Annotated in this window: 53 protein-coding genes (2 of these 53 running past the window's edge); 4 read left to right on the top strand and 49 right to left on the bottom strand. The window is 56.9% G+C overall.

What is annotated here, in order from left to right:
• From HMPREF2999_RS03260 to glmS, 3 genes are all read right to left on the bottom strand, one after another.
• Positions 1–1,273, bottom strand: partial view of a bifunctional ADP-dependent NAD(P)H-hydrate dehydratase/NAD(P)H-hydrate epimerase gene (locus tag HMPREF2999_RS03260; protein WP_070675872.1) — the 5' portion only. 314 nt of this gene lie to the left of the window's left edge; 1,273 of the gene's 1,587 nt are visible here — the first part of the coding sequence; it begins with the start codon at positions 1,271–1,273; its stop codon lies off the left edge, out of view.
• A 69-nt stretch (positions 1,274–1,342) separates the two neighbouring features.
• The gene (locus HMPREF2999_RS03255) at positions 1,343–1,780 is read right to left on the bottom strand and encodes a holo-ACP synthase (protein WP_049338091.1); all 438 of its coding nucleotides are present in this window, start codon (positions 1,778–1,780) and stop codon (positions 1,343–1,345) included.
• Between the two features lie 264 nt (positions 1,781–2,044).
• The gene (gene glmS, locus HMPREF2999_RS03250; RefSeq protein WP_049338090.1) at positions 2,045–3,928 is read right to left on the bottom strand and encodes a glutamine--fructose-6-phosphate transaminase (isomerizing); all 1,884 of its coding nucleotides are present in this window, start codon (positions 3,926–3,928) and stop codon (positions 2,045–2,047) included.
• 184 nt (positions 3,929–4,112) lie between these two features.
• Between glmS and coaA the strand changes: the two genes are divergently transcribed.
• The 3 genes from coaA to mscL all read left to right on the top strand — a co-directional run bounded on the left by coaA (position 4,113) and on the right by mscL (position 6,838).
• Positions 4,113–5,069, top strand: coding sequence for a type I pantothenate kinase (gene coaA / locus HMPREF2999_RS03245; protein ID WP_070675874.1), 957 nt, complete (start codon positions 4,113–4,115; stop codon positions 5,067–5,069).
• Positions 5,070–5,220: 151 nt separating this feature from the next.
• On the top strand, positions 5,221–6,165 hold the full coding sequence (locus HMPREF2999_RS03240) for a M15 family metallopeptidase (RefSeq protein ID WP_070697709.1): 945 nt from the start codon (positions 5,221–5,223) through the stop codon (positions 6,163–6,165).
• A gap of 292 nt (positions 6,166–6,457) precedes the next feature.
• Positions 6,458–6,838, top strand: coding sequence for a large conductance mechanosensitive channel protein MscL (gene mscL / locus HMPREF2999_RS03235; protein WP_049327571.1), 381 nt, complete (start codon positions 6,458–6,460; stop codon positions 6,836–6,838).
• A 184-nt stretch (positions 6,839–7,022) separates the two neighbouring features.
• Here the strand turns inward: mscL and glmM are convergent, their stop codons facing one another.
• The 37 genes from glmM to rpsJ form a co-directional block, all read right to left on the bottom strand.
• The gene (gene glmM, locus HMPREF2999_RS03230) at positions 7,023–8,381 is read right to left on the bottom strand and encodes a phosphoglucosamine mutase (protein WP_070599032.1); all 1,359 of its coding nucleotides are present in this window, start codon (positions 8,379–8,381) and stop codon (positions 7,023–7,025) included.
• A 243-nt stretch (positions 8,382–8,624) separates the two neighbouring features.
• Positions 8,625–9,692: a polyphosphate kinase 2 gene (ppk2, locus tag HMPREF2999_RS03225; protein WP_070675879.1), complete on the bottom strand. Its 1,068-nt coding sequence runs from the start codon at positions 9,690–9,692 to the stop codon at positions 8,625–8,627.
• Positions 9,693–9,872: 180 nt separating this feature from the next.
• Positions 9,873–10,364 (bottom strand): 30S ribosomal protein S9, encoded by a 492-nt coding sequence (rpsI, locus tag HMPREF2999_RS03220; RefSeq protein WP_005505036.1) that lies wholly within the window; start codon positions 10,362–10,364, stop codon positions 9,873–9,875.
• Between the two features lie 32 nt (positions 10,365–10,396).
• A complete protein-coding gene (rplM, locus tag HMPREF2999_RS03215) occupies positions 10,397–10,840 on the bottom strand; it encodes a 50S ribosomal protein L13 (RefSeq protein ID WP_005505035.1) in 444 nt (147 codons plus the stop codon).
• Positions 10,841–11,204: 364 nt separating this feature from the next.
• Positions 11,205–12,170, bottom strand: coding sequence for a tRNA pseudouridine(38-40) synthase TruA (gene truA / locus HMPREF2999_RS03210; protein WP_070675881.1), 966 nt, complete (start codon positions 12,168–12,170; stop codon positions 11,205–11,207).
• 174 nt (positions 12,171–12,344) lie between these two features.
• Entirely contained in the window at positions 12,345–12,998 is a 654-nt protein-coding gene (gene rplQ / locus HMPREF2999_RS03205) for a 50S ribosomal protein L17 (protein ID WP_005505032.1), read from the bottom strand.
• 105 nt (positions 12,999–13,103) lie between these two features.
• On the bottom strand, positions 13,104–14,096 hold the full coding sequence (locus tag HMPREF2999_RS03200) for a DNA-directed RNA polymerase subunit alpha (protein WP_005505031.1): 993 nt from the start codon (positions 14,094–14,096) through the stop codon (positions 13,104–13,106).
• 138 nt (positions 14,097–14,234) lie between these two features.
• On the bottom strand, positions 14,235–14,642 hold the full coding sequence (gene rpsK / locus HMPREF2999_RS03195) for a 30S ribosomal protein S11 (RefSeq protein WP_005505028.1): 408 nt from the start codon (positions 14,640–14,642) through the stop codon (positions 14,235–14,237).
• Positions 14,643–14,710: 68 nt separating this feature from the next.
• Positions 14,711–15,079: a 30S ribosomal protein S13 gene (rpsM, locus tag HMPREF2999_RS03190; protein ID WP_005505026.1), complete on the bottom strand. Its 369-nt coding sequence runs from the start codon at positions 15,077–15,079 to the stop codon at positions 14,711–14,713.
• 179 nt (positions 15,080–15,258) lie between these two features.
• On the bottom strand, positions 15,259–15,372 hold the full coding sequence (gene rpmJ / locus HMPREF2999_RS03185) for a 50S ribosomal protein L36 (protein ID WP_004005257.1): 114 nt from the start codon (positions 15,370–15,372) through the stop codon (positions 15,259–15,261).
• Between the two features lie 124 nt (positions 15,373–15,496).
• A complete protein-coding gene (infA, locus tag HMPREF2999_RS03180; RefSeq protein WP_005505018.1) occupies positions 15,497–15,718 on the bottom strand; it encodes a translation initiation factor IF-1 in 222 nt (73 codons plus the stop codon).
• Positions 15,719–16,004: 286 nt separating this feature from the next.
• Positions 16,005–17,219: a dual-specificity RNA methyltransferase RlmN gene (gene rlmN / locus HMPREF2999_RS03175; RefSeq protein ID WP_005508405.1), complete on the bottom strand. Its 1,215-nt coding sequence runs from the start codon at positions 17,217–17,219 to the stop codon at positions 16,005–16,007.
• Between the two features lie 125 nt (positions 17,220–17,344).
• Positions 17,345–18,184, bottom strand: a complete 840-nt coding sequence (map, locus tag HMPREF2999_RS03170) for a type I methionyl aminopeptidase (RefSeq protein WP_049327568.1) — start codon at positions 18,182–18,184, stop codon at positions 17,345–17,347.
• Between the two features lie 120 nt (positions 18,185–18,304).
• Positions 18,305–18,868, bottom strand: coding sequence for an adenylate kinase (locus tag HMPREF2999_RS03165; RefSeq protein ID WP_049327567.1), 564 nt, complete (start codon positions 18,866–18,868; stop codon positions 18,305–18,307).
• Complete coding sequence (secY, locus tag HMPREF2999_RS03160) at positions 18,865–20,172, bottom strand: preprotein translocase subunit SecY (protein ID WP_005505014.1); 1,308 nt, start codon at positions 20,170–20,172, stop codon at positions 18,865–18,867. Before secY ends, HMPREF2999_RS03165 begins: the two co-directional genes overlap by 4 nt.
• Before the next feature lie 281 nt (positions 20,173–20,453).
• Positions 20,454–20,900 carry a 50S ribosomal protein L15 gene (gene rplO, locus HMPREF2999_RS03155; protein ID WP_005505008.1) on the bottom strand — a complete coding sequence of 149 codons (447 nt, stop codon included), beginning with the start codon at positions 20,898–20,900 and terminating at the stop codon, positions 20,454–20,456.
• 2 nt (positions 20,901–20,902) lie between these two features.
• Positions 20,903–21,109, bottom strand: coding sequence for a 50S ribosomal protein L30 (rpmD, locus tag HMPREF2999_RS03150; RefSeq protein WP_004005265.1), 207 nt, complete (start codon positions 21,107–21,109; stop codon positions 20,903–20,905).
• A gap of 2 nt (positions 21,110–21,111) precedes the next feature.
• Positions 21,112–21,756 carry a 30S ribosomal protein S5 gene (gene rpsE, locus HMPREF2999_RS03145; protein WP_192832243.1) on the bottom strand — a complete coding sequence of 215 codons (645 nt, stop codon included), beginning with the start codon at positions 21,754–21,756 and terminating at the stop codon, positions 21,112–21,114.
• Between the two features lie 29 nt (positions 21,757–21,785).
• A complete protein-coding gene (gene rplR / locus HMPREF2999_RS03140) occupies positions 21,786–22,145 on the bottom strand; it encodes a 50S ribosomal protein L18 (protein WP_005505006.1) in 360 nt (119 codons plus the stop codon).
• A 2-nt stretch (positions 22,146–22,147) separates the two neighbouring features.
• The gene (gene rplF / locus HMPREF2999_RS03135) at positions 22,148–22,684 is read right to left on the bottom strand and encodes a 50S ribosomal protein L6 (protein WP_005505004.1); all 537 of its coding nucleotides are present in this window, start codon (positions 22,682–22,684) and stop codon (positions 22,148–22,150) included.
• 27 nt (positions 22,685–22,711) lie between these two features.
• Positions 22,712–23,110 (bottom strand): 30S ribosomal protein S8, encoded by a 399-nt coding sequence (gene rpsH, locus HMPREF2999_RS03130; protein WP_005505003.1) that lies wholly within the window; start codon positions 23,108–23,110, stop codon positions 22,712–22,714.
• Between the two features lie 73 nt (positions 23,111–23,183).
• A complete protein-coding gene (gene rplE, locus HMPREF2999_RS03125) occupies positions 23,184–23,744 on the bottom strand; it encodes a 50S ribosomal protein L5 (RefSeq protein ID WP_005505001.1) in 561 nt (186 codons plus the stop codon).
• A complete protein-coding gene (gene rplX / locus HMPREF2999_RS03120; protein WP_005504988.1) occupies positions 23,744–24,079 on the bottom strand; it encodes a 50S ribosomal protein L24 in 336 nt (111 codons plus the stop codon). The genes rplE and rplX overlap by 1 nt, the downstream gene beginning before the upstream one ends.
• A gap of 3 nt (positions 24,080–24,082) precedes the next feature.
• Positions 24,083–24,454 (bottom strand): 50S ribosomal protein L14, encoded by a 372-nt coding sequence (rplN, locus tag HMPREF2999_RS03115; protein WP_005504986.1) that lies wholly within the window; start codon positions 24,452–24,454, stop codon positions 24,083–24,085.
• Positions 24,455–25,117: 663 nt separating this feature from the next.
• Complete coding sequence (locus HMPREF2999_RS03110; protein WP_070675883.1) at positions 25,118–26,308, bottom strand: YncE family protein; 1,191 nt, start codon at positions 26,306–26,308, stop codon at positions 25,118–25,120.
• 951 nt (positions 26,309–27,259) lie between these two features.
• Entirely contained in the window at positions 27,260–29,992 is a 2,733-nt protein-coding gene (locus HMPREF2999_RS03105; RefSeq protein WP_070697707.1) for an LPXTG cell wall anchor domain-containing protein, read from the bottom strand.
• Positions 29,993–30,480: 488 nt separating this feature from the next.
• Positions 30,481–30,753, bottom strand: coding sequence for a 30S ribosomal protein S17 (gene rpsQ, locus HMPREF2999_RS03100; RefSeq protein WP_005504980.1), 273 nt, complete (start codon positions 30,751–30,753; stop codon positions 30,481–30,483).
• Positions 30,750–30,989: a 50S ribosomal protein L29 gene (rpmC, locus tag HMPREF2999_RS03095; protein ID WP_005504969.1), complete on the bottom strand. Its 240-nt coding sequence runs from the start codon at positions 30,987–30,989 to the stop codon at positions 30,750–30,752. The genes rpsQ and rpmC overlap by 4 nt, the downstream gene beginning before the upstream one ends.
• Positions 30,990–30,994: 5 nt before the next feature.
• On the bottom strand, positions 30,995–31,414 hold the full coding sequence (rplP, locus tag HMPREF2999_RS03090) for a 50S ribosomal protein L16 (protein ID WP_005504968.1): 420 nt from the start codon (positions 31,412–31,414) through the stop codon (positions 30,995–30,997).
• Positions 31,415–32,212, bottom strand: coding sequence for a 30S ribosomal protein S3 (rpsC, locus tag HMPREF2999_RS03085; RefSeq protein WP_005504966.1), 798 nt, complete (start codon positions 32,210–32,212; stop codon positions 31,415–31,417).
• Complete coding sequence (gene rplV, locus HMPREF2999_RS03080) at positions 32,213–32,578, bottom strand: 50S ribosomal protein L22 (protein ID WP_005504964.1); 366 nt, start codon at positions 32,576–32,578, stop codon at positions 32,213–32,215.
• Between the two features lie 60 nt (positions 32,579–32,638).
• On the bottom strand, positions 32,639–32,920 hold the full coding sequence (rpsS, locus tag HMPREF2999_RS03075) for a 30S ribosomal protein S19 (RefSeq protein WP_004005282.1): 282 nt from the start codon (positions 32,918–32,920) through the stop codon (positions 32,639–32,641).
• 12 nt (positions 32,921–32,932) lie between these two features.
• Complete coding sequence (gene rplB / locus HMPREF2999_RS03070; protein ID WP_005504961.1) at positions 32,933–33,769, bottom strand: 50S ribosomal protein L2; 837 nt, start codon at positions 33,767–33,769, stop codon at positions 32,933–32,935.
• A gap of 40 nt (positions 33,770–33,809) precedes the next feature.
• Positions 33,810–34,112 (bottom strand): 50S ribosomal protein L23, encoded by a 303-nt coding sequence (gene rplW / locus HMPREF2999_RS03065; protein WP_070675887.1) that lies wholly within the window; start codon positions 34,110–34,112, stop codon positions 33,810–33,812.
• Entirely contained in the window at positions 34,112–34,729 is a 618-nt protein-coding gene (gene rplD, locus HMPREF2999_RS03060) for a 50S ribosomal protein L4 (RefSeq protein ID WP_005504957.1), read from the bottom strand. The genes rplW and rplD overlap by 1 nt, the downstream gene beginning before the upstream one ends.
• Before the next feature lie 6 nt (positions 34,730–34,735).
• Positions 34,736–35,392, bottom strand: coding sequence for a 50S ribosomal protein L3 (gene rplC / locus HMPREF2999_RS03055; RefSeq protein ID WP_005504955.1), 657 nt, complete (start codon positions 35,390–35,392; stop codon positions 34,736–34,738).
• A gap of 13 nt (positions 35,393–35,405) precedes the next feature.
• A complete protein-coding gene (gene rpsJ / locus HMPREF2999_RS03050; RefSeq protein WP_004005287.1) occupies positions 35,406–35,714 on the bottom strand; it encodes a 30S ribosomal protein S10 in 309 nt (102 codons plus the stop codon).
• Between the two features lie 486 nt (positions 35,715–36,200).
• On the opposite strand from rpsJ, the gene HMPREF2999_RS03045 reads away from it, so the two are divergent.
• Complete coding sequence (locus HMPREF2999_RS03045) at positions 36,201–39,620, top strand: Fe2+/Zn2+ uptake regulation protein (protein ID WP_070675889.1); 3,420 nt, start codon at positions 36,201–36,203, stop codon at positions 39,618–39,620.
• A gap of 709 nt (positions 39,621–40,329) precedes the next feature.
• Here the strand turns inward: HMPREF2999_RS03045 and tuf are convergent.
• From tuf to gcvT, 9 genes are all read right to left on the bottom strand, one after another.
• Complete coding sequence (gene tuf, locus HMPREF2999_RS03040; RefSeq protein ID WP_005504946.1) at positions 40,330–41,520, bottom strand: elongation factor Tu; 1,191 nt, start codon at positions 41,518–41,520, stop codon at positions 40,330–40,332.
• Between the two features lie 200 nt (positions 41,521–41,720).
• On the bottom strand, positions 41,721–43,835 hold the full coding sequence (fusA, locus tag HMPREF2999_RS03035) for an elongation factor G (RefSeq protein WP_070675891.1): 2,115 nt from the start codon (positions 43,833–43,835) through the stop codon (positions 41,721–41,723).
• Between the two features lie 72 nt (positions 43,836–43,907).
• Positions 43,908–44,378 (bottom strand): 30S ribosomal protein S7, encoded by a 471-nt coding sequence (gene rpsG, locus HMPREF2999_RS03030; protein ID WP_005504941.1) that lies wholly within the window; start codon positions 44,376–44,378, stop codon positions 43,908–43,910.
• On the bottom strand, positions 44,378–44,752 hold the full coding sequence (rpsL, locus tag HMPREF2999_RS03025; RefSeq protein WP_005504939.1) for a 30S ribosomal protein S12: 375 nt from the start codon (positions 44,750–44,752) through the stop codon (positions 44,378–44,380). Before rpsL ends, rpsG begins: the two co-directional genes overlap by 1 nt.
• Before the next feature lie 671 nt (positions 44,753–45,423).
• Entirely contained in the window at positions 45,424–47,607 is a 2,184-nt protein-coding gene (locus HMPREF2999_RS03020; protein WP_083315078.1) for a neutral/alkaline non-lysosomal ceramidase N-terminal domain-containing protein, read from the bottom strand.
• 439 nt (positions 47,608–48,046) lie between these two features.
• The gene (locus HMPREF2999_RS03015) at positions 48,047–51,949 is read right to left on the bottom strand and encodes a DNA-directed RNA polymerase subunit beta' (RefSeq protein ID WP_070675893.1); all 3,903 of its coding nucleotides are present in this window, start codon (positions 51,947–51,949) and stop codon (positions 48,047–48,049) included.
• Positions 51,950–52,059: 110 nt separating this feature from the next.
• Complete coding sequence (gene rpoB / locus HMPREF2999_RS03010) at positions 52,060–55,566, bottom strand: DNA-directed RNA polymerase subunit beta (RefSeq protein ID WP_005504932.1); 3,507 nt, start codon at positions 55,564–55,566, stop codon at positions 52,060–52,062.
• Positions 55,567–55,823: 257 nt separating this feature from the next.
• A complete protein-coding gene (locus HMPREF2999_RS03005) occupies positions 55,824–57,320 on the bottom strand; it encodes an L-serine ammonia-lyase (RefSeq protein ID WP_005508391.1) in 1,497 nt (498 codons plus the stop codon).
• A gap of 276 nt (positions 57,321–57,596) precedes the next feature.
• Positions 57,597–57,671 carry the final stretch of a glycine cleavage system aminomethyltransferase GcvT gene (gcvT, locus tag HMPREF2999_RS03000; protein WP_005508390.1) on the bottom strand. The gene runs 1,044 nt beyond the window's last position, so 75 of the gene's 1,119 nt are visible here — the last part of the coding sequence; its start codon lies off the right edge, out of view; the stop codon is at positions 57,597–57,599.

Below are 57,671 nucleotides of genomic sequence, written 5' to 3'. Positions count from 1 at the left end.
TGAGCGTGTAGCCGCCCTTGAGCATGACGGTGGCACCGGAAAGTTCGGAGGCGGCACGCACCCAGCGGAAGGGCTCTGCGTCGATATCCTTGCGGCTGGGTACGATGGCGTCGCCCAGGTGCTTCTTCCAGGTTTCGGGGGCGAGCTCGTGCACGATGCGCAGGAACCGTTCGAGCTCTGCGGCATGCGGGGTGAGGATCTTGTGGAAGCCGAGGGGCTTGCCGGTTGCCAGGTATTCTGCCGCCAGGTCGCAGGCGCCCGCGTCGAGGATGGCGGGTTCGGGCGAGTGGAGCAGGTAGCGGTTCTTATCCAGCGAGTCGTGGCTAGAGCCGGAGCCGCCAGCCCAGACGGTGACCCTCTGCAGGGCGGGGGCGCCGCTGAAGTAGACGGTTTCGGGGTTGTGGGCAATCATGAGCTGGCGTAGCTCGTGAGAGTTGGCGTTGAAGCGGACCATGCCCACGCCGGTGTTAAGGGCTGCGCGTACACTCATGAGGGCGGCGCCGGGGTATTCGAGGCTTCCGGTGAGCATGCCCAGTACGCCGCGGGTGTACTTGTGGGAGTGCTCGTCGGGTACTTCGATGAGTTCGCGGTAGTCTTCGCGGTCGAGAACGCGCAGGGCGGGCTTGTGCGTGTTGAGGGCTTCGGGTACGCCCAGGTCGTAGAGCTTGATGTCTCCGGAGTGGACGCTGTGGCAGGTGCCTGCCGGTAGCTTGTGGCCGATGAAGGTGACGGTGCGATTGGCGCGCAGGGAGGGTTCGTGCACGGTTCCGCGGTTGTTGTCGACTCCGGAGGGGGTGTCTACTGCGAGGACTGCGCCGAGCTTACCGTCGAGCTGCGCTGCACGGAGTACGCCCAGGTATTCGCCGGCGCCACCGCGTACGGCGCCGCTGGAGCCGGTACCGAGGATGCCGTCAATGGTCAGGTCGTAGCCGGTAAGGTGTTCGAGGGTGTGTTCGGGGTCGAGTACGCGGGTACCTTCGCCGCCTTCGCGGGCGATGAGTTCGAGGTTCTTTTCGCTGGGGTCGAAGATGACTGCGTCAACGCGGTGGCCCTTGGCGCTGAGACGGGCGCCGGCGTAGATGGTGTCTGCGCCGTTGTTGCCCGGGCCGATGAGGAGCAGGATTTTGGCGTTTTCTATGCCGTGGAGCAGCTCCTGTGCTTCGGCTGCGACGGCATCTGCGGCGCGTTGCATGAGGTAGCCGTCGTAGTCGGCGGCTTCGATGTAGGGCTTTTCTGCTTCGCGTACCTGGGAAGCAGTGTAGATGAGCTTCATTGCTGTCTCCTTGGGTGGCACCGTGCGGGCCTTAGGGGTCACCGGGTGTGGTGTTGGTGTGACTCTACGTTAGTCGTCGGTGTTGTCACCGGCGATGACGCTGAGTCGGTAGCTTTCGGGGTTGAACTTTTGCAGGTGCGCCAGTTCTGCGTCGCTGAGGTATTCGGCGGTTGCGATGGCGATGGCCATGGGTTCGTCGTGGGTCAGCGAGAGGTGAATGCGGTTGATGCCGAGTTCTTTGGCTCGGCGGGCGATGGTGCCCTGAATGATGAGGTAGGGCTGGCCGCTTTCGGCAGTAGCTACTTCGCAGTCTTGCCAGTTGAGTCCGGCGGGTGCTCCGAGTACTTTTGCGACTGCTTCTTTGGCGGCAAATCGTACGGCTTGGGAGCGTACGTTCCGGGTGCGTTCGTTGGGGGTGAAGACGCGGCGGACGAAGGCTGGTGTTTCGGTGACAATTCGTTCGAATCGTTCAATGTTGACGGTATCTACGCCGATTCCCATGATCATGAGTTTCACCTTTTACGGTAGGGGTGGTGACCGCGTCCTGTTTGCGGTTTCTCTTGTTTTAAGTCTAGCGAGATTCGTTTCTTTTAGGTGGGATAGCGTCAAATATGACGCATGGTTGATGTCTGTTTCACAGCGTCATTTGTGTTGGCTACTCCACGAATAACCGCCCGATTAAACGACAAGGGCGGTGGTTGAATTCTCTAAGAACTCAACCACCGCCCTTTCGTTATCGCTGAGGCGATTTCCGAGGATTACTCCTAAAGATTACTCCACGGTCACGGACTTTGCGAGGTTACGCGGCTGGTCAACGTCCAGACCCTTAGCTTCTGCCAGTGCGCATGCGAAAATCTGCAGGGGCACGGTTGCCAGCAGGGGCTGCAACAGCGAGGGGCATGCCGGGACGGTGATGAGGCGGTCTGCGTAGGGCTTGACGGCCTCGTCGCCTTCCTCGGCGATGACGATGGTGAAGGCGCCGCGAGCGCGCACTTCCTGGATGTTGGAGACGACCTTGCCGTGCAGGGAGTCGCGACCGTTTGCGGAGGGAACCACCACGATAACCGGCTGGCCTTCATCAATCAGTGCGATGGGGCCGTGCTTGAGCTCGCCTGCTGCGAAGCCTTCAGCGTGGATGTAGGTGATTTCCTTGAGCTTGAGTGCGCCTTCCATTGCGACGGGGAAGCCCACGTGGCGGCCGAGGAAGATCACGGAGGAGGCATCCTTCATTTCGACGCCCAGTTCCTTGACCTGGGTGTCGTTGTCGATGACCTTCTGGATCTTTGCGGGCATGTTCTGCAGCTCGGCGAGGATCGAAGCGATTTCGTCCTTGTACTTGTTGCCGCGCAGCTGTGCCAGGTACAGGCCGAGCAGGTATGCTGCGGTGATCTGTGCCAGGAATGCCTTGGTGGATGCCACTGCGATTTCGGGGCCTGCGTGGGTGTACAGGGCAGCGTCGGATTCGCGGGGCAGGGTCGAGCCGTGGGTGTTGCAGATGGAGATAACCTTTGCGCCCTGTTCGCGTGCGTGGCGCACTGCCATCAGGGTGTCCATGGTTTCACCGGACTGCGAGAGTGCCACGATGAGGGTCTTCTCGTTCACGATGGGGTCGCGGTAGCGGAACTCGTGTGCGAGCTCAACCTCGGTGGGGATGCGGCACCAGTGCTCGATGGCGTAGCGCGCCACCTGGCCTGCGTATGCTGCGGTACCACATGCGACGACAATGATCTTGTCGATCGAGCGCAGCACCGAGTCGTCGATGTTCAGCTCGTCGAGGGTGAGGTTGCCGTTCTCGTCAAGGCGGCCCATGAGGGTCTGCTCGACGGCTGCGGGCTGCTCGTGGATTTCCTTCTCCATGAAGGAGTTGTAGCCGCCCTTTTCGGCTGCTGCTGCGTCCCATTCGATGTGGAAGGGCTTGCCCTCTGCGGGGTTGCCTTCGAAGTCGATGATGGAGTAGTCGGTGCCGGTGATGGTCACGATCTGGTCCTGACCCATTTCGACGGCTTCCTTGGTGTAGTCAATGAACGCGGAGACGTCCGAGCCGAGGAAGTTCTCGTTCTCGCCCAGGCCGATGACCAGCGGGGAGTTGCGGCGGGTTGCCACAACGCGGTCCGGGTGGTCGGCGTGGATAGCCAGGATGGTGAACGCACCTTCCAGGCGGTTGGATGCTACGCGTACTGCCTCGGTGAGGTCACCGGTACCGAGCTTGTTGTAGATGCTTGCAATGGTTGCTGCAGCTACCTCGGTGTCGGTCTGAGATGCGAACTCTACACCTTCGGCGAGCAGCTCGGCGCGCAGTTCTGCAAAGTTTTCGATAATACCGTTGTGTACGACGGCGAGGCGGCCGTTGTCGACAACGTGGGGGTGAGCGTTGTTGTCAGTGGGTCCACCGTGGGTTGCCCAACGGGTGTGACCGATACCAATCTGGGAGTCAGGCAGGGGGTGTTCCTTGACCTCGTTCTCAAGGTTCAGGAGCTTACCAGCCTTCTTACGGAATACGATGCCGTCGGGGCACACGAGTGCCACGCCAGCAGAGTCATAGCCGCGGTATTCCTGGCGGCGCAGACCTTCGAGGACCACATCGTATGCGTTGTGGTCAAACTTGTTACCGTCCGGAGCAGTGTCCAGACCTACATATCCTACGATTCCACACATGCTATAAGTTTATCCCACAAGTATCCGAATATGTGCACGGTGAAATACCGTTATACGTCACGTTTAATGTGGCTTTCCTGGCTTTTTCAGGTTTTACCCTTTTCTTTCCATACATTTATTTCTTCAGACGTACCGTGAGAGTAGATATTTTCCCCACGGGCTGAAAGTTCGTACACTTAGATAAATGAGCACCGCACCGTATTTTTCTGGCGATGACCGCTTCATGCATCTTGACCGTTCCCGCTGGTCGCACCTAGCCGATGAGATTTCTGTCCCCCTCAGTGCTGAGGAAATTGAGTCTCTTCGTGGTCTGGGTGAAACTGTCGACCTTGAGGAGGTGCAGCGTATTTATCTGCCGGTTTCTCGTCTTCTTAACCTGTACGTGACTGCTGCTTCTTCGTTAAACCATATGACGAATGATTTTCTGCATGTGTCTCAGCGCCGTGTCCCGTTCATTATTGGTGTGGCGGGTTCTGTCGCTGTGGGCAAGTCGACGACGGCTCGTATTTTGCAGGCTCTTTTGAGTCGCTGGCCTTCGACTCCGAAGGTGCAGTTGGTAACTACGGATGGTTTCTTGTACCCGAATGCGGAGCTTCAGCGTCGCGGCATTATGCACCGCAAGGGTTTCCCGGAGTCTTATGATCGCCGTGCCCTGTTGAATTTTGTGTCGCAGGTGAAGTCCGGTGCCGAGCGTGTGGTGGCGCCGAAGTATTCGCACCTGTATTACGACATCATGCCGGATGAACATATTGAGGTCACCGCACCGGATGTTCTGGTTCTTGAGGGTTTGAATGTTTTGGCGCCTTCTCAAGCTGAGGGTCCGGAGACTTCCGATCTGACGCTGAGCGATTTCTTTGATTTCTCTATTTATGTGGATGCCCGCACTGAGGATATTGAGCGCTGGTATGTGAATCGTTTCTTGACTCTGCGTTCTTCGGCTTTTGCGAATCCGGAGTCGTATTTCAAGCGTTATGCGGAGCTGAGCGATGAGCAGGCGGTTGAGGTAGCGACCGGCATTTGGAAGAGCGTGAATGAGCCGAATCTGGTGCAGAATGTTTTGCCGACTCGTGCTCGTGCGCATTTGATTCTGCAGAAGGGTGCCGAGCATACCGTGGAGCAGGTTCTTCTGCGTAAGAACTAGAGGTTCTTTAGGTTTTTAGTGTTCGTGTGCGGCTTTTAGCCGGTATTGTGGTGCATTCTAGTAGAAGGCGCCGGAGGCTCCACTCCCTCGCGGGGTGGGTTTAGGCTTCCGGCGCTTTTTGTTTGCATCTACGCCATGATGAGGAGTTATTGTGAAGTCCCTGCACCGTACGTCTACTGCTCAGGAGTCTCTTAATAGTTCTGCGGTTAATAGTTCTGCGGTTAATAGTTCTGCGGTGAACCGCCGCACCCTCTTGGGTGCCGCTTTGGGGGTTGGCGGTACCGCACTATTGGCGGCTTGTGCTTCGCAGGGTCAGGGTGCCTCCTCTTCATCTTCTGCAGCGAGCGCTTCTGCTTCTGAGTCTGCGACGGCTTCGGCGGCTTCTTCTAGTGCCTCTTCCACTGCGGCGGCCTCTTCTACCGCACCCTCCCCTATTGCTTCTGCGACCAGTGCTTCTGCCAGCGCTTCGGCTTCTGCGAGCGCGTCTTCTTCCCCGTTGGCTCTTGCTCAGCCTAGTGTTGAGTCTCAGCCGGACTCGTTGCGTTGCCTCGTGAATAAGATGCGTCCCTTTGCGCAGCAGGATTGGGAGCCGAGTGACCTGGTGGAGTTCTACGGTCATCAATTGCGTGCTGAGGCGGCTAAGGCGGCGGACACGATGATTGATGCGGCGGCGACCGACGGCGTGACCCTGCTTGTATCTAGCGCGTATCGTTCGTATGCGGTGCAGCAGCAGACCTATCAGTATTGGGTTTCGGTGAACGGCCAACAGGTGGCGGATCAGTTGTCGGCTCGTCCCGGCTATTCGGAGCATCAGACGGGTTTGGCGATTGATTTTGCTTCTCCTGAGGGTTGCCGATTGGAGGAGTGTTACCGCGATACGCTGGCTGGTCAGTGGTTGGTGAAGAATGCTCCGCGTTACGGATATATTTTGCGTTTCCCTGATGGCCGCCAGTCGGTGACGGGTTACCTTTTTGAGCCGTGGCATTACCGTTATGTGGGTGTTCAGATTGCCCAGGAGTATATGTCTTCGGGCGCGAAGACTTTTGAGGAGTTTATCGGTACGGGTGCGGCACCCGATTATGCAAGTGCGAACTAGGGTCTGAGCTAAGCTTTCAGCCTTGCCCGGTGCGTCGAGTGGTGATGTGCATCGTATTTCTAGCTTCCGTGCCGGGCATAAATAGGCACAGCAGATGCATATTTTTTCGCGTACACGCCGCGTAAATCCGCGGTTTTTCGCAGGTTTCAGAGATTTTTACTCACCTTTATGTGACCTAGACCTTAAGTATTGGGCACCGCGGACCCACTGTGAAGAAAAACACATGCTTTACGGTGAAAATTTTCTCAGAATATGGCATTTTCTGAGGTGAAAAGGCGCTATTCTATATCTCATGCTTAAGGGTTTTAAAGATTTTGTAATCCGCGGTAACGTCATCGACCTCGCAGTTGGTCTGATTATGGGTACCGCCTTCACCGCTGTGGTGACCTCGCTTGTCCAGGCTGTCCTGATGCCGGCTATCTCCATGCTGGTTGGCTCCCCCAACTTCGACAACTTCCTGGTCTTCGGCCAGATCAAGGTTGGCGTGTTCCTGACCGCTATTGTCAACTTCATCCTGATTGCAGCTGCTGTCTACTTCGCAGTTGTTGTGCCCACTCAGAAGCTGACTGAACTCGCGCTGGCTAAGAAGAAGGCTGAAGACGAGGCTATTGAAAAGGAAGAGACCGAGCTTGACCTCCTCAAGGAGATCCGCGACGCTCTGGCAAAGAAGTAATTTCTCTGCTCTCTAACACTAACTTTCAAACCCCCGTATCCCCTGTGGATACGGGGGTTTTCCGCATTCTCTTTTTCCCCCCCCCTACACCCGCTCAAGATAACGAAGAAGGGCTGGGAAGGTGTTACCTTCCCAGCCCTTTCTCTATCCTCCACTGCGGTCTTCGCGCCGGAAGAGAATACGTTTAGAGTGCCAGTTCCTTAGCCACAACGTCAGCCAGCTGCTGAGCAACCTCATCAGCCTGTTCCTGGGTTGCGGCTTCAACCATCACGCGAACCAGAGGCTCAGTGCCGGATGCACGCAACAGCACGCGGCCGCTCTCACCCAGTACGCCTTCAGCCTCGCTCACAGCGGTGGCGAGCGCCTCGTTGGTCTTGACCGCCGCACGGTCAACGCCCTTGACATTGATCAGGCGCTGCGGGGTGGGCTGCATGCGGGATGCCAGCTCCGAGAGGGTCTGACCGCTACGAGCCACCTCTGCAGCCAGCTGGATGCCGGTCAGAACGCCGTCACCGGTGGTTGCGTAGTCACTCATGATGACGTGGCCGGACTGCTCGCCACCGAGGTTGTAGCCGTGCTCGCGCATGGACTCGAGGACGTAGCGGTCGCCCACAGCGGTGCGGCCGAGGGTAATACCGTGCTCGCGCAGGTACAGCTCCAGGCCCAGGCTGCTCATCACGGTTGCGACGAGGGTGTCCTTTGCGAGCTTGCCTTCGCGCTTAGCAGCAACAGCAAGGATAGCCATGATCTGGTCGCCGTCTACCAGGTTGCCCTTTTCGTCAACTGCCTGGCAACGGTCGGAGTCGCCGTCGTGGGCGATGCCGAGGTCCGCGCCGTGCTCAACGACTGCTGCCTGCAGCTTCTCGGGGTGGGTGGAGCCCACGCCGTCGTTGATGTTGGTGCCGTTGGGCTCTACAGCCAGTGCGATAACCTCTGCACCCAACGCTTCGAAAGCTGCGGGAGATGCTGCGTATGCCGCACCGTTTGCGCAGTCCAGAACAATCTTCTTGCCTGCGAGGGGCTTGCCTTCGGGCAGGGTGGAGACCAGGTGCTTCACGTAAGCCTCGGTACCGTTCTCCAGGGGCTTGACGGTACCCACAGCACCACCGGTCGGGTAGCGGAAGGACTTCTCACGGTAGACGCGCTCAATGGCGTCCTCAACGGAGTCTTCCAGCTTCTGGCCGCCTCGGGCCAGGAACTTAATACCGTTGTCCGCTGCGGGGTTGTGCGATGCAGAAATCATCACGCCGAAGTCAGCACCGGTGTGTGCCACCAGGTAAGCTGCTGCGGGGGTGGGGACAATGCCGGCGTCCAGCACGTCAACACCTGCGCTAGCGAAGCCAGCCTTCATCGCAGAGACAATAAAGTCTGCAGAGGATCGGGAGTCATTTGCGATCACGGCGCGGGGGCGTACACCCTCTTCTACCGTGTCAAAGCCCAGAACAATAGAAGCCGCCTGCGCGAGCTCCATAGCCAGGGCGGGAGTAATTACATCGTTTGCCAGACCGCGTACGCCGTCGGTTCCAAAAAGTCGTTCAGTCACCCTTTTATTTTACGATGCGCATAACTCTGCTAAGGCTCATACACTGTAAATTCTTCAGAATCAGAAAGTGATTTTCAGCGGCTACATATCTGCTTCATAGCTAGGTGTTGCGTAAAAGCGCGAAGGCGCCTGTTCTCCGTTCCCGGGGCTGGGAAAAGAGAGACAGGCACCTTCACAGTGCAAGCTGTTTGGCGGTTTTATCGCCGCAGGGTTGAGTTGTTGCTCTCCCCTATCTATCAACGCTTACTTGACGACCGGGAAGCCGTCGGGAGAGTCACCGGACTCATCCTCGAAAACGTCCGATGCAGAGCGGACGATCAGCGAGTCGAGCTCGCCCACGACTGCCTCATCCTTGGAGGGGTAGTCGAACTGGGTGAGAACGTAACGCATTGCTTCCAGACGTGCGCGCTTCTTGTCGTTGGACTTGATAACGGTCCAGGGGGCGTCACCGGTGTGGGTGTAGAAGAACATTGCTTCCTTCGCCGCGGTGTAGTCGTCCCACTTGTCCAGGGATGCCAGGTCAGTGGGGGAAAGCTTCCACTGACGAACCGGGTCGGTACGGCGGGAGGTGAAGCGTGCGAGCTGCTCTTCGCGGGTGACGGAGAACCAGAACTTGATGATATGAATACCGGAGTTCACCAGCATGCGCTCCAAGTCCGGAACTTCGCGCATGAATTCGAAGTACTGTGCCTGGGTGCAGTAGCCCATAACGCGCTCAACACCGGCACGGTTGTACCAGGAGCGGTCCATCAGGACGATTTCGCCGCCGGAGGGCAGGTGCTTAATGTAACGCTGGAAGTACCACTGAGTCTGCTCGATATCGGTCGGCTTCTCCAGTGCCACAACGCGAGCACCACGGGGGTTCAGGTGCTCGGTGAAGCGCTTGATGGAGCCACCCTTACCCGCTGCGTCACGGCCTTCGAAGATGATGAGAATCTTCTGACCGGTGGACTTAGCCCAGAGCTGCAGCTTCAGCAGCTCAATCTGCAGGGCACGCTTTTCCTTCTCGTATGCCTTACGGCTGAGCTTGGTGTCGTAGGGGTAACCCTTCTTCCATGCCTGCGAGGTTTCGTCGTCCTTCTTGTCCTTGCCGAGGGCGCGGGTGAGGGAAGCCATTTCGTCCAGCTCTGCCGAGTAGTCTTCGACAACGGAGGTGCGGCGTGCCTGGGGCTTCAGGGCTTCCTTGATGGCTTGTTTCTTCTCAGAACCGGTGTGTGCGTGTGCGCCTTCAGCGGCGTGCTGGTGGGCTTCAGTCTGAGGAGCCTCCACTGCCTTCTTTTCGGGCTGGGTGGAGGGATTCTGCTCTGCCATGAGTACTCTTTTCTTCCTGTCTGCTTTGACTCTTTAACTCTACCGGTGTGCTCTTCGATGAACAAACGTAACAGTTATATGCACCCTATAACCTTGTAACGCTCACGGTGAGTAGATACGCAAAACGCCCCGAATCTCCCGAAGGAGAAGCGGGGCGTAACGCTTCGTAAAAACCAGCGATTAACGCTTGGAGAACTGCGAAGCCTTGCGTGCCTTCTTAAGACCAGCCTTCTTACGCTCGATGACGCGTGCGTCACGGGTCAGGTAGCCAGCCTTCTTCAGTGCGGGGCGGTTGTTCTCGCGGTCGATCTCGTTCAGTGCACGAGCGATACCCAGGCGCAGAGCACCTGCCTGACCGGAGGGGCCACCGCCGTTGATGCGTGCGATGACGTCGTATGCACCCTCGAGCTCCAGGAGCTTGAAGGGCTGGTTGACGTCCTGCTGGTGCAGCTTGTTGGGGAAGTAGTCTTCCAGGCTACGACCGTTGATGGTCCAGTTGCCGGAACCGGGCACAACGCGAACGCGTGCCACTGCTTCCTTGCGGCGACCAACTGCTGCGCCTGCAACGGTCAGTGCCGGACGTGCTGCCTTAGCCGCTGCGGGGGCAGCGGACTCCGAGGTGTAGCTGGTCAGCTCTTCCTCGACTACGATCTGCTCTTCGTTCTGAGCCACGATTTCTCCTATTGTTTCTTCGTAGGCCCGAATTACTGGGCGACCTGGTTGAATTCGTAGGTCTTGGGCTGCTGTGCCGCGTGCGGGTGCTCGGGGCCAGCGTAGACCTTCAGCTTCTTGAGCTGCTGTGCAGCAAGCTTGTTCTTGGGCAGCATGCCCTTAACAGCCTTCTCAACCGCGCGAACGGGGTTGGTCTCAAGCAGCTCTGCGTAGTTCACGGACTTCAGACCGCCGGGGTAACCCGAGTGGCGGTATGCACGCTTCTGCTCGAGCTTTGCACCGGTCAGGGCGACCTTCTCAGCGTTCACGATGATAACGAAGTCACCGGTGTCAACGTGGGGAGCAAAAGTCGGCTTGTGCTTACCGCGCAGCAGGATAGCGGTCTGGCTTGCGAGGCGGCCGAGAACAACGTCGGTGGCGTCAATGACGTGCCACTGGCGCTCGACTTCGCCGGGCTTGGGAGTATAAGTGCGCAAAATATTGGCCTTTGTCTCGAAATGTACATACGGCGCTTAGTTGGGTATCGCGCCTTTTACTTACGTGCATGACGAACACCCGGGTGAGGACCGAGCTACCGCCCGTTCTGCCCGTACTCTAGACCGCCTTAACGTCCTGCAACTAGACAGCGATTTAGAGCGCGCTCGGGTAGAACACGCACAACATATCAAGACTATACAGGACGTCGAGTGCTTAATCCACCGCCAAAGCCTTAAAAATAGGGCTTTTTTGCCTTAAACACATTTTAAATTCCATCCGTGTAATTCACCTGAGGTAGTTGCGCTCCCCCGCGACGCTTCACGGCGCATGAGCAACGTGACGGGGCTCAATATATACAGGGCGTTAAGCGCTCTGTGCTTCGTAGTCCTCGCGCTTTGCTCGAGCACGTTCCGCCTGCTCTCCATACAGCTCCGGGGCAGGGTAGTAAATCTCAGCTAGTGCCAGAGCATGCGGAGGCGCCAGAGTCAGCGAGGCCTCGCGTCCCGGGTTCTCGATCCGCTCACGTAACCAGGCGGCGTCACGTTTACCCGTGCCGTAGAGCACCAGCGCGCCCACGAGTGAACGCACCATGTGATGGCAGAAGGCATCAGCCACCACACGCACCTCAATAAGGCCACTTTCAGTACGAGTGAAGCTAAGCTCTCGCAGCTCACGAATCGTGGTCGCGCCTTCACGCGGCTTGCAGAAGGAGAGAAAATCACGCAGGCCGAGTAGTTGCTGCGCCGACTGGTTAAGATCAGCACAATCCAGGTGCTCAGGTACCGCCCAGGTGTAGGTACGGTGCAGAGGATTAAGACCGTCCGCCGCGCCATCTGCGATGCGATATACGTAGCGGCGACCGGTAGCCGAGAAGCGCGCATCAAATTCAAAAGAAACTTCGCTCACGCGGTGAATCTGAATAGCGCCCTGCAGAATACCGCGAACGTTCTTCGGCAAGTTCAACTGCTCTTCCGCATCGTAAAGACAACGCTGAAGAGCGCCGGTGAGGCGGCGGCCCAGGGCAGCCGTCGGGTCGTCCTCCCCAGTTCGACCTTGCAGGCGAGTCCAATCCTCATCGTTCAAATCGCAATGCAGGGTCTGGGCTTCCGCATGCACACCGGCATCGGTTCGGCCCGCGACCACCACGCGGTGAGGCGCCCGCAAAATCAGTTCAAGGGCGTTCTCAATGACCCCCTGCACGGTAACTAGGTTCGGTTGGGCAGCCCACCCGCTAAAAAGAGAACCGTCGTAGGCACAATCAATGCGCACGCGGTGCGTAGCAGTGAAGGGCTGCGCTTCGTGATTCTCTAAAGCAGTAGCGTTATGCACTGGTATGCCTTTCAGCGGTAACGGACGGTTGAAGAATACGGGCCGGCTCTTGTATAGCGAATACGCCAAGAACCGTCTCCTCGTTAAGTATGCAGATACACCAATCCGCCGCCCACAGCAGTGGACGGCGGATTGACATATTTTAGGCTTAGCCTAAATCAGCTGGGATCCGTATTACTCGGAAACCTTCTGTGCTGCTGCGCCACCTGCGGGGGCGTAACCTGCAGCCTCTGCCGACTCAGCGGAGTCGAACCAGATTTCAGCCTTGGTGCTGGAGTACCAGCGGGAACCGGGCACGTGGTACTTCATGGAATCGGCGTTACCCTTAACCTCGAAGCCCTCGGGAGCCTCGCCGGACTCCAGGGGTGCGTGGGAACCTGCGGGCAGGCCCTCGGCTGCTTCAGCCTTGGGAGCCTCAGCTGCCTTCTCAGCAACCTTGGTTGCCTCAGCAACTGCACCCTTGGTTGCAACGGGCTCCATGACGAGCTCGATGACTGCCATGGGAGCGTTGTCGCCCTTACGGTTACCGATCTTGATGATGCGGGTGTAACCACCGGGGCGCTCTGCCATTGCCGGAGCAATAACGGTGAAGAGCTCGTGCACGACGGACTTGTCGGTGATGGAACGCAGCACGCGACGGCGAGCAGCCAGGTCGCCCTTCTTACCGAAGGTGATGAAGCGCTCTGCCACCGGACGCAGGCGCTTTGCCTTGGTCAGGGTGGTGGTGATGCGCTTGTGCTGGAACAGCTGCGCCGACAGGTTGTTGAGCATGTGGCGCTCGTGGGTCGGGGAACCGCCGAGGCGGGGACCCTTAGTGGGAGTAGGCATAGTTAAATCTCCATAGTTGCGTTCCCTAACGCCCCAGCAGCGGAGCCTCTTAGGGAATCAAGTTTGACTGATCCCGGTGGAACCGGGTGAACTATTCGGTCGAAATTATTCGCCGGAACCGTCTTCGTCATCAAGCGGGCGTGCAGCAGGCTCGAAACCGGGAGGGGAGTCCTTCAGAGCCAGGCCGAGCTCGATGAGCTTTGCCTTGACCTCGTCAATGGACTTAGCACCGAAGTTACGGATGTCCATCAGGTCAGCTTCACTGCGGGTCACGAGCTCACCCACGGTGTGGATGCCCTCGCGCTTGAGGCAGTTGTAGGAGCGGACGGACATGTTCAGGTCCTCGATCGGCAGTGCCAGATCAGCGGCCATGGACTCGTCGGCGGGCGACGGGCCAACTTCGATACCCTCAGCTGCAATGTTCAGCTCACGTGCCAGGCCGAAGAGCTCGACCAGGGTGCTGCCTGCAGAAGCAACGGCGTCACGCGGTGCGATGGCTTCCTTGGTTTCGACGTCCAGGGTCAGGCTGTCGAAGTCGGTGCGCTGCTCAACACGGGTCGCGTTCACGCTGAAGGTAACCTTCAGAACCGGGGAGTAGATGGAGTCAACCGGGATACGGCCAATCTCGCCATCGCCGACCTTGTTCTGAGCTGCAGTCACGTAGCCGCGACCGCGCTCGATAACCAGCTCAGCGTTGAAGTTTGCCGAGGCGTTCAGGGTTGCCAGGTGCAGTTCCGGGTTGTGGATCTCCACGCCAGCGGGAACCTCGATGTCGCCTGCGGTCAGTTCACCTTCGCCCTGCTTGCGCAGGTAGGCCACGACGGGCTCGTCGTTCTCAGAAGAGATGGAGAGCTTCTTGATGTTCAAGATGATCTCAGTGACGTCCTCGGTCACGCCGGGAACGGTGCTGAACTCGTGCAGTACACCATCAATGCGGACGCTGGTAACAGCGGCGCCGGGGATGGAGGACAGCAGAGTACGGCGGAGGGAGTTACCCATGGTGTAGCCGAAACCGGGCTCCAGAGGCTCGATGGTGAAGCGCGAGCGGTTGGGCGCTACGACCTCTTCAGTCAGAGTGGGGCGCTGTGCAATAAGCACTTTGTTTCCTTTCGGTGAGCTCCGCTATATGAGCCCACAGGTTGGGGAAAACATATCTTAGGAAGCAGACGGGTGTCTGTACTCTCCGGGTACAGCTCCGTGGAGCGTACCCGTCGAGGGATTAGGTCAGGGACCTAATTAGACGCGGCGGCGCTTCGGGGGACGGCAACCGTTGTGTGCAACGGGGGTAACGTCCTGAATCGAACCGACCTCGAGGCCTGCAGCCTGCAGGGAGCGGATTGCGGTTTCGCGACCGGAACCGGGACCCTTGACGAACACGTCAACCTTGCGGACGCCGTGCTCCTTGGCGCGGTTTGCAGCAGCCTCAGCAGCCAGCTGTGCGGCGTAGGGGGTGGACTTACGGGAGCCCTTGAAGCCCATGTCGCCAGCGGAGGACCAGGAGATCACTGCACCGGTGGGATCGGTGATGGAGACGATGGTGTTGTTGAAGGTCGACTTGATGTGAGCCTGACCAGCAACGATGTTCTTGCTAACCTTGCGGCGGTTGGTCTTACGAGCTGCCGCAGCGCGAGTCTTGGGAGGCATTTTTGATTCTCCTACAAAGGTTTTCTAATACGTTGGTCGGATAAAGATATCCAACAGAGCAACGTTGCTTACTTCTTCTTACCTGCGACGGTACGCTTCGGGCCCTTGCGGGTACGTGCGTTAGTCTTGGTGCGCTGACCGTGAACCGGCAGGCCGCGGCGGTGGCGCAGGCCCTGGTAGGAACCGATTTCAACCTTACGGCGGATGTCAGCTGCAACCTCGCGGCGAAGATCACCTTCAACCTTGTAGTTGCCTTCGATGAAGTCACGAAGTGCCACGAGCTCCTGGTCGGTCAGGTCCTTGACGCGGGTGTCAGGGTTGACGCCGGTAGCAGCGAGGGTTTCGTGTGCACGGGTCTTGCCCACGCCGTAGATGTAAGTGAGAGCAACTTCCACGCGCTTTTCGCGGGGAATATCAACTCCAGCGAGACGTGCCATACTGGCTTCTCCTTGTTGTTTTCCAGAGGTCTATAGCATCACTGCCCGGGTTGTTCTGACCCGGTCCCCGGCCTCTGAGTCCGGAGGTATCCGAAGTCGCCTCGTGGGCGTTGCTTCGGAGCGGTGCCTATGACAATTCCGCCCTCTGTTGGGGCGGTTATGAAGTCAGCTACTAGGGATTAGCCCTGGCGCTGCTTGTGGCGCGGGTTTTCGCAGATCACCATGACCACACCGTGACGGCGGATCACCTTGCACTTATCGCAGATCGGCTTAACGCTCGGCTTGACCTTCATCGCATTCCTTTTGATTGCAACTTGATTACTGGCGAGATAAGAGGTTCCCTCACTTACGTTGGGGAACTGCGTTATCCCTTTGAACACGATTTAAACGCCGCCAGGGGCGACGTTTATCTCGGGTTTACTTGTAACGGTAGACGATACGACCTCGGGAAAGGTCGTAGGGGCTCAGTTCCACTACTACTCGGTCCTCAGGCAGGATGCGAATGTAGTGCTGACGCATCTTGCCCGAGATGTGTGCGAGAACCTTGTGGCCGTTATCCAGCTCAACACGGAACATCGCGTTGGGCAGAGCTTCAACCACAGAGCCTTCAATCTCGATGACGCCGTCTTTCTTAGCCATATCCTCCGCTAACGTCGGTGCCCGTCGCAGGTGCGGCGGGCAATTGTATCTTCTGTTTGTGAGCTCACCTCGGTGAGGCGCTAGGGCGTTTTAAGGCGCACTTAACACTGGCACAAACAACCAACTGTTAACTCTACGGCAAAGAGCATGGAAAAACAACCGTGATTTTTATGACATCAGGCACTTAATGTTTAAAAGGAAGAAGCCCCTCCCCCGCGTTCCTGAAAGTCTTAATGACTTCCCTCCGCAGGAAAGGGGCACCGTTCACCGGTGGCAGCTCAACTGCTTAGTCTTCCTTAGCAGCCAGCTGACCGCATGCACCATCAATATCGGAACCGCGAGTATCACGAATAGTCGTCGGAATACCGTGGGCACGCAGACGCTCCACAAAGTTCTGCTCAACGCCCTTACGGGATGCCGTCCACTTTGAACCCGGGGTCGGGTTCAGCGGAATCGGGTTCACGTGCACCCAGCCACGGCCGCGCTGCGCTAGCTTCTTTCCGAGCAAATCCGCACGCCAGCCCTGATCGTTAATATCGCGAATCAGCGCGTACTCAATGGAGACGCGGCGGCCGGTCGTACGGTAGTAGTCGTACGCAGCGTCCAGAGTCTCGTCAACCTTCCAACGCTGGTTAATCGGGATTAGCTCATCACGCAGCTCATCATCCGGAGCATGCAGAGACAGCGCCAAAGTAATGGGCAGCTTCTCCAGCTCAAACTTACGAATGCCGGGCACCAGACCCACGGTCGACATGGTCAGACCACGAGCAGAAATACCGAGGCCCTCGGGCGAAGGGTCAATCAGGCGGTGCACAGCGCCCATGGTTGCCTTGTAGTTAGCGAGCGCCTCACCCATACCCATGAAGACAATGTTGGAAACACGCAGCGGACGAGTATCCTCAGAACCACCTTCTGCTTCTTCCAGGCCCTTCATCTGCTTCAGGTAGCGGGCACCGGCAACGACCTGCTCCACAATTTCAGCGGTGGACAGGTTACGGGTCAAACCCTGCTGACCGGTCGCACAGAAGGGGCAGTTCATGCCGCAGCCAGCCTGCGAAGAGATACACATGGTCACGCGGTTGTCATAGCGCATGATGACGGACTCGATGAGCGCGCCGTCAAAGAGGCGGTGCACAACCTTCAGGGTGTCGCCGCCGTCAGCCTCGAGGGTACGGACCGGAGTCAGAAGCTGGGGCATTGCCTGAGCAACCATCTGCTCGCGATCCTTAGCCGGCAGGTCAGTCATCTCTGCGGGGTCAGTGACCAGACGCTCAAAATAGTGCTTGGACAGCTGGGACGCACGGAAGGACTGGTAGCCCAACTCCTTCAGAAATTCGCGGCGACCAGCCATATCGAAGTCAGCGATGTGCTTGGGCGGCTTCGCACGGCGCGGTGCTTTCAGGGCAATCTGGCCTGGTGCGGGGCGAACGTTCGAGATTTCAACCGGCACCTTGGTCGAAGCGGGTGCAGTGACCTCGCCGCTATTGAGAGTTTCGCTCATGGAGCTTCTTCCTTGTGATGTGGATGCTTTCGGATGCGCTGTCACGCACCGGACCGGATTCGCCGGTTTCTTCGGGTGGAGGTGAGGGTTGCTAAAGGTTGGTTCCCCTCCCCCAGTGGTGGGACTTAGTCGGGGATCGGAACCGGGGTTACGCCGAAACGAGCAAGTTCGCTTGCCCCGCCGTCTTCTGCGGTCAGAACCCAGATACCTTCGCTGTGCACGGCAACGGAGTGCTCCCACTGGCATGCATCGGAGCCGTCAACGGTCACAACAGTCCAGTCATCGGAGAGCACCTTAGTCTCGATGGAACCGGTAACGAGCATCGGCTCGATAGCGAAAGCCATTCCGGGCTTGATCTTCGGGCCCATGTCACGCACAGCGTAGTTCAGCACGTCCGGTGCCATGTGCATCTGGGAGCCGATACCGTGACCCACGTAGTCTTCAATGATGCCGTACTTATCGCCGTATTCTTCGGTCACGTACGCTTCAATGGCAAGACCAATTTCGCCGACCTTCTTTGCGGTTGCCAGAGCGGCAATACCGTGCCACATTGCCTCGCGGGTAACGGCGGAGAGCTCCGCGCGGGCTTCGCTCACATTGCTACCGACCAGCACGGTACGTGCCGAGTCGCCGTGCCACTGGCGGTTGGTGGCGGGGTCGATAACGTATGCGCCACCGTCGATGGAGAGAATGTCGCCGTCCTTGAGCACGTAGTCGCCGGGGATACCGTGAACGACCTCGTGGTTGACGGAGGTGCATACGGTTGCCGGGTAGTCGTAGTAGCCATAGAAGTTGGAGGTGCCACCCAGTTCCAGCATGGTGCGTTCAAAGGCGGCGTTCACCTCTGCGGTGGTTACGCCGGGGCGGGCTGCCGCCACTGCCGCATCGAGTGCACGGCTGGTAATGACGCCTGCACGAGCCATCTGCTGAAGCTGTGCATTGGTTTTGATTTCGACTCGTGCCATTCTGGCTCCTTAGGTATGTGGGGCGGTATGCCCAAGCTTAGAACTCTACAGACAGCACTGTACCCCCGCAAGTCTTTGTGATGCATCATGCACCTCAAATTGCGGGGGTACAGCAGAAGATTACTTCAGAGCGTCGAGGATGCGCTCGGTGACTTCAGCAATCTCGCCGAGGCCGTTAACTTCCTTGACGATGCCGCGTTCGCGGTAGATTGCGATCAGCGGTGCGGTTTCTTCTTCGTAGACCTTCAGGCGGTGACGGATGACCTCTTCGTTGTCATCGGTGCGACCCTGCTCTGCTGCGCGGTTGAGCAGACGCTCGACGAGTTCGTCGTTGTCTGCAACCAGCAGGAGAACGCGGTCGATCTTCTCGCCCTTGGCTTCGAGGATGGAGTCCAGCTCGTGCACCTGGGAGGTGTTGCGGGGGTAGCCATCGAGCAGGAAGCCGTTGACGACGTCGCCCTCCTCCAGGCGTGCGCGCACCATGTTGTTGGTGACGGAGTCGGGAACCAGGTTGCCGGAGTCGATGTACGACTTCGCTTCCTTGCCCAGCTCAGTCTCTTCCTTGATGTTCTTGCGGAAGATATCACCGGTAGAAATCGCGGGAATCTTCAGTGCTTCAGCGATCTTGACGGCCTGGGTGCCCTTACCTGCACCGGGAGGGCCGACGATGAGCAGACGGTTCATCGGAGCAGTCCTTCGTAGTTTCGTTGTTGGAGCTGAGCATTGATCTGCTTGAGAGTATCAAGACCAACACCCACCACGATCAGCAGCGAGGCGCCGCCGAACGGGAAATTCTGGTTTGCGTTGAATAGGATAAGCGCTACCAGGGGAATCATGGAAATTACACCCAGGTAAAGTGCGCCAGGCAACGTAATTCGGTTGAGTACGTAGCTGAGGTAACGCTCGGTGGGCTTACCGGCACGGATACCGGGGATGAAGCCACCGTACTTCTTCATATTGTCCGCTACTTCTACCGGGTCGAAGGTGACCGCCACGTAGAAGTACGCGAAGCCAATAATCATAAAGAAGTAGAGAGCAATGTACAGCGGGTGATCGCCGCGCACCAGGTATGCGTTAATCCAGTTAACCCAGTCCGGCGGAGTGGATCCGTCGGTGGGGGTGTTGAACTGGGCGATCAGACCGGGCAGGGTCAGCAGGGAGGAAGCGAAGATCAGCGGGATCACGCCTGCCATGTTGACCTTCAGCGGAATGTAGGTGCTGGTGCCACCAATGGTGCGTCGACCAATCATGCGCTTTGCGTACTGCACGGGAATACGGCGAACGGACTGCTCCACGTAGACCACAGCGAGCATGACCAGCAGGCCAATGCCGCAGACAGCTGCGAAGATACCCCAACCGTGGGTGCGCTGGATAGAGCCCAGAGCGCTCGGGAAGGAAGAAGCAATGGAGGTGAAGATCAGCAGGGACATGCCGTTGCCGACGCCACGCTCGGTAATCTGCTCACCCATCCACATGATGACGGTAGTACCCGCACACAGGGTGACGATGATCAGCAGGATGTGCAGTACGTCGTCCTGGGGGATGATGCCGGGGCAGTTGCCCAGCAGAACGCCGGAGCGTGCCATCGAGACGATGGTGGTTGCGTTCAGCAGAGCAAGAGCGATGGTCAGGTAGCGGGTGTACTGGGTGAGCTTTGCCTGACCCTGCGCGCCTTCATCGTGCAGCTCCTGGAATCGCGGAATGACCACGCGCAGCAGCTGGATGATAATGGACGCGGTAATGTACGGCATCACGCCGAGGGCAAAGATCGAAAGCTGCAGCAGTGCGCCACCGCTGAAGAGGTTGACGATATCGTAGACGCCACCGCTCGTAACATTGGCGTTCAGACACTGCTGTACATTTCCGTAGGAAACGCCTGGCGCGGGGATGAAAGTGCCCACGCGGTACAGCACAATCATTGCCAGGGTAAACAGCAGCTTACGCCGCAAATCGGCGGTCTTAACGACTCGCCCGAATGCGCTCAGCACATGTCCTCCTGTAAGTCTATGGGGCGCCCATCCCTCTCAAAGAGTTTTAGGGCGCAGTAAACACATCTTCCAGTCTATCGTGTTTGGAGCGGGTAACGATAACTCCCTAGCAGATTATGTAGCTTTTATATTCTCTTAGCGTGATTTTTGAACATTAAATGTGGTGCGCACCAAGCGTTCAAATATACGTATATAGGAATATAAGCTCGTTGTGCCTCTTTTCGAGCAGCAAAAAGCCCCCGCCGTACAGTGTACGGACGGGGGCTTTCTCGTCTTGAAGACTACTTAACGGTTACAGAACCGCCAGCGGCCTCGATCTTCTCGATAGCGGAAGCCGATGCCTTGTCGACAACAACGTTCACCTTGACGGAGATTTCGCCGTTGCCCAGAACCTTCACGAGCTCGTTCTTGCGAACGGCACCCTTAGCAACCAGTGCCTCGACGGTGACGTCGCCACCGTTGGGGAACAGTTCCTGGATGCGGTCCAGGTTAACAACCTGGTACTCGGTGCGGAAGGGGTTCTTGAAGCCGCGCAGCTTCGGCAGGCGCATGTGCAGCGGCAGCTGGCCGCCTTCGAAGCCTGCACGAACCTGGTAACGTGCCTTGGTACCCTTGGTACCGCGACCTGCGGTCTTACCCTTGGAGCCTTCACCGCGGCCAACGCGGGTCTTTGCCTTGTGGGCACCCGGTGCCGGGCGCAGATCGTGAATCTTGATAGCTTCTGCCATCTTTACTTGACCTCCTCAACCTTCACCAGGTGAGCAACGGTGTTAACCATGCCAACGGTGACGGGGTCAGCAGTGCGGACTACCTTGTTGCCGGGGCGCTTGAGGCCCAGGGAACGCAGGGTGTCGCGCATGTTCTGCTTCTGACCAACATAGGACTTGACCTGGGTGATTTCCAGCTTTGCGTCGCTGGGCTGAATACGCTTGGCCATTACTACGCACCTGCCTTTTCAGACTTGGTGTTGCGCAGGTAGCTGGGGATAACCTCATCGGTGGGCAGGCCACGGCGGGCTGCCACTGCCAGGGGCTCCTCGAGCTCCTTGAGTGCTGCAACAGTTGCGTGAACGATGTTGATCTGGTTCGAGGAACCGAGCGACTTGGACAGCACATCGTGAATGCCTGCGCACTCGAGTACTGCACGCACGGGGCCACCTGCGATAACACCGGTACCAGCGGTTGCCGGACGGAGCATCACAACGCCTGCAGCTGCTTCACCCTGCACACGGTGCGGGATGGTGCGGCCTTCGACGCGGGGAACGCGGAAGAAGTTCTTCTTTGCTTCCTCGACACCCTTGGAGATTGCTGCGGGAACTTCCTTAGCCTTACCGTAGCCAACGCCGACCAGGCCGTTACCGTCACCAACGACGACCAGTGCGGTGAAGCTGAAGCGACGACCACCCTTGACGACCTTGGAAACGCGGTTGATGGTCACAACGCGCTCGATGTACTTGTCCTTCTCCTCCTCGCGAGCGCGGTTGTTACGGCGCTCACCACGGCCACGACGCTCGCCGCGGTTGTTGCGGCGCTCCTCGCGCTGGTTGGAGGTCTCAGCGGTTTCAGCTACTACTGCTTCGCTCACCTGAGTTTCCTTTACGTTCTGCTCGCTCATTAGAGTGCAAGACCTCCCTCGCGTGCACCGTCAGCAACGGCTGCAACACGGCCGTGGTACTTGTTACCACCGCGGTCGAACACGACTGCCTCAACACCAGCTGCCTTGGCGCGCTCTGCAACGAGCTCACCAACGCGCTTTGCCTTAGCGGTCTTGTCCAGGTCAGCTGCACGCAGCTCTGCTTCCATGGTGGAAGCGGATGCCAGGGTTACGCCCTTGACATCGTCGATAACCTGAACGAACATGTGACGGGTCGAACGGGTGACGCACAGGCGCGGACGCGCAGCGGTACCCGAAACGTACTTGCGGATGCGAGCGTGACGACGTGCACGCTGCGCTGCCTTCGACTTGATAGCCATGTTTACTTACCAGCCTTTCCGACCTTGCGGCGGATGTGCTCACCTGCGTAGCGAACACCCTTACCCTTGTAGGGATCGGGCTTACGCAGACCACGAATGTTTGCTGCAACCTGACCAACGAGCTGCTTGTCGATACCCGACACGGTCAGCTTGTTAGCACCCTCCACTGCGAAGGTAATACCCTCGGGAGCGGTGATGTTGATCGGGTGGGAGTAGCCCAGAGCGAACTCCAGGTCGTTACCCTTCGGGGTCACACGGTAACCGGTACCAACGATTTCCAGCTTCTTCTCGTAGCCGGAGGTAACGCCGATAATCAGGTTCTGAATCAGGGTACGAGTCAGACCGTGCAGCGAGCGAGACAGGCGCTCGTCGTTCGGACGAGATACAACGATCTCGTTTTCGTTCAGAGCCACGGTGATGGGGGAAGCTACCTTGTGGGAGAGCTCGCCCTTCGGGCCCTTAACGGTGACCAGGTTGCCATCGACCTTAACCTCAACGCCGGCGGGAACCGAGATGGGGAGACGTCCAATACGTGACATTATTCTCTTCCTTTCTCTTCTAACCGACTACCAGATGTAAGCGATGACTTCGCCGCCCACGCCCTTCTTCGCTGCCTGCTTGTCAGTGAGCAGACCCGAAGAGGTGGACAGGATTGCGATGCCGAGGCCACCCAGAACCTGGGGCAGGTTGGTGGACTTTGCGTAGGTACGCAGGCCCGGCTTGGAAATACGACGCACGCCAGCGATGGAACGCTCGCGGGACGGACCGTACTTGAGGACGAGGGTCAGGGTCTTGCCGACCTTTGCATCCTCAACCTTCACGTCGGCGATGTAGCCCTCAGCCTTCAGGATCTCTGCAATGCGAGCCTTCAGCTTGGAGTAGGGCATGGATACGGTGTCGTGGTATGCGGAGTTTGCGTTACGCAAACGGGTCAGCATATCTGCGACCGGATCAGTCATAGTCATTGTGGGCTTTAGCCCTTCCTCGTTGTGGTTTCCCTACCCCGCGGTAACGGGGTCTGGACCTACAACGTAGTCGTTAGTTGGTCTTGAACGGGAAGCCCAGTGCCTTCAGGATTGCACGGCCTTCTTCGTCGGTCTTCGCGGAGGTCACCACGGTGATGTCCATACCACGCACGCGGTCGATCGAGTCCTGATCGATTTCGTGGAACATGGACTGCTCGGTCAGACCGAAGGTGTAGTTACCGTTACCGTCGAACTGGCGGTCCGAGAGGCCGCGGAAGTCGCGGATTCGGGGCAGTGCCAGGGTGACGAGGCGGTCCAGGAATTCCCACATGCGGTCGCCACGCAGGGTGACGTGTGCACCAATGGGCATACCTTCGCGCAGCTTGAACTGTGCGATGGACTTCTTAGCGCGGGTAACAATCGGCTTCTGACCGGTGATTGCGGTGAGATCGCGGATTGCGCCGTCCATGAGCTTTGCGTCGCGAGCTGCCTCGCCGACACCCATGTTTACGACGACCTTAACGATCTTCGGGGTCTGCATGACGTTCTCGTACTTGAACTCTTCCTGCAGAGCGGGAACGACGACCTCAGCGTACTTGGTCTTGAAGCGGGGGGTGATCTTGGTTTCGGTCATTAGATGTCCTTACCCGAACGCTTAGCAACGCGCACGCGAACGGTGCGCTCCTTGCCGTCACGCTCTACAGTCTCGAGGCGGAAACCAACACGGGTCGGCTTCTTGGTCTCGGGGTCAACAATCGCAACGTTAGAAACGTGGATCGGTGCCTCAACCTTCTGAATGCCGCCTGCTGCGCCGGTCAGGGGGTTAGCCTTGGTGTGCTTGGTGACGACCTTGACGCCCTCAACAATCACGCGGTTTTCCTTGGGGAGAACCTTCAGAACCTTGCCCTGCTTGCCCTTATCTGCACCGGAAATAACCTGAACCAGGTCGCCGGACTTGATCTTAGCCATGAATTAGAGCACCTCCGGAGCCAGCGAAACGATCTTCATGAACTTCTTGTCGCGAAGTTCACGACCCACGGGGCCGAAGATACGGGTACCACGGGGATCACCATCAGTGTTCTTCAGAATCACTGCGGAGTTCTCGTCGAACTTGATGTAGGAGCCGTCGGGACGACGGGTTTCCTTCTTGGTGCGGACGACGACTGCCTTGACAACGTCACCCTTCTTTACGGTACCGCCGGGGATTGCATCCTTGACGGTTGCGACAATGATGTCGCCAATGCCTGCGTAGCGACGCGAGGAACCACCGAGAACACGGATGGTCAGGATTTCCTTCGCACCAGTGTTGTCGGCGACCTTCAGTCGCGACTCCTGCTGAATCATATTTCTCCTGTCGTCTCGCCGGTTCCGACTCGCTTTAGGCGCGAGCCAGCCTTGCGGAACATTTTTACGGGATTGGTTGACGCCCCGGGCCCCATCTCTGTGGAAGGGGTTAGCGGAAACGCCTGGGGCAAACCCATGCCAGAAGCATTTGGACCCGCGTGAAGCGGGCGTATCCACCCGTAAGTAGCGGCATTATGCACTGGCACGAGAAGCCCGTGGTTGTGCGGCTATTTGGATACAGCCACACAGTCTTAACACTGTACAGGAAGCAGGTATCTAGCGCAAGGGCTTGTTAACTATGATTTCGGTCTCCACCACCCTATTCACCAAGACAATGCATGTATCGGAGACCAAAAACCTCATACCCCACATCAATACCGAGCGAGAAGGCGGCTTATTTGACACTTAAAGCAGGAGGCCCCTTCGTGTAGTTCCTGACGCATAAGAAACTGAAGGGGCCTCGAGAAATCTACCAAACAATGTGTCAAACAAGGATGGTAGATATTTATATTTTACTACGCTTTAATGCTCCTCCACGACAGACTTGCCGCGGCCTAGCGATAGGATTACCCAGTCCTACTCCCCCACCCCGCTAGTGCGCGCACAGGGGGTAGAGAGCGACAGTGACTATTTTGGGTATACCAACTGCTCTTCACTCTGCAGCTATGACATATATACTTTCGCGATACCATCACGAACGATAGCGCGAGGAGTTTCTCCGGGGCGAGACTCTTCCGCCGCCTCATAGTATTCACCGGAGTGCGCATCCAGCACGTAGGAAACCTCAGCTGCAGGGTAATCCCCCGCCTTGTCGATAGCAATGACGCTCCCGTCCTTCAGCAGGACCTGGTGATTAATACGGGTTGGGGCTACCTGCAGAGTCTCAACAATGGTTCGATTGAGCGTGTTAACGACGGTAACAGTTCCGCCGCCAGCAGCGGCTGAGTCTCCCTTGCCCCCAAAATCGGCAACATAGAGCAGCTGGCGTTCTGCATCGAGCAAGATATCGGTGGGCATTTTGCCGAATGGAAGATAAGCGAGGTGTTCACCCTCAAAACTCAGAACATATAGACCGCCGTTTTTACCCTCGCGCCCCTGTGCAGAGACATACAGTTCGCCGCGCGTTGAATCAATCTCTACACCGTGAATACCGATTAGAGCATTGGCATCTTCCCCGCCAGTTACGGGCAGCCTACGTACGAGTCCCCAGCTGTTCATGTCCACAACCCAGATTTCATCTCGCATAATATTCGGGATGTACAGGCGGCTACGAGCTTCATCAGCTACGGGCCCTAGTAGCATAGCGGGACCGTCCCCTTGAAGAGAGCTAACCGCACGTTCTCCTTCTTCATTAGGTGCAGAGATTACCTGGTAACCACCCATTCCGGTCACGAGTACGGCACCGCTGGGTGCAACGTATAGCTCACGCGGAATTAGCATCTCCACTCCTAGAGCGAGAGAATCCCATACGAGCGCTAGGTCTTTTTGGGAGTATGCGGATACCGAGTTTGTGCGGGTTCCTCCGGTCCAGAGAAGCTCCCGCTCGTTGTCTGCTGCTAGACCGTAGGCAGCCTGGATTTGGAAGAGGTTCTCTAACCCGGGGTTATTTTCCGGGATAGCAGGCAGAACAGCCGTCTTCTCAATCTGCAGGGTATCTGCGTTTATGCGTGCGATTGTTGCACAGAGAGTACCGTGGGTCTTCGTGTGATTAAAGCTTCCGCTTATAAAAAGAACGTTCTCTTCGGGGTTGTATGCCACTTGATACTGCCCAGCAAGCCCCGCAGAACGATCCACGGAAAAACGGTTGGCATCCAGGGTGCTCTTCTGTTCTTCTCCTGAGGCTGAGGGAACCATAAATATCTCCAGAGTTGTGTAGGTTGGAGGCTAGCTCACCTCATATTTTGCGGGCTTAGCATCCGGAGCTTTCCGTTATATATCTTACGCTTCACCCTCCACTTTGAGACTTTTCTGGTGTAGTCCATGCGCTGCGCCATTCGTAGTCAAGGCATCCTATATCAGCACTACGCAACGCTCTCCTCCAGACCTTGAGCGGGGTGGGTTTATTCATTAAAAGCTACGCAGTATACATATAATTAGCACAAAATACATCTATCTAGAGATAATGATAGATTATAGAATCTATAAGCTTATCCTTAGGCACCTAGAGCCATGGATTTCGTAATATTTCGTCACTTCTGAGCCCCTCAAAGCAGTGTCCTGAAAAAATCTGCTTAAAAATTTAGAAATTAAAGCTTGTTTTTTCAAAAATCAAGTTTTTTGGTAATAAACGCGCTTCAAGGTGCGAAAATCAGCGAGATGTACCATAATAGAAGAGACGCATGCGTCAAACAAGAGGTTCGGTCCTTATCGGACAGATTTCTTGGGTCCCTTTTTCCTCGCTAATCCGTTTGTCTAGGGACCGAACCTCGCTTTGACACTAAACCCGCACTTCGGTGCGGGTTTTCTTCGTATTTGAGGCGCTAGAACCCTACATTTCATTCTTTGGAGCTGTTAACTCGTCAAATAAGGGCGGGCGAGTATTGAGGGATACCTCGCCCTGCGCCGCTTCTCTCGTACCCTCCCCTATTGCTACTTCTACCCCACCAGGTCTAGGTCTTCCGACTAAATACGGGCATATGGGCACATTGAAAGGGGCGGTACCCATCACTTCGATGGGTACCGCCCCTTTCAATGTGTATCGGCAGTTTCAGAGTGTCAATCGGGTTCTTGAATATCTAGTAGATCCCGCTCTGCCTCTTTAGCTACTACCGTGCGGTAGTATCGTGGGCTGCCGTGGGGTACGGACTATGCCTTGCGGCGACGTGCTACCAGCACAGTTGCACCGATAACCAGAGCAAGAACGCCGATTCCAGCTGCAACGACAACGCCCGAAGCACCGGTGTTAGCCAGCGAAGACTTCGAGGTGCTCGAGGCGGTGGAGCCGTTGTTGGAAGAGGTAACGTTCTGCGACGAAGATCCGGAGGTCTTCGGGGCGGTGCTGTCCTTCTTCTGGGTCTCGGAGTTCAAAGAATCCACGGGAGCCTTGGACTGGTCCTTAGCGTTTTCCTTTACCTGTTCCTTGGAATCTGCAGGTGCAGACGGAGCAGCAGAGGGGTTAGTTACAGGTGCGTTAGCCGACTCGGATGCCTTCGGCTCCGATACCTTAGGTGCAGGTGCCTGGTTTTCAACGCTGAAGGTGTACTCTACGGCGACGCCACCACGTGCGTTATCGTTCTCTGCCAGGGAACCGGAGAGCAGGTAGATAGCAACGCTATCGCCGGTCTTCAGTTCTTCAGTCAGGTTAGAGTTTGCCACGGTGGGGCGGTCGATGGTTGCGGTGAAGTTACCATTTTCGTCCGCCTTGATGTATGCCCAGATGCCTGCGCTATTGCCTTCAACGCCTTCGAGCTTGGGCTCTTCCTTCGCGGAAATAGCGCCCTTGTTCAGCTTGACCGCGATAACGGAGCCCTTACCGTCCAGAGTCTTGAAGCCTTCACCGCGGAAGGTCAGCTTCTGGCCGTCCCAGGTCTTGGGGAAGTAGACCTTAGCGCCGTCCTTGTACTCGTGCACAACCTCATTGGAATTTGCGCTTTCGGAGGGTGCCGGGGTGCTCGGCTCGGGCTTAGCAGACTCGCTCGGAGCCGGAGTAGTCGGCTCAGGCTTAGCAGACTCGCTCGGAGCCGGAGTGGGCTCGTTGCCATCAGGCAGGCTCAGCTTAGTACCGGCGGGGTAAGTGGTAGTCACGCCAGAGGGAGCAGCAGCGACCTGGGTAGTTTCTGCCGGTGCGCAGGTCGCAGCGGTGTCTGCCTTCTTCTCTGCAACAGTTGCGGAGAGCGCTTCACCACCACGTGCGGTATCGCCTTCAACCATGGAGCCGGAGAGCAGGAAGACAGATACCTTATCGCCGCTCTTCAGGTTTTCCTTCAGGTTGGAGTTTTCAGTGGTCGGGTACGGCAGCTCAGCGGTGAAGTTACCGTTCTCATCTGCTTGGATGTACGCCCAGACGCCGGCGCTGTTGCCCTCAGCACCGTTGAGCTTCGGCTCTTCCTTCGCGGAGATGCGGCCCTTGTTCAGCTTGACTGCGAGTACGGAGCCCTTTGAACCGTCCTGAGTCTTGAAACCTTCGCCACGCAGCTTCAGGGTTTCACCGGTGGTCCAGTCCTTCACGGCGTAGAGCTTAGCGCCGTCGGCGTAGGTCTTCACCAGTTCTTCAGAAGAAGTCTGTGCAGCAGGCTTCGCGCTGGTTTCAACAGTGGTGTTGATCTTCACCATGACACCGGGAGTGATCGGGGAATCCGCGTTGTCCTTACCCTTGGGCTCGGTGCTAGAGGTGCGGTATTCGCCGGTGGTCTTATCGATGGTGTAGTCGGTTTCGATAGCGGATGCGCCTTCAATGCTGCGTGCTACAGCGTATGCACTGCCGTCTGCGGTGACCAGAACATCATTTGCGCCGCTGGTCGCACCGGTAGACACCTGAGAAACAACGGTGCCGGTTCGTGCATCAACAACACCGACGTTGCCGGTACCGTAATCGGTCACGTACAGCAGGTCACGGGCTTCGTCGGAGGCGAGGGCGAGGGCCTGGTTGCCGAAAGGAATGGTCTTCTTGTAGGCACCAGTTTCCAGGTCGTAGACGGTGATACCGGAGTTAGTGCCCTTACGGTCACCCTGGGTGCTGACGTAGATTTCCTTCAGGGACTTGTCGATAGTGACGTCCGAGGGGTTCAGAGCAGCTTCAGCATTTTCCTTGTGCAGCTGAATGGTCTTCTCGACTTCGTAGCTCTTGGTGTCGATCACCTTCACGGTGCCGGCACTCAGGGAGGGTGCGTAGAGCTTGCCATCAGCGGAGTCTACGTGCATGTTCATTGCGATGTCAGATTCACCCTTGGCATCAGTGAATTCAATCTTCTTAACCAGGGCGTGCAGGGTGGTGTCGAAGACACTAATGCCGCCCGAGCCAGATACAAAGACCTTGCCGCTAGAGGGGTCGATGCGTACCTCGCGGGGGTGGTTGACGTCGCCTTCTGCACTACTCCAGATAATCTTGTTGGTCGCGGGATCGAAGACAGATACCTTGTTGACGCGGGTCTGGGTCACCCATACGTATCCGGTTGCTTCGTCGTAGGCGATACCGTAGGGAGATTCGATCTGCTTACCGGTCGGTGCGGTGGCGCCACGTGCGGTGAAGTCGGTGGTCGGGAATTGGTAGACAGTAGTGAGGTTCGGGTTGGATGCTACGTTCCAGGTGCCGACACCACCGGTCAGAATCGGCGGGCGTCCGGAAGAGAAGGAAGTGTAGAGGGAGGAGGTTGCTGCCGAGTATGCCAGCTGGTACTGGCCGGGCAGGCCCTGGTACTGGGTAGCGCTCACTGCGATGTGGCGGCATTCCTCAGCAGAGGTCTGGGAGTTCCCGCCGGGGACAGAAGCAGAGACGTTTGCCGCAAAGGTAGCGGGAACCGCAGCGAAAGAACCTGCGACTACGGAAAGCGCGCCAGCAATGGCGAGCAGCTTACGTGAGGGCTTGGGTGAAGAAGTCATGGTAATCCTCGATGATGTGTAGTGGTACTTCTCCAAAGGTCGTGCAACCTCCGGAAGATGCGAAGCCACCCTGCCAATTATTAGGCAAGGTTATACTAAGCAACTATAAAGTTGATGATAAGTGTCTTATCAGTTAGTTTTCAAGCAGCTTTTTTCGGCGTCCACGCTTCTCATAACTCTTTTAGCCGCTGTCGCTGTCCTCCAAAAGTCCCGAATACACGCTCTACTAGGGGATTTCCTCCTCCGTTTCAAGCTACGTGGGCCTCTGATACCGTTATGCGGGAAAAGTGACCACTTTTCTGTGTGACATCTTCAAAAGTTTTATGACAAATATTTATTCGGCCTTTTATGACCTCTATCGTTAATTCTGTAGCTCATGGAACTCCCCGCTGAGTTCTCCCGTATAGAGGTTAAACGCAAAGAACCCCTCTCCTACCGAAGTAGGAGAGGGGTTCTTTTACTGCTCTAGCAGAGAGTCATTAGAGGGCTTACTTAGCCTTCTCGATGATCTCCACGATACGCCAGCGCTTGGAAGCGGACAGCGGACGGGTCTCTGCAATCAGAACGAGGTCACCGATGCCAGCAGCGTTCTGCTCATCGTGTGCCTTGATCTTGGAGCTACGGCGAACGACCTTGCCGTACAGTGCGTGCTTCACGCGGTCCTCGACCTCGACGACAACGGTCTTGTCCATCTTGTCGGAGACAACGTAGCCGCGGCGGGTCTTGCGGTAGCCGCGCTCTTCGTTCTTTACTTCACTCACTTGGACTCACCTTCAGTTGCGGGACGAATACCGAGCTCGCGCTCACGCAGCACGGTGTAGATACGTGCGATGTCGCGCTTGATAGTGCGGCGACGACCTGCGTTAGCCTGACCGGTGACTTCCTGGAAGCGGATGTTGAAGAGTTCCTTCTTCGCTTCGCTCAGCTTTGCAGCCAGCTCTTCGTTGGAGAGCTCTGCGAGCTTATCGATGCTCAGGTCCTTGGATCCTACTGCCATCTCGCTTATTCACCACCTTCGCGGCGACGCACAACACGTGCCTTCATCGGGAGCTTGTGGATTGCCAGGCGCATTGCCTCGCGAGCCACTTCTTCGGACACACCGGAGAGTTCAAACATGACTCGACCCGGCTTGACATTTGCGACCCACCACTCGGGCGAACCCTTACCGGAACCCATACGGGTTTCAGCGGGCTTCTTGGTCAGCGGACGGTCGGGATAAATGTTGATCCAGACCTTACCGCCACGCTTGATGTGACGGGTCATTGCGATACGTGCAGCCTCAATCTGGCGGTTGGTCACGTATGCGGGCGACAGGGCCTGAATGCCCCACTCACCGAAGCTAACCTCGGTGCCGCCCTTTGCGAGACCACTACGCTTGGGGTGGTGCTGCTTGCGGTACTTTACTCGACGGGGAATAAGCATTTATGCCTCACCGTTCTCTGCAGTCTTGGCCTCGACCTTTGCCGAAGCGTTCTCGTTGCGGCGCTCGCGACGAGGACCACGGTTGCCCTGGCGGCGGCGGTCACCATCGCGGCGGTTGCCACGGCGGTTGTTTGCTGCCTGCTGAGCTGCCAGCTCCTTGTCGGTCAGGTCGCCCTTGTAGATCCAGACCTTCACGCCGATGCGACCGAAGGTGGTCTTAGCCTCGAAGAAGCCGTAGTCGATGTTCGCACGCAGGGTGTGCAGGGGCACACGACCTTCGCGGTAGAACTCGGAACGGGACATTTCAGCGCCACCCAGACGGCCGGAGCACTGGATACGGATACCCTTTGCGCCTGCACGCTGTGCGGACTGGATTGCCTTCTTCATTGCACGGCGGAATGCAACACGCGATGCGAGCTGCTCTGCGATGCTCTGTGCAACCAGCTGAGCGGAGAGGTCGGGGTTAGCAACCTCGAGGATGTTCAGCTGAATCTGCTTGTTGGTGAGCTTCTCGAGCTCGCCGCGGATGCGGTCTGCTTCTGCGCCACGGCGGCCAATCACGATACCGGGACGAGCGGTGTGGATGTCCACACGCACGCGGTCACGGGTACGCTCGATCTCGACCTTTGCAACGCCTGCGCGATCCAGGTTCTTTGCCAGCAGCTCGCGGATCTTTACGTCCTCGCGGACGAAGTCAGCGTAACGCTCGCCGGGCTTGTTGGAATCAGCGAACCACTTGGAGACGTGGTCAGTGGTGATGCCCAGTCGGAAACCGTTCGGGTGAATTTTCTGACCCATTTAGCGGTCCTCCTCCTTCTCCGGGGTAGCAACTACCACGGTGATGTGGCTGGTGCGCTTGTTGATTCGGTATGCGCGACCCTGAGCGCGGGGCTGAATGCGCTTCATGGTCGGGCCCTCGTTCACGAATGCTTCGCTGATGAACAGCTCTTCCTCGCGGAAGGGCAGACCCTGCTGGGTTGCCTTCTGACGAGCGTTAGCTACTGCCGAAGCAACGATCTTGTATACCGGTTCCGAAGCTGCCTGGGGGGCGAACTTCAGAATCGCCAGAGCCTCTTCCGCCTGCTTACCACGGATCAGGTTGACGACACGGCGGGCCTTCATAGGCGTAACGCGAACGAAACGCGCTGATGCCTTGGCTTCCATTGCCTATCTCTCTTTCGTCTATTGCCGAAAGGGAAACGTTAGCTTATCGGTGTGAACCGATTAGCGACGCTTGCCCTTACGGTCGTCCTTCACGTGGCTGCGGAAAGTGCGGGTCGGAGCAAACTCACCGAGCTTGTGACCAACCATCGACTCGGTGATGAACACCGGCACGTGCTTGCGACCGTCGTACACTGCGATGGTGTGACCGAGCATGTCGGGGATAATCATCGAGCGACGCGACCAAGTCTTGATTACGTTCTTGGTGCCCTTCTCGTTCTGAGCTGCAACCTTCAGGTAGAGGTGCTGATCAACGAAAGGGCCCTTCTTCAAACTACGAGGCATGTTTCAGGCTCCTTAGCGCTTCTTGCCAGTACGACGGCGACGAACGATGAGCTTGTCGCTTTCCTTGTTGGGACGGCGGGTACGACCCTCGGGCTTACCGTTGGGGTTAACCGGGTGACGACCACCGGAGGTCTTACCTTCACCACCACCGTGCGGGTGGTCAACCGGGTTCATGACCACACCACGAACGGTCGGGCGGATGCCCTTCCAGCGGTTACGGCCTGCCTTACCCCAGTTGATGTTGGACTGCTCAGCGTTGCCAACTTCACCAACGGTTGCGCGGCAGCGAACATCCACGTTGCGGATTTCGCCGGAGGGCAGACGGAGCTGACCGTACTTACCTTCCTTAGCAACCAGCTGTACAGAAGCACCTGCGGAACGAGCCAGCTTTGCGCCGCCACCGGGGCGGAGCTCGACACAGTGAATCACGGTACCAACGGGGATGTTGCGCAGGGGCAGGTTGTTACCGGGCTTGATGTCAGCTGCGGGGCCGGACTCGACGATGTCGCCCTGAGCGAGCTTGTTCGGAGCGATGATGTAGCGCTTGGAACCATCGAAGTAGTGCAGCAGCGCGATGCGAGCGGTACGGTTGGGATCGTACTCGATGTGTGCAACGCGTGCGTTAACGCCGTCCTTGTCGTGACGACGGAAGTCGATCAGACGGTACTGGCGCTTGTGGCCGCCACCCTTGTGACGGGTGGTGATGCGGCCGGTGTTGTTACGGCCGCCGGTCTTGTGAAGCGGACGAAGCAGGGACTTTTCCGGGGTGGAGCGGGTGATCTCGGAGAAATCAGCAACGCTCGAACCGCGGCGACCCGGGGTCGTCGGCTTGTACTTACGAATACCCATTTAGATATTTCTTCCTTCGTTAAAGTGGTCTCCGCGGGGCTTATGCCTGCGGACCGCCGAAGATGTCGATGGTGCCTTCCTTGAGGGTCACAATCGCACGCTTGGTGTTCTTGCGAGCGCCCCAACCGAAACGGGTGCGCTTGCGCTTGCCCTGACGGTTGATGGTGTTGACGGAAGCAACCTTGACGTCAAAGATCTTCTCGATGGCCTGCTTGATTTCCATCTTGTTGGAATCGGTAGCGACCTCGAAGGTGTATTTACCTTCGTCGAGCTGACCGTAGCTCTTCTCGGAAACGACGGGAGCGATGATCACGTCGTATACAGACTTGGTGGAAACGCTCATTACTTAGCGCCCTCCTTCTTCTGAGCTGCAGCAACGAATGCGTCGAATGCTGCCTTGGTGAAGACCACGTCGTCAGAAACCAGCACATCGTAGGTGTTGAGCTGGTCTGCGTACAGAACGTGGACGTTCTCCAGGTTACGTGCGGACAGAGCCACAACGTCCTCTGCACGAGCAATCACAAGAAGAATGTTCTTGCGCTCGGTGATAGCTGCGAATGCAGCCTTTGCAGCCTTGGTCGAGGGGGTTTCACCGGAGATGAAGTTCTCGACAACGTGGACGCGGTCGTGACGAGCGCGATCGGAGAGAGCACCGCGCAGTGCAGCGGCGATCATCTTCTTGGGGGTGCGCTGTGCGTAGTTACGCGGGGTCGGACCGTGAACAACGCCACCGCCGGTCATGTGCGGTGCACGGATGGAGCCCTGACGTGCGTTACCGGTACCCTTCTGCTTGAAGGGCTTACGGCCTGCACCGGAAACCTCGCCGCGGTTCTTGGTCTTGTGGGTGCCCTGGCGTGCAGCAGCGAGCTGTGCAACGACAACCTGGTGCAGCAGGGGCACGGATGCCTGCGCGTCGAAAATCTCTGCGGGCAGGTCTACCTTAAGGGTCTTAACAGCCATGATGTATTAGGCTCCCTTCACAGCGGTACGAACCAGAACAACGCCGCCCTTGGGACCGGGGATTGCGCCCTTGATCAGCAGGACATTGTTCTCTGCGTCCACACCCTGGATAGTCAGGTTCAAGGTAGTGTGACGTGCTGCGCCCATACGGCCAGCCATGCGCATACCCTTGAACACGCGTGCGGGGTAGGATGCGCCACCGATGGAACCGGGCTTACGGTGGTTCTTGTGCTGACCGTGAGACGCGCCAACACCCTTGAAGCCGTGACGCTTCATAACACCTGCGAAGCCCTTACCCTTGGTCTTACCAACGACGTCGACCTTCTGGCCTGCTTCGAAGAGCTCAACGGTCAGTTCCTGACCGAGGGAATACTCAGAAGCATCTGCGGTACGCAGCTCGACGATGTGGCGACGGGGGGTAACACCGGCCTTCTCGAAGTGACCAGCCAGGGGCTTGGTAACCTTGCGAGAGTCGATTGCACCGAAACCGATCTGAACAGCTTCGTAGCCGTCAGTTTCCTGGTTACGGATCTGGGTAACAACGTTAGAATCAGCCTTGACGACGGTGACGGGCACGAACTTGCCGTCCTCGTCCCAGACCTGGGTCATGCCGAGCTTGGTGCCCAGCAGGCCCTTCACCTGGCGCTCGAATTTGTTAGTCATTAGATGCGATCCTCTACAGCTTGATCTCGATGTTTACGTCTGCCGGCAGGTCGAGACGCATGAGGGCATCAACAGCCTTGGGGGTCGGATCAACAACGTCGATCAGACGCTTGTGCGTACGCATCTCGAAGTGCTCGCGGCTGTCCTTGTACTTGTGGGGAGAACGAATAACACAGTAAACGTTCTTCTCGGTCGGCAGCGGCACGGGGCCAACTACAGTTGCGCCTGCGCCCTTTACCGTTTCGACGATTTTCCGTGCCGAAGAATCGATGACCTCGTGGTCATAGGACTTCAGACGGATGCGGATTTTCTGTCCCGCCATCTGTCGGACTCTCTTTCTTGATGTATTCCCTGTATCGGAGCTTTTGCCCCTTTGTTATAGCGCTTAAGGAACGCGATATATTCATCACGTGCGCCACTCAGAACGGACTGAATCCGGCTTTGCCGGGTTCCTCACCCCGCCTGAGTACCGACCCCCGAACTCGGGCGTGTCGCCTATTTTCTAGACAGACTCATCCCGTCATCCTTCGGACCGGGTCATACGTGGGCCTACCTTTAGTGCAGGTAGACGCTTTGACAACGTCGTCAATTCTCTCAGAGATAGAGCGCTTACGCAATACAAACACGAGTTAAGTGCTTAAGAACACTTAACTGCCTCTGTCAATCTGAGGATACTCCCGCGATGTAACTCTCAGGGAGCTTTCAATCTATTTTCAGTAAGTTCCATGCGCTTTATTGCTCGTAATAAAGCTTTTAGGTCTAAAGACTCTCGTATCGTAGAAGTATCACTACAGCCTAAGGAGAAACCATGTCTCAGCCGACACAACCTCATCAGGCATCCTCTAGCTCTCACTCTTCATCTCAGAGCCCTCAGCATGTCCAGCCGCAAGGTCTCGGTCTGTACGTTCCCCCGTCCCTGTCGGGTCCGTATCCTCAGCCTCCTGCGCAGCGCCGTCGGGTCAATGAGGATATCTTCCTCAATATTGTTCTGTACATCGGTTCGCTCCTGCTCATCGGTGCTGCGGGTCTTTTTGTCACCTCGGTGACGTCTTCTCAGGATGAAACGGCTATCTTCCGTGTCCTTGCAATGGCGCTTGGAGCAGTCGTCTTCTACGGAGCTGGTCTGCTCACCTACCGTTTCGTGGAGCGCCTACGTATCGCTTCCTACTCTTTTGCAGCAACCGGTCTTGCGTTTATTCCTCTGACTGGCGTTGCTATCTATGTCCTCGAGATTTGGACTGAAGGACGCTACATCTGGCTTCTTACGTCTCTGGTTGGCACTGCAGCCATTGTTGGAGCCTGTACCCTCATGCGTAACCGCGTGATGGCGTACCTGCTGATTTCGTTCATTGTTTCGGACTCGTTGGCGGCTACGAAGGTAGCGGCTCTGCCTTTCGTTTGGTATTTCGTTTCGCTGACTGCTGTTGCCACCGTTCTGGGTTTGGTTGTGCATTTTGCCCCGAATGCTGCTCCAAAGGGCATCCGCGAAGGTCTTGTTGATTCTTCCCGTATTTTTGTTCCGGCTACTGCCATCGCTATTTTCTTCTTCACCAACGATCTGAGCTACACGGATGCGGGTATTGCGTTTGCAGTCATGTCTGTGCATGCCATTCTTTTCACGTGGCTGAACGGCACGGCAGATTACTACGCCCAGGCACGCATCTACCCAATTGCGTCTGTTCTCTCCTTCATCATGGACTCGGATCACGGCCCGTGGTTCCCCAGCATTTTTTTCGTCTCGGTTCTGGTTGTTAACCTGATTTCTGCCTACGTATTTATTCCTCGTCTGCAGAAGACTATTGCTGGTTCTGCTCCTGCTACTGGTGAACAGCCCGAGCAGGTGCAAAACACCCCGGCTATCCCCTGGGCGAAGGAAGCTCCTCACCATCCCGCTCACAAGATGGAGTGGTTGCCGGCAATTGACGCATGCGTCGGCGTGTTCTTCTCCTTCTTCGCTCTCATTGACGCCTTCTTCACTGCTCATGCTGCCGATAGTCCTGTATACGCAACGCGCTGGAGCGCTTTCCTCCCCTATGCAGAAGGCAATCAAGGTATCTTCCCTGCCCCCTGGGTTATTGGTGTCCTCTGCATTGTGAGTTTCTTGTTGTACCGCAAGGCAATCCAGCCTCTGCTACTCATGAGTTTTGTAGCGCTCATTCCAGTTGTTGGCATGTACGCCTCCCCCGGCAATCAGGGCACTTTCTACCTCTTCTTTACCGCGGCAGTAGTCATCTATCTGGTCAGCGCTAAGGCCCCCGAGGCACGTACCGCGGGAGCGGTACTGAGCAACATCGGTTATGCCATTGGTATGATTCAGCTCTTCCTCGCTCTCATTCCTGAGATGCAGACTTCTGAGTCGCTTTTGATGTTTGCGTTGGTCTGCGCCGCTATTGCGCTACTGACTTTTGTCCTCTCTCAGGGCGTTGCAGCGCAGAACGCAAGCTACCGTCTTGTAGAGATGTCGGTCTACCTCTTCTTGGGCGTTTTTGCTCTCTTCGTCGGGTACGTAGCTAACCATGCTGATGGCGGAGCGCATGGCCGATTCTGGATTGGTTTCCCTCTCTTCTCGGGTGCCGTCCTCTTCTTGAGCGTGCTGGGCGCTCTTATTCTGGCTCGCGCGTTGCGACTTTCGGACGTTGGATCCTTCCGCTCCACGCTTGTCATGTTTGTCCGTATCGCGTTCTACTCGACTCTGCTTATCGCGACGATTGGCTCGCGACACTACCTGCTGTACGACTTGCAGAAGGAGTACATTGCTGTAGCGTTGCCGGCGCTCCTGACCGTCGTCTACGGTGCGCTTGGTTTCTTTATGCCGGCTGGCTCTTCGATTCGTTCGGAGCTACTCACCGTTGCACGATTCCCCATCTGCTGGTCGGTCATTCTGCTCGCTATCAGCGGCAATATGAAGGAATCGCTCGTAGACTTCCTCGTACTTGCCCTGCTGGCGGTTCAGGCACTGTGTAGCGTGCTACTCTACGCGTACTCCAAGCGAAACTACGAGGCATACGCGGCAGCGATTTTCTTCACTCTTGGTTCTATCCTGAGCGCAGGCCGTTTCATTGGCGACTTTGATAATCTTCTGTTCGCAGTAGCAACTCCGATGGTCTTCATCGCTGTATGGGTGCTTGCGCTCATCTTCAAGGTTCCCCGCATGCAGATTGGCGCATCCATTAGTATCACGACTTTCTGCATCGGTTCCCTGTGGAATCTTTTCAACACGAGGGAAAGCACAATGGTGATGACTCTTCTGGGCTACTACGCTCTGATTGCCGTCGTTATCCTATTCGTTCTGAAGGTCATGCTCCCGGTTGAGGTCTTCGGTGTGAACGCAAATGTTCGTCCTCGCATTGCTGTCCCGGTCGGTAATACGATGGTTGATTTGCCGATGCACGGCCCGCTGGGTGCCCCCTACGCGCGTTTCATGTCTCGCCGCCCCCTGAGCCAGGGCATCTATGCACCGGTCAATACGCTGCTGATGATTCCCGCTCTGGCGGTGCTGGGATTCTACACTTTCGTTGGGCTGGCTTTTGAGCCCAAGCAGGTAGAACTCAACGCACTTCTCTGGGGTCTTGGCGCTCTGTCTTTCGTGTCTGTCACCAAGGCGAAGAACCTGCCGACCGTCTGCACTACGGCGTTCAGCCTCTTCATCGCCCGTCTGGTCATTGATTACTCGAAGTCCAATCCTCTGAGCGTCATTCTTGAGGTTGCTCTCCTGATTCTGCTGGCCGTTGTGGCAGCCAAGGTTCTCAAGAACTTCATCGCAAAGAGGCCTGTAGACGAGCAGGTATCGGATTCTCCTCTGTACTGGGCTTTGGGCCTGCAGGTGTTCCTCACTCTGGTAACGTGGGCAGTTCCCGCTGACGGTCCGGATATCGTAGTGCTGGTACTCGGCATTGCCCTGACTCTCCTGAGCGCTCTGCTGCTCGACCGAGTCTGGACCTATATTGCAACCGCCCTGGTCACCCTCGATCTGGCAATTTTGCTCAACGGTCTGAACCCGCTGACCCTGCTGATTATCTCTATTCTGCTCATCGCAGGCGTTATCTGGCGTCTGCTGGTGCGACAGAACAAGCAGGATGCAGTCGCTCCGCACCAGGATTCTGAGCAGCTCGGGAACTTCCCGCACACTCAAGATCAGCCGGGTATGCATCCCCAGGGCAACGTCCAGATGCAGCAGCCCCCGACTCCTCAGCAGGGCTACCAGCCTCGCCACGAGGAAAACCTCTAGCGATCAGCACACATAGGTTCTATTCCTACGGCATTCTGTAGTAGGATTAGCTATGTCCCTTCCGAGGGGCAGTCATTCGAATTGCGGTTCCCAGCCTTCGGGCTGGGAACCGTTTTTCTTTACTCTCAAGCAGCCAGCTTTAGTTTTTCTCCACACCAAGAAAACAGCTCTGGTTCTTCGCTTCTCAGATCCCCTTCACCCGCTCAGTTTGTGCTCTCCAAGAGCGCTTGTACGGTGCCTGATTCACATATATTAGGGGCTAGTGTTCCTCTACGCGGAGGAGCCCCGTGGAGCTTCGCAATACGAGGGAAATGAGAAGATTCGCTGCGGGGCTTGTAACTGCAGCCCCGGCGCCGGAGCGCAGGGCCACAGGAGGCCTTTGATAAGCTCCTCAGAAGAAAGATCAGCTGTACAGCATAGGTTGCTCTCGCAACCCTTAATTTTGGCGTTTTCTACCGTGACTTTCGGGGCTGTACTCTCTAGCTCCTCGCATAGGCTCTCAGAGGCTCTCAGAAGCCGCTTAACGTCCATGACCGCTGTTGTTGTAGGGTTCCGCTGAGAAAAGGTAGACAGAGCTTCAGCTTCCCCACTTCTTCAAAAGGGCATAACAAAAGGACCCCCGCAGATGCGGGGGTCCTTGAGTATCGCTACCTGATGGAGAGTTACCTCTCCGGCAGATCTTTAGCGAATTGTCGTAAATTTACGGCAATTACTTGATGATCTTGGTAACACGACCCGAACCAACGGTGCGGCCACCCTCACGGATAGCGAAGCCGAGGCCCTCTTCCATTGCGATTTCCTGGATCAGGGTAACGGTCATCTCGGTGTTGTCACCGGGCATAACCATCTCGGTGCCCTCGGGGAGGGTGATAACGCCGGTCACGTCAGTGGTACGGAAGTAGAACTGAGGACGGTAGTTGGAGTAGAAGGGGTTGTGACGGCCACCCTCATCCTTGGAGAGGATGTAGACGTTTGCCTCGAACTCGGTGTGGGGGGTGATGGAGCCCGGCTCCACGACAACCTGACCACGCTCAACATCGTCACGCTTCAGACCACGCAGCAGCAGACCACAGTTCTCGCCTGCCCATGCTTCGTCGAGCTGCTTGTGGAACATCTCGATACCGGTAACGGTGGTCTTCTGGATCGGGCGGATACCGACGATCTCGACCTCGGAGTTGATCTTCAGGGTACCGCGCTCTGCACGACCGGTAACAACGGTGCCACGACCGGTGATGGTGAAGACGTCCTCGATGGGCATGAGGAAGGGCTTGTCCTTCTCACGCACGGGGTCCGGAATGTAGGTGTCGACTGCGTCCATGAGCTCCTCGACCTTAGCAACCCACTCGGGATCGCCTTCGAGAGCCTTCAGTGCGGAAACGCGAACAACGGGAGCGTTGTCGCCGTCGAACTCCTGCGAGGAGAGAAGGTCACGGACCTCCATCTCGACGAGGTCGAGGAGCTCTTCGTCGTCAACCATGTCTGCCTTGTTCAGTGCAACCAGCAGGGTGGGGACGCCAACCTGGCGAGCGAGCAGAACGTGCTCGCGGGTCTGTGCCATGGGGCCGTCGGTAGCTGCAACCACGAGGATTGCGCCGTCCATCTGAGCCGCACCGGTAATCATGTTCTTGACGTAGTCAGCGTGGCCGGGAGCGTCAACGTGTGCGTAGTGGCGCTTCTCGGTCTGGTACTCGATGTGAGCAATGTTAATGGTAATACCGCGCTGGCGCTCCTCGGGAGCGGAGTCGATCATACCGAAGTCGCGCTTCTCGTTCAGGTCCGGGTACTTGTCAGCCAGAACCTTGGAGATTGCTGCGGTCAGGGTGGTCTTACCGTGGTCAACGTGACCAATGGTACCGACGTTAACGTGAGGCTTGGAGCGCTCGAACTTAGCCTTAGCCAAGAGTGTTCCTCCTAGAACGATTGAAAACATGCACGCGGATCTTCGCTCCGGCGCATCCCGTTATAAAACGGTCTAGCGTCTACAATAGCGGATTACGCCGCAGAGATGAAACTGTTCATGCTCTCAATAATGGATTTAATTGAAAATTTTAGCGTGGGCCACAGGTTTTTAGCCCGTGGCCCACGGGTGAGACGCGAAAATTACTCGCCGCGGCTCTTCTGGATGATCTCGTCAGCGACGTTCTTGGGAACCTCGCCGTAGCTGTCGAATGCCATCGAGAACACTGCACGACCCTGGGTCTTGCCACGCAGGTCGCCAATGTAACCGAACATTTCGGTCAGGGGCACGATAGCCTTGATGATCTTAACGCCGGATGCGTCCTCCATGGAACGAACCTGGCCACGGCGGGAGTTCAGGTCGCCGATAACGTCGCCCATGTACTCCTCGGGGGTACGAACCTCAACGTCCATCAGCGGCTCGAGCAGGACCGGGTTAGCGCGCTTAGCGCCTTCCTTGAAGACCATCGAACCAGCGATCTTGAACGCCATTTCGGAGGAGTCGACGTCGTGGTAAGCACCGTCGATCAGGGTTGCCTTCAGGCCCACCATCGGGTAGCCAGCGAGGACACCGAACTTCATGGCGTCCTGGATACCAGCGTCGACCGAGGGGATGTACTCGCGAGGAACGCGGCCACCGGTGACCTTGTCCTCGAACAGGTACAGCTCTTCGCCATCCAGGGGCAGGGGCTCGAAGGAGACCTGCACCTTTGCGAACTGACCGGAACCACCGGTCTGCTTCTTGTGGGTGTAGTCGACCTTCTCGACTGCCTTCTTGATGGTCTCGCGGTAAGCAACCTGAGGCTTACCAACGTTAGCCTCAACCTTGAACTCACGCTTCATACGGTCAACGATGATGTCCAGGTGCAGCTCACCCATACCACCAATTTCGGTCTGACCGGTTTCTTCGTTCAGCGAAACGGTGAAGGTGGGGTCCTCAGCGGAGAGCTTCTGGATAGCGGTGGACATCTTCTCCTGGTCACCCTTGGTCTTGGGCTCGATAGCCACGAAGATCACGGGATCGGGGAAGGTCATCGACTCAAGAACAATCGGGTGTGCAGGGTCGCACAGGGTGTCACCGGTGGTGGTGTCCTTCAGACCGATTGCCGCGTAAATGTGACCTGCGGTGATCTCCTCAACAGGGTTCTCCTTGTTGGAGTGCATCTGGAAGAGCTTACCGATGCGCTCCTTCTTACCCTTGGTGGAGTTCAGAACCTGCTGGCCCTGAGCTGCGGTACCGGAGTACACACGGGTGTAGGTCAGCTGACCGTAGAACGGGTGAGCTGCAACCTTGAACGCCAGTGCTGCGAAGGGCTCCTCAGCGGATGCCTTACGGGTCAGCTTCTCTTCCTCGTTGGAGGGGTTGGAGCCGACAACGTCCGGAACGTCCAGCGGGGAGGGCAGGTACTCGATCACAGCGTCCAGCATGGGCTGAACACCGCGGTTCTTGAATGCAGAACCACAGAGAACGGGGAATGCCTCACCGGAGATAACCAGCTGACGGATACCAGCCTTAATCTCGGGGATGGTCAGCTCGCCCTCTTCGAGGTACTTCTCCATGAGTTCTTCGCTAGCCTCAGCAACAGCCTCAACCAGCTCAGCGCGGTACTGCTCAGCCTTCTCAACCAGGTCAGCAGGAATGTCCTGGACCTCGTAAGAGGAGCCCATGGTCACGTCACCCTTGGCGTCGCCGGGCCAGACGTATGCCTTCATTTCGAGCAGGTCAACAACACCGAGGAAGTCGCTCTCAGCGCCGATGGGGAGCTGAACAACCAGCGGGCGTGCGCCCAGGCGGTCGATGATGGTCTGAACGGTGAAGTAGAAGTCAGCACCCATCTTGTCCATCTTGTTGACGAAACAGATACGGGGGACATCGTACTTGTCAGCCTGGCGCCAAACGGTCTCAGACTGGGGCTCAACACCTTCCTTGCCGTCGAACACAGCAACTGCGCCGTCGAGGACGCGCAGGGAGCGCTCAACCTCAACGGTGAAGTCGACGTGACCGGGGGTGTCGATAATGTTGATCTGGTTGTCCTTCCAGAAGCAGGTGGTTGCTGCGGAGGTAATGGTAATACCTCGCTCCTGCTCCTGAGCCATCCAGTCCATGGTGGAAGCGCCGTCGTGGGTCTCACCGATCTTGTGGTTAATACCGGTGTAGAACAGAATGCGCTCAGTGGTGGTGGTCTTACCGGCGTCGATGTGCGCCATAATACCGATGTTGCGGACCTTGTTAAGGTCGGTGAACACGTCAAGTGCCACGTTATTCTCCCTAAATGAGATACTCCGAAAGCCTGCCGACTCGAATCGACTCGGCAGGCTCTAAACGGAGAATTACCAGCGGTAGTGTGCGAAGGCCTTGTTGGACTCGGCCATCTTGTGAGTGTCCTCGCGACGCTTCACAGCGGCACCGAGACCATTGGATGCATCCAGGATCTCGTTCATCAGACGCTCAGTCATGGTCTTCTCGCGGCGCTGCTTGGAGAAGCCAACGAGCCAGCGGAGAGCCAGAGCGGTGGAACGGCCGGGGCGAACCTCAACCGGAACCTGGTAGGTTGCACCGCCAACGCGGCGGGAGCGAACCTCGAGAGAAGGCTTGATGTTGTCCATAGCCTTCTTCAGGGTTGCGACCGGGTCAGAACCGGTCTTCTTCTCGACGCCCTCGAGGGCACCGTAGACGATGCGCTCTGCGACGGACTTCTTGCCGTCCAGCAGAACCTTGTTGATCAGCTGGGTGACCAGAGCGGAACCGTAAACAGGATCGTTTACGAGGGGACGCTTGGGAGCGGGACCCTTACGAGGCATTACTTCTTCTCCTTCTTAGCGCCGTAGCGGGAGCGAGCCTGGCCGCGACCCTTAACACCCTGGGTATCCAGAGCGCCACGAACGATCTTGTAGCGAACACCGGGGAGGTCCTTCACACGACCACCGCGAACGAGCACGATCGAGTGCTCCTGCAGGTTGTGACCCTCACCGGGGATGTATGCGGTAACCTCGACGCCGCCGTTGAGCTTGACACGAGCGACCTTACGCAGTGCCGAGTTCGGCTTCTTCGGGGTGGTGGTGTACACACGGGTGCACACGCCACGCTTCATGGGGTTGCCCTTCAGTGCGGGCGCCTTGGTCTTAACGACCTTGGGAGTCCGGCCCTTACGGACCAGCTGCTGAATAGTAGGCACGTTTTCTCCGTTGCTTGATCGGGTTCTTCGTTAGAAAATCCCGTATAAACTTACTGGCCCCCATCACGTTGGATGGGTGCTCTCGGTTATCAGAAACGCTCGGACGCATATCCGGTTGGTTTCTATAGGTTCCTCGACATCTCGGCGAGTTCTCAGGGCTAAAATTCCCCACCATCAGAGGTGAAAAAGTTTTTGGGCACGCTTAAAAATGGCATTTAGGCGTCAGCAAAAAGCAACGCCAAAGGACGGTATCCATACTGCCATTGATTCATCATGCCCGTGCCCTCGGGAAATATCCCGCGTAAACCCACCGGGGGTGGATCCTTGTGCACCGAGCTCAAGTACTTCGGATAAGACTATACAGGTTAAATCCCGCTTAATCTAGCGCTAGAGCGGGGATTCTTTGCTTTTAAGCCCCCATCTAAGGATAAAAGCTAATGATTTACCTCACTTAAATTACATCTTTGGGATTTACCGCTCCCCCGCTATCTCTGTTTCTTTTGCCTCCTTGACGCCAATTTAAAGCAGAAGGCCGCCAAGAACCTCTCAATGATTCTTGGCGACCCCAACAGATGCGGGAGGCGAGCGCATAGCTGCGCCCGCCTCCCGCAAGAGAATATTCAGTTATAGATCCGCCACAGCAGCTACTGGACTACGCCATCTGGAAGAGACTACGCCACCTGGAAGACTCGAGTCTGACCCTCAAACGGGGTAATAGTCTTCGAATTCTTCTTAGCATTGCCGTAGTAGCGGATGCGGTACTGCCCCTTAGGAGTATTAGCCGGAACCTTCCAGCGAACCGTCACCTGAGACGCCGAAACGCCAATGCGCTTCCATTCAAAGAAGGTATCCGGGTTGTTATCCGCGGTGTAGTACTTCCAGGTATTACCCACACGACGCTCAATCACGAAGTAGCTACCGTCGTGATGCATGTTGTTGTTCGGGTGCGCACCAGCAAAACGAGCCGTCACCTCTTCACGGCCGGCAATAGCGTCCTGAGGCTGCTGAGTGACCTGGCCGTAACGCATACCGAACATGGGGGTATCGTAGACGACCTTACCCTGCAGGCTGGCTACCGGGCGACGATCATTCGGACGGTCACCAATACCCAGCGGCGTACCGTTCTTCAGCGAAGTTCCAACAACATTAATGGTCTGACGGAACGCGCTGGAGGTGTAACGACCGAAGAGGGTCGCGCCGCCTTCATACTGCTGAGAGTCATACTCCTCAGGAGTCGTCACGTAGTGGTCGTAGGCGTTGGTGTAGCCCTGCAGAATAATGTGCGATTCGGGAACGCCAAAAAGCTTGGCAGCATCCTGACGATACTGCACACCTACCGCACCGGTGAACTCACCGGGCATACCCAGCAGGTAGTAGTCACCGAAGCGCATAATCTGCACCGGATACTTTTCCTGAATGATCGTTCCATTTTTTGCAGAGAAGAGAATACCCTTCGGCTGCTGGCAACGCGTCTGCGTTGCACTCGGAGTGAATACCAAAGTACCCAGAATAGAGGGGCGACCAGAGCCTTCCTTATAAACAGCCCAACCGCCGCCACCATCCTCAGTGGAACCGGCACCAAACGGAGTGCCCAAGAAGCCCTGGCAGGTACGCTCATTATGGCCGCTACCGGTGTACTTCGCATCCACAGTCATACCCGAGAAATTGAAGTACGAAATACGCGAATCCAGACCCTTACCCACAGGAGTACCTGCGCTCTTGAGCTGAGAACGCACAGCATTAGCCTGCTTCTCACCCTGAATCTTCACGTTCTTGAACTGGTCATTAGTGGGACCCTGACCAGGCTTCAACCAAGTATTCGGGGAAACATCACCAGCATTAGCATTCGCAAACGCCGCAACGAAACCATCACCACTACCGGGAACATTGCGGTCAACGCCGTGATCCTGAGTCTCCAGCAGATATTCCGCATAACCCTTGTTATCGCTCGAAATCAGAGTATTCTTCGAGGTCAAAGAAGTCGGGTGAATCGCATACCAGTTCAACACCGCACGAGTCTTACCGTTGCGCTCCAGACGCAAAGTCATATTGGTCGGATCGGTACCGCCGGGCAACTTAGAACGCAACTGGGGAGAATCCAGATTAAACGCCTCGCGGGAACGGTTAGCACCAACACCGGTCAGCTTCGAAGAAGAAATCGTCAGGTTACCCGGAGCCAGGTCCTTAGTTGCCTGGCGGATTGCCTTCAGCGAACCATCCACCTGAGCATTGAACGTGTCCTGATGGAAACCCAGAGTGGTGATGTTGTACAGGCTCTGGTGCGTAATACCACCGGGGGTCGCATGGGTGTGAGTCGCGGTAATCATAATGTTCGACTCATCGTACGCGGAACCAAACTCAGCGCGAATACGCTTCACCAGTTCATCACGCAGGGACTGCCAGCCAGTCAGAGAGTCCAGGACAACAATGAGGTTGCGCTTACCTGAGGCGCGATCCACCGCAATAAAAGCACGTGCATACTGGCGAGTATGTACGCCACTGCCTTTCTGGGAGCTCTCACCGTAGCCCATGAAGCCGACTTCACCGGGCTCACCGGTAATATCCGCTGCACCCGCACCCACCAGGTAGGGGGTAGCACTGGAGCTCTGAGAAACAGGGGCTGCGGTCGCGACCTGACCGGCAGGAAGAACTGCGGAAGCCGCAATAAGGCATGCTGCACCAATGCGAGCAAGAGAGTGGGTGGGCGCCTTAAAACGCGAAAAAACAGAGGAGCGCTTTCGCTCCCCTGCAGTCGAGGAGGGATTCTGTTCAGATTCGTGAGGCTGTGCCGTTCCGGAAGACAGTTGGGTGCCACCAGTAGTCACCCGTCCGGAAGAGAATAGAGTGATATGCATGCCTTCAAGAATAGAACCTAGTCAAAAGGCTTTCCAAGTTGAATTAGCATTGTTCAAATGAAGAACGTTCATTATTTTTAAACCCCAAAAGAAAACGAGCAAATATTCTATTTATGGCGATATTGGGGCGGATTACAAGGGGTCTCTCAATATTTGACCACCACCTAATTTCTTGCCCAGTCAAGAAATTTTCCCAGTTTGAAGAAATAATGCACCCCAATGATTTTTTACAAATAAATTCGTCTACTAGGCAAAAAATATACAACCTTCCCCTGAAGGATAAAGAATATTAAAGTACCACTTAAAAGAACGCCACCCCTCCCCCACCTATTCGTTAAACACAGAACGCGGATACCCGAGACAACTCGAGTATCCGCGTTCTTTATCAAGGACCAGGCCAGGGCTCTAAACCCTCAACCTACCCCTCACGGCAGAAGCCTTAGTCCAGACCACGACCGTACTCATCCAGCGAAACAGCCATAAAGCCGCCGTTGCCGTAAGTGTACACCTCGTTATCCATCTGGAATGCGCTCTGGTAACCACCGAAAGTGTCCAGAGCTTGCATACGCTCAGCAGTAGCCTGGGCGCTGGGCTCAACCTCAATATCGTTGTAACGTGCCAGACCAGTACCGGCGGGAACCAGCTTACCGATGATCACGTTCTCCTTCAGGCCGAGCAGCGGGTCAGTCTTCGCCTCCATAGCAGCCTGAGTCAGGACGCGGGTGGTCTCCTGGAAGGAGGCCGCCGACAGCCAGGACTCGGTAGCCAGCGAAGCCTTGGTAATACCCATCATTTCCGGACGGCCAGCTGCGGGCTTCTTGCCCTCAACCAGTGCCTTACGGTTAGCAGTCTGGAAAGCAATGTTATCAACCAGCTCACCAGGCAGCAGATCGGTATCACCGGACTCAATCACGGTCACGCGACGCAGCATCTGGCGAACAATAACCTCAACGTGCTTGTCGTGGATTTCCACACCCTGCGACTTGTACACGCCCTGAACCTCGCTCACCAGGTGCTTCTGAGCCTCACGAGGACCACGAATACGCAGAACCTCCTTCGGATCAACAGAACCGGTAGCCAGCTGATCGCCAACCTGAACGTGATCGCCGTTCTGCAGCTTAGAAGCTGCACGACGCAGAACAGTGTAGGACTGGGGCTCAGAACCATCGTCCGGGGTCACCACAATCTTGTAGGACTTCTCGGTATCCTCAATGGTCACGCGACCGGACACCTCAGAAATCGGGGCAACACCCTTGGGGGTACGAGCCTCGAACAGCTCCTGAATACGGGGCAGACCCTGAGTAATATCGTCAGCCGAAGCCACACCACCGGTGTGGAAGGTACGCATGGTCAGCTGGGTACCGGGCTCACCAATCGACTGAGCCGCAATAATACCAACAGCCTCACCAATGTCCACCAGCACGTTCGAAGCCATCGAACGGCCGTAGCACAGTGCACACACACCAATAGCGGACTCACAGGTCAGAACCGAACGGACGCGAACATCCTTCACGCCTGCCTTGAAGAGCTTCTCAATGAGCTCATCAGAGACATCGGAACCAGCAGCAGCCAGAACGTTGCTTGCCTCGTCCTTCACGTCGACCGCAAGGGTACGACCGTGAATCGAAGTCTCGACATCCTGGTGCAGACCGCCATCCTCATCAATCAGAGGCAGAACCAGACCGCGGCGAGTGCCACAATCGTGCTCGCGAACGATAACGTCCTGCGAAACGTCCACCAGACGACGAGTCAGGTAACCCGAGTTAGCGGTACGCAGTGCGGTATCCGCCAGACCCTTACGTGCACCGTGGGTCGCGATGAAGTACTCCAGAACCGACAGGCCCTCACGGTACGAGGACTTAATCGGGCGAGGCATAATCTCACCCTTCGGGTTCGACACCAGACCACGGATACCCGCAATCTGACGGACCTGCATCCAGTTACCACGTGCACCGGAAGTCACCATACGGTAAATGGTGTTCAGACCACCGTGAGAGCTCAAGTTCTCACGCATAGCCTCTGCAACCACGTCGGTAGCCTCGGTCCAAACCTTAATCAGCTCCTGACGACGCTCTTCGTCATCGATGGTACCGATCTCAAAGTCATCCTGAATTGCAGCAGCCTGCTTCTCGTAGCGCTCCATAATTGCCGGCTTCTCAGCGGGAGTAGCAATATCGGAAACAGCCACGGTCACGCCCGAACGAGAAGCCCAGTAGAAACCGGAGTTCTTCAGGTTATCCAGAGCACGAGCCACAACATCCATCGGGTAGCGCTCAGCCAGATCGTTAATCAGGCTACCCAGGCCCTTCTTATCTGCCACACCGGAGAACCAGGGGTAATCCTTCGGCAGAGCCTGGTTGAACAGAACCTGACCAACAGTGCAGTCCAGCAGCACGGGGTCGCCAGCCTTGTAACCCTCAGGAGCTTCCCAGCCCTCAGGAGCAACAAACTGGTCACCATCAAGGCGAATCTTCACCTTGGTGTACAGCTCAATCTCGTGACGATCCATCGCCATCAGAGCCTCAGACACCGAAGAGAATGCGTGACCCTCGTTCTTCTGACCCTCGCGAGGAGTAGTCAGGTGGAACAGACCAATGATCATATCCTGCGAAGGAACAGCCACAGGGCGGCCATCCGACGGCTTCAGGATGTTGTTCGAGGACAGCATGAGGATACGAGCCTCAGCCTGAGCCTCGGGAGACAGCGGCAGGTGAACTGCCATCTGGTCACCATCGAAGTCAGCGTTGAACGCGGAGCAAACCAGCGGGTGCAGCTGAATAGCCTTACCCTCAACCAGCTTCGGCTCAAACGCCTGAATACCGAGGCGGTGCAGGGTAGGTGCACGGTTCAGCAGAACCGGGTGCTCAGCAATAACCTCTTCCAGAACGTCCCAAACCTGCGGGCGGAAACGCTCAACCATACGCTTAGCGCTCTTAATGTTCTGAGCGTGGCTCAGCTCCACCAGACGCTTCATAACGAAAGGCTTGAACAGCTCCAGAGCCATCTGCTTGGGCAGACCACACTGGTGCATCTGCAGCTGAGGACCAACCACAATCACGGAACGACCCGAGTAGTCAACACGCTTACCGAGCAGGTTCTGACGGAAACGACCCTGCTTACCCTTCAGCATGTCAGACAGAGACTTCAGGGGGCGGTTACCGGGGCCGGTCACCGGGCGACCGCGACGGCCGTTATCGAACAGCGAGTCCACAGCTTCCTGCAGCATACGCTTCTCGTTGTTCACGATAATCTCGGGAGCACCCAGCTCCAGCAGACGCTTCAAACGGTTGTTACGGTTGATCACACGACGGTACAGGTCGTTCAGGTCGGAGGTCGCGAAACGGCCACCATCCAGCTGAACCATCGGGCGCAGTTCCGGCGGAATAACCGGAACAACATCCAGAACCATACCCAACGGGGAGTTATCGGTGGTCAGGAAGGCGTTAACAACCTTCAGACGCTTCAGAGCGCGGGTCTTCTTCTGACCCTTACCGGTCTGAATGATCTCCTTGAGAGCCTCAGCCTCAGCCTCCAAGTCGAAGGACTCCAGACGCTTCTTAATAGCCTCTGCGCCCATCGCACCCTCAAAGTACAGGCCGTACTTATCAATCATGGAACGGTACAGTGCCTCATCGCCCTCAAGGTCAGCGACCTTCAGGTTCTTGAAGCGATCCCACACGCGCTCCAGGTGCTCAGCCTCACGCTCGTAACGCTTACGCACCGACGCGAGCTGACGCTCAGCGTTATCGCGCAGCTTACGCTTCTCAGCAGCCTTGCCGCCCTCAGCCTCAATACGAGCCAGCTCCGCCTCAACCTCACGGCTAATAGCGTTCACGTCAGCGTTCAGAGCAGCCTCAAGCTCCTGCTTCTCACGGTCGTGAGCAGCCTGCAGCATCGGCAGATCCTCATGACGAGCTTCCTCGTCAACCTTAGTGATCATGTACGCAGCGAAGTAAATGACCTTCTCCAGGTCCTTCGGAGCCAGATCCAGCAGGTAACCCAGGCGGGAAGGAACACCCTTGAAGTACCAAATGTGGGTAACAGGAGCAGCCAGCTCAATGTGACCCATACGCTCACGACGTACCTTAGAGCGGGTCACCTCAACACCACAGCGCTCACACACAATGCCCTTGAAGCGCACGCGCTTGTACTTACCGCAGTAGCACTCCCAGTCCTTGGTGGGGCCGAAGATACGCTCGTCGAAGAGGCCGTCCTTCTCGGGCTTCAGGGTACGGTAGTTGATGGTCTCGGGCTTCTTAACCTCACCAAAAGACCAACGACGGATGTCGTCGGCGGTGGCGAGGCCAATTCGCATCAAACCAAGCGAAGATTCGTTGGACATATCGGTCCTAATCTCTTTCTGTAAGTTTCTGAAGACTTGGGTTAGCGGGCGGGAACCCCACAACGCACGCGAGCGCATGCGGGGTTCCCCACCCTAGAAGGAGGCGGTGCTTATGCCTCGTCGACGGAGCTAGGCTCGTCGTGGGTCAGGCTCACGCCCATATCTTCTGCTGCCCGGAAGCCTTCTTCCTCCGAGTCGCTCATCTCAATAATCTTGCCGTCGGTGGAGAGCACCTCGACGTTCAGGCACAGAGACTGCATTTCCTTGATAAGAACCTTGAAGGATTCGGGGATACCGGGCTCAGGGATGTTCTCGCCCTTCACGATAGCCTCGTAAACCTTCACACGGCCCGCCACGTCATCGGACTTGACGGTCAGGATTTCCTGCAGGGTGTATGCGGCGCCGTATGCTTCCAGCGCCCACACTTCCATCTCACCGAAGCGCTGACCACCGAACTGCGCCTTACCACCCAGAGGCTGCTGGGTAATCATCGAGTACGGACCGGTGGAACGAGCGTGAATCTTGTCATCCACCAAGTGGTGCAACTTCAGGATGTACTGGTAACCAACCGAAATCGGATCCGGGAACGGCTCACCGGAACGGCCGTCAATCAGACGTGCCTTACCGGAACGGTTGATCAGACGGTCACCATCGCGGTTCGGGTTCGAGTGGTCCATAAGGTCGAACAGTTCGTCCTCGTGGGCACCGTCGAACACCGGGGTTGCCAGGCGGGTCGGGCCGGATTCCTTCGGGAAGTTCGGCATGTGCTTAAGCCACTCGGGCTCGCCCTCAATCTTCCAACCCTGCTTAGCCAGCCAACCGGTGTGGACTTCCAGAACCTGACCAATGTTCATACGACCGGGCACGCCCAGCGGGTTCAGGATGACATCCACGGGGGTACCGTCTTCCAGGAAGGGCATATCCTCGATCGGCAGGATCTTAGAAATAACACCCTTGTTACCGTGGCGGCCTGCAAGCTTGTCGCCGTCGGTAATCTTACGCTTCTGAGCCACGTACACGCGGACCAGCTGGTTCACGCCCGGGGGCAGATCGTCCTCATCGTTGTTCTCGCGGTCGAAGATACGGATACCGATGACGGTACCGGACTCGCCGTGAGGAACCTTCAGGGAGGTGTCGCGAACCTCGCGAGACTTCTCACCGAAGATTGCGCGCAGCAGGCGCTCCTCGGGGGTCAGCTCGGTCTCGCCCTTGGGGGTAACCTTACCGACGAGGATGTCGCCAGCCTCAACCTCAGCACCGATATGGATGATGCCGCGCTCGTCCAGAGCCGAGAGAACATCCTCGGACACGTTCGGAATGTCGCGGGTAATCTCCTCGGGGCCCAGCTTGGTGTCGCGGGCGTCAATCTCGTGCTCCTCAATGTGAATCGAGGTCAGCACGTCCTCAGAAACCATGCGCTGGGAGAGGATGATTGCATCCTCGTAGTTCAGGCCTTCCCACGGCATGTATGCCACGAGCAGGTTCTTACCCAGTGCCAGCTCGCCACCGTCGGTGGAGGGGCCATCAGCAATAACGTCGCGGTACTCGACGCGCTGGCCTTCCTTCACCACAACGCGCTGGTTGTAGCAGTTACCCGGGTTCGAGCGGGAGAACTTCATGATCGGGTAGGTGGAGACAGAGCCGTCGTCGTTACGGACGATAACGGTCTTAGCGTCCACGGAGGAAACCACACCGGGCTTCTTCGCGAGCACGGAGTCACCGGAGTCCAGTGCTGCGTACTTCTCCATACCGGTACCAACCACGGGAGCCTCAGACTCCAGCAGGGGCACAGCCTGACGCTGCATGTTAGCACCCATCAGTGCTCGGTTAGCGTCGTCGTGCTCCAGGTAAGGAATCAGAGCGGTAGCAACAGACACCATCTGGCGCGGGGAGACGTCCATGTACTGAACGGCGCCGGGAGCAACCAGAACAGCTTCGCCAGAACCATCGCCCGCACGGCAGAGAACCTCGTTCTCAGCGAAGGTGCGGTCAGCGTTCAGCGGTGCGTTTGCCTGTGCGATAACAACAGACTTCTCGTCGTCAGCAGTCAGGTAGCGGACCTCATCGGTCACGCGGCCATCAGTCACCACGCGGTAGGGGGTCTCAATGAAACCGAAGGAGTTGATGCGACCGTAGGTTGCCAGCGAACCAATCAGACCAATGTTCGGGCCTTCAGGGGTTTCAATGGGGCACATACGACCGTAGTGCGAGGGGTGGACGTCTCGAACTTCCATGCCTGCACGGTCACGGGACAGACCGCCCGGGCCCAGTGCGGACAGACGACGCTTGTGGGTCAGACCTGCCAGCGGGTTGTTCTGGTCCATGAACTGCGACAGCTGAGAAGTACCGAAAAACTCCTTGATAGCCGCCACGACGGGGCGGATGTTCACCAGGGACTGCGGGGTGATAGCGTCCACGTCCTGGGTGGTCATGCGCTCGCGAACCACGCGCTCCATACGGGACAGACCGGTACGGATCTGGTTCTCAATCAGCTCGCCCACGGTGCGGATACGACGGTTACCGAAGTGGTCGATGTCGTCGATATCAATCTTGAGGGAGATCTCCTCGCCGTCACGGACGCCGGGGATGCTGGTCTCGCCTGCGTGCAGAGCGCAGAGGTAACGAATCATCTGAGCGATGTCGTCCTGGCTCAGAACGGAAGCCTCGGGAGAATCCATGGGAACGTCCACACCGAGCTTACGGTTCAGCTTGTAACGGCCAACCTTCGCCAGGTCGTAGCGACGCGGGGTGAAGTACATGTTGTCCAGCAGAGCCTGGGCAGCTTCAACCGTCGGGGGTTCGCCCGGACGCAGCTTGCGGTAGATATCCAGCAGAGCCTCGTCGCGGTCCTTGACGGAGTCCTTCTCCAGAGTTGCGCGGATGGAGTCGTACTGACCGAACTCAGCCAGAATCTTGGACTCGGTCCAACCCAGAGCCTTCAGCAGAACAGTCACGGACTGCTTACGCTTGCGGTCCAGACGCACACCAACCTGGTCGCGCTTATCAATCTCAAGCTCGAACCATGCACCGCGGGAAGGAATCACGCGGGCAGAGTAAATGTCCTTATCGGAGGTACGGTCCGGAGCCTTCTCGAAGTAAGCACCGGGGGAACGCACCAGCTGAGAAACGACCACACGCTCAGTACCGTTAATAACGAAGGTACCGGCCTCGGTCATCAGGGGGAAGTCACCCATGAACAGGGTCTGCTGCTTGACCTCGCCGGTAGCGAGGTTCATGAATTCAGCCTTAATGTACAGCGGAGCCGAGTAGGTTGCGTCGCGGTCCTTGCACTCCTCAACAGAGTACTTGGGGTCAGCAAACTCAGGCTCAGAGAAGGAGAGCTGCATAGTCTCCTGGAAGTCACGAATCGGGGAGATTTCTTCAAAAATCTCAGCCAGACCGGACTGAGCGGGGACAGAAGTGTCACCAGCAGCCTGCGCCTTCTCCAGACGCTCCGCCCAGCGCTCGTTACCAACGAGGCGGTCGAAGCTATCGGTCTGGATAGCAAGCAGGTTGGGAACCTTCAGCGGTTCGTTAATCTTCGCGAATGAAATTCGGCGCGAGACGTTCTCTGCGCCGTTAGCGGCGTCATGGTTAGAGGTGCTCGAAGCGACCAAAATGGGGATCCTTCCACAGACATGTCTGTTAGCAATCAGCCTCCCGGCGACATTACCGGCGACACGACAACCTCAGCCCCCGAATAAAACGGTGCTCGAAGCTATAGAGTCGGACGGAAAAACGTCACCTTCAGCCCGTGCCCACCGCTATATGAAGGCACAAAGGTTAGGGAAAGCGTAAATACTAACGATACAGGAAGAAAGCCCTTCTGTCTACCACACCCTCATCAGGAGTGCAAACCTGCCACAGCGTGCACCTAGCATTCCACCACATTCACAGCCAAACCACCCATAGACGTCTCCTTATAACGGTGAGACATATCCAAACCGGTCTGACGCATCGTCTCAATCACCTGATCCAACGACACACGGTGCGTACCATCACCACGCAACGCCATACGAGCCGCCGTCACAGCATTCGACGCAGCCATCGCATTACGCTCAATACACGGAATCTGCACCAAACCACCCACCGGGTCACACGTCAGACCCAGGTTGTGTTCCATCGCAATCTCAGCCGCATTCTCAACCTGCTCGGGAGTACCACCCATCACCTGCGCCAAACCAGCAGCAGCCATCGAGGAGGCGCTACCCACCTCACCCTGGCAACCCACCTCAGCACCAGAAATCGACGCGCGCTTCTTATACAGCACACCCACAGCAGCAGACGCCAAGAAGAAATCAACAACCGCTTGATCACGAGCAGCCTGACCGCAATGGCGGATACCCTGCGTGTAATTCATCGCGTAATGCAGCACCGCAGGAATAATACCCGCAGCACCATTCGTCGGAGCAGTCACCACACGACCACCAAAAGCGTTCTCCTCATTGACCGCCAAAGCAATCAGATTCACCCAGTCAATAGCGAACTCAGGAGACTTCGAAGGATCCTCCACCATCAAATCGCGATGCCACGCACCCGCACGGCAACGCACCTTCAGCGGCCCCGGCAAATAACCCACACGCGCCAACGAAGAACCGATACACTCCTTCATCACACGGTAAATATGCAAGATACCATCACGGACCTCCTGCTCAGAACGCAGAGAACACTCATTCGCCATCTTCAACTGCGCAATCGACAGACCAGACTCATTCGCCATCTCCAGCAGCTCAGCAGCCGAACCAAACGGATACGGAGGGTTCATCAGCGACGCACAACCGGTCGCCTCCTCATCACCCTCAACAATGAAGCCGCCACCAATCGAATAGTAAGTGCGCTCCAACAGCAGCTGCTCACCCGCAAACGCCGCAATCTTCATACCGTTCGTATGACGCGGAAGAACCGTCAACGGACGCAGAGTCATATCCAGCTCACGGTAATTCACCACCGGGCCGTACACCTTCTGCTCCTCACCACCGGGCGCAGTCACACCGTAAGCAGAGGACGGATAACCAGCCAACGGCAAAGTACCATCCACGCTATTACGCTCAATCATCGCCTCAGAATCAGCGATATTGATCGTCTCCGGAACAAAACCACACAGGCCCTTCAACGCAGCACTCATCGTACCGTGACCAGCACCCGTAGCCGCCAACGAACCATACAGGTCAACATGCACACCCGTCACACGGTCCAGCAGGCCCTCATCAATCAGCTCCGCCACAAAACGGTTCGAAGCGCGCATCGGCCCCACCGTATGCGAACTCGAAGGCCCCACACCAACGCTGAACATCTCAAAAACACTGATGTCATACGGCAGAGCCTCTGCCTTCTTCTGGGCGCTGCTGGGCGCGCTCTGGTTAATAGCCACGTTCTGTCCTTCAAATAAATAATGTCTGTGCACCGCACCAAAAGATACGCGCCCCTCAACGGAGGAACCACACATCAACCTGCGGTCTATAAGTGCGGACAATCACCCTTGACTGGCCGCTCTAATCCTAACGCACTTCAGAACCAGCACAAACTAAGGCTCAGAACACCTCATACACTCCCCCACCACTCAACGCCCACCTCACGGCGCAGAAAAGGCGCCGTGCCCACACAGGACACGACGCCTCTACCCTACAGATTACCTGCAGAAAAACTCTTACTTCTCACGCTTGTAGAACGGCAGAGCCACAACATCAAACGGAGCACGCTTACCGCGGATATCAACATCCAC

This window comes from Rothia sp. HMSC066H02, from assembly GCF_001814995.1.
GTDB classification, from domain to species: domain Bacteria; phylum Actinomycetota; class Actinomycetes; order Actinomycetales; family Micrococcaceae; genus Rothia; species Rothia mucilaginosa.
The sequence above is the reverse complement of the archived record's forward strand: the minus strand, read 5'-3'. Positions and strand labels throughout refer to the sequence as shown.

What these genes read in the sequence shown, in the direction of transcription:
- HMPREF2999_RS03255 (WP_049338091.1), bottom strand. Translation starts at nt 1,780, where the DNA reads ATGATCATGGGAATCGGCGTAGATACCGTCAACATTGAACGATTCGAA.
- glmS (WP_049338090.1), bottom strand. Translation starts at nt 3,928, where the DNA reads ATGTGTGGAATCGTAGGATATGTAGGTCTGGACACTGCTCCGGACGGT.
- coaA (WP_070675874.1), top strand. Translation starts at nt 4,113, where the DNA reads ATGAGCACCGCACCGTATTTTTCTGGCGATGACCGCTTCATGCATCTT.
- mscL (WP_049327571.1), top strand. Translation starts at nt 6,458, where the DNA reads ATGCTTAAGGGTTTTAAAGATTTTGTAATCCGCGGTAACGTCATCGAC.
- ppk2 (WP_070675879.1), bottom strand. Translation starts at nt 9,692, where the DNA reads ATGGCAGAGCAGAATCCCTCCACCCAGCCCGAAAAGAAGGCAGTGGAG.
- rplQ (WP_005505032.1), bottom strand. Translation starts at nt 12,998, where the DNA reads ATGCCTACTCCCACTAAGGGTCCCCGCCTCGGCGGTTCCCCGACCCAC.
- rpsK (WP_005505028.1), bottom strand. Translation starts at nt 14,642, where the DNA reads ATGCCTCCCAAGACTCGCGCTGCGGCAGCTCGTAAGACCAACCGCCGC.
- rpsM (WP_005505026.1), bottom strand. Translation starts at nt 15,079, where the DNA reads ATGGCACGTCTCGCTGGAGTTGATATTCCCCGCGAAAAGCGCGTGGAA.
- rpmJ (WP_004005257.1), bottom strand. Translation starts at nt 15,372, where the DNA reads ATGAAGGTCAAGCCGAGCGTTAAGCCGATCTGCGATAAGTGCAAGGTG.
- infA (WP_005505018.1), bottom strand. Translation starts at nt 15,718, where the DNA reads ATGGCTAAGAAAGACGGCGTCATCGAGATTGAAGGCTCTGTGGTTGAA.
- rlmN (WP_005508405.1), bottom strand. Translation starts at nt 17,219, where the DNA reads ATGAGCGAAACTCTCAATAGCGGCGAGGTCACTGCACCCGCTTCGACC.
- map (WP_049327568.1), bottom strand. Translation starts at nt 18,184, where the DNA reads ATGGCACGAGTCGAAATCAAAACCAATGCACAGCTTCAGCAGATGGCT.
- HMPREF2999_RS03165 (WP_049327567.1), bottom strand. Translation starts at nt 18,868, where the DNA reads ATGAACCGTCTGCTCATCGTCGGCCCTCCCGGTGCAGGTAAGGGCACC.
- rplO (WP_005505008.1), bottom strand. Translation starts at nt 20,900, where the DNA reads ATGGCAGAAGCTATCAAGATTCACGATCTGCGCCCGGCACCGGGTGCC.
- rpmD (WP_004005265.1), bottom strand. Translation starts at nt 21,109, where the DNA reads ATGGCCAAGCGTATTCAGCCCAGCGACGCAAAGCTGGAAATCACCCAG.
- rplR (WP_005505006.1), bottom strand. Translation starts at nt 22,145, where the DNA reads ATGGCTATCAAGTCGAAGGCAGCGCAGCGTGCACGTCGTCACGCTCGC.
- rplF (WP_005505004.1), bottom strand. Translation starts at nt 22,684, where the DNA reads ATGTCACGTATTGGACGTCTCCCCATCTCGGTTCCCGCCGGCGTTGAG.
- rpsH (WP_005505003.1), bottom strand. Translation starts at nt 23,110, where the DNA reads ATGACTATGACTGATCCGGTCGCAGATATGCTGACCCGTTTGCGTAAC.
- rplE (WP_005505001.1), bottom strand. Translation starts at nt 23,744, where the DNA reads ATGACCGAAACCAAGATCACCCCCCGCTTCAAGACCAAGTACGCTGAG.
- rplX (WP_005504988.1), bottom strand. Translation starts at nt 24,079, where the DNA reads ATGGCTAAGATCAAGTCCGGCGACCTGGTTCAGGTTATTTCCGGTGCA.
- rplN (WP_005504986.1), bottom strand. Translation starts at nt 24,454, where the DNA reads ATGATTCAGCAGGAGTCGCGACTGAAGGTCGCCGACAACACTGGTGCG.
- HMPREF2999_RS03110 (WP_070675883.1), bottom strand. Translation starts at nt 26,308, where the DNA reads ATGGTTCCCTCAGCCTCAGGAGAAGAACAGAAGAGCACCCTGGATGCC.
- HMPREF2999_RS03105 (WP_070697707.1), bottom strand. Translation starts at nt 29,992, where the DNA reads ATGACTTCTTCACCCAAGCCCTCACGTAAGCTGCTCGCCATTGCTGGC.
- rpmC (WP_005504969.1), bottom strand. Translation starts at nt 30,989, where the DNA reads ATGGCAGTAGGATCCAAGGACCTGAGCATCGATAAGCTCGCAGAGCTC.
- rplP (WP_005504968.1), bottom strand. Translation starts at nt 31,414, where the DNA reads ATGCTTATTCCCCGTCGAGTAAAGTACCGCAAGCAGCACCACCCCAAG.
- rpsC (WP_005504966.1), bottom strand. Translation starts at nt 32,212, where the DNA reads ATGGGTCAGAAAATTCACCCGAACGGTTTCCGACTGGGCATCACCACT.
- rplV (WP_005504964.1), bottom strand. Translation starts at nt 32,578, where the DNA reads ATGGAAGCCAAGGCATCAGCGCGTTTCGTTCGCGTTACGCCTATGAAG.
- rpsS (WP_004005282.1), bottom strand. Translation starts at nt 32,920, where the DNA reads ATGCCTCGTAGTTTGAAGAAGGGCCCTTTCGTTGATCAGCACCTCTAC.
- rplB (WP_005504961.1), bottom strand. Translation starts at nt 33,769, where the DNA reads ATGGGTATTCGTAAGTACAAGCCGACGACCCCGGGTCGCCGCGGTTCG.
- rplW (WP_070675887.1), bottom strand. Translation starts at nt 34,112, where the DNA reads ATGAGCGTTTCCACCAAGTCTGTATACGACGTGATCATCGCTCCCGTC.
- rplD (WP_005504957.1), bottom strand. Translation starts at nt 34,729, where the DNA reads ATGGCTGTTAAGACCCTTAAGGTAGACCTGCCCGCAGAGATTTTCGAC.
- rplC (WP_005504955.1), bottom strand. Translation starts at nt 35,392, where the DNA reads ATGACTAACAAATTCGAGCGCCAGGTGAAGGGCCTGCTGGGCACCAAG.
- rpsJ (WP_004005287.1), bottom strand. Translation starts at nt 35,714, where the DNA reads ATGGCGGGACAGAAAATCCGCATCCGTCTGAAGTCCTATGACCACGAG.
- HMPREF2999_RS03045 (WP_070675889.1), top strand. Translation starts at nt 36,201, where the DNA reads ATGTCTCAGCCGACACAACCTCATCAGGCATCCTCTAGCTCTCACTCT.
- rpsG (WP_005504941.1), bottom strand. Translation starts at nt 44,378, where the DNA reads ATGCCTCGTAAGGGTCCCGCTCCCAAGCGTCCCCTCGTAAACGATCCT.
- HMPREF2999_RS03020 (WP_083315078.1), bottom strand. Translation starts at nt 47,607, where the DNA reads ATGCATATCACTCTATTCTCTTCCGGACGGGTGACTACTGGTGGCACC.
- HMPREF2999_RS03015 (WP_070675893.1), bottom strand. Translation starts at nt 51,949, where the DNA reads ATGTCCAACGAATCTTCGCTTGGTTTGATGCGAATTGGCCTCGCCACC.